The organism is Micromonospora arborensis (genome assembly GCF_003205615.1).
GTDB classification, from domain to species: domain Bacteria; phylum Actinomycetota; class Actinomycetes; order Mycobacteriales; family Micromonosporaceae; genus Micromonospora; species Micromonospora arborensis.
This window is the reverse complement of sequence record NZ_PYBV01000012.1, coordinates 33810-89295: the sequence shown is the minus strand read 5'-3', so window position 1 is coordinate 89295 and position 55486 is coordinate 33810. Positions and strand designations below refer to the sequence as shown.

The 55486-nt window shown below is 70.8% G+C and carries 59 protein-coding genes, 1 pseudogene and 1 riboswitch (1 of these 61 running past the window's edge); of the genes and pseudogenes, 27 read left to right on the top strand and 33 right to left on the bottom strand.

The window, feature by feature from the left end; all coding sequences use genetic code 11:
* Nucleotides 1–365: the beginning of a DUF6311 domain-containing protein gene (locus tag C7C45_RS10205; RefSeq protein WP_110563382.1), read on the bottom strand. Its footprint begins 1714 nt before the window's first position; the window shows 365 of its 2079 coding nt (coding positions 1–365); its start codon is at nucleotides 363–365; its stop codon lies off the left edge, out of view.
* Nucleotides 366–520: 155 nt separating this feature from the next.
* On the opposite strand from C7C45_RS10205, the gene C7C45_RS10200 reads away from it, so the two are divergent.
* Entirely contained in the window at nucleotides 521–1714 is a 1194-nt protein-coding gene (locus tag C7C45_RS10200) for a hypothetical protein (protein WP_110563381.1), read from the top strand.
* Nucleotides 1715–1980: 266 nt separating this feature from the next.
* Here C7C45_RS10200 and dxs read toward each other — a convergent pair whose 3' ends face one another.
* The 3 genes from dxs to C7C45_RS10185 form a co-directional block, all read right to left on the bottom strand.
* On the bottom strand, nucleotides 1981–3930 hold the full coding sequence (dxs, locus tag C7C45_RS10195; protein WP_110563380.1) for a 1-deoxy-D-xylulose-5-phosphate synthase: 1950 nt from the start codon (nucleotides 3928–3930) through the stop codon (nucleotides 1981–1983).
* A gap of 250 nt (nucleotides 3931–4180) precedes the next feature.
* Entirely contained in the window at nucleotides 4181–5461 is a 1281-nt protein-coding gene (locus C7C45_RS10190; protein ID WP_110563379.1) for a class I SAM-dependent RNA methyltransferase, read from the bottom strand.
* Nucleotides 5454–7535, bottom strand: a complete 2082-nt coding sequence (locus C7C45_RS10185) for an APC family permease (protein ID WP_110563443.1) — start codon at nucleotides 7533–7535, stop codon at nucleotides 5454–5456. The genes C7C45_RS10190 and C7C45_RS10185 overlap by 8 nt, the downstream gene beginning before the upstream one ends.
* Nucleotides 7536–7698: 163 nt before the next feature.
* Here C7C45_RS10185 and C7C45_RS10180 point away from each other — a divergent pair, with 163 nt between their 5' ends.
* Together C7C45_RS10180 and C7C45_RS10175 are read left to right on the top strand one after the other, a co-directional pair.
* Nucleotides 7699–8364 carry a potassium channel family protein gene (locus C7C45_RS10180; protein WP_110563378.1) on the top strand — a complete coding sequence of 222 codons (666 nt, stop codon included), beginning with the start codon at nucleotides 7699–7701 and terminating at the stop codon, nucleotides 8362–8364.
* A gap of 3 nt (nucleotides 8365–8367) precedes the next feature.
* Complete coding sequence (locus tag C7C45_RS10175) at nucleotides 8368–9057, top strand: potassium channel family protein (RefSeq protein ID WP_110563377.1); 690 nt, start codon at nucleotides 8368–8370, stop codon at nucleotides 9055–9057.
* A 42-nt stretch (nucleotides 9058–9099) separates the two neighbouring features.
* Here the strand turns inward: C7C45_RS10175 and C7C45_RS10170 are convergent, their stop codons facing one another.
* From C7C45_RS10170 to dut, 4 genes are all read right to left on the bottom strand, one after another.
* A complete protein-coding gene (locus C7C45_RS10170) occupies nucleotides 9100–9783 on the bottom strand; it encodes a DUF3159 domain-containing protein (protein ID WP_110563376.1) in 684 nt (227 codons plus the stop codon).
* Between the two features lie 25 nt (nucleotides 9784–9808).
* Nucleotides 9809–10189 carry an OB-fold nucleic acid binding domain-containing protein gene (locus C7C45_RS10165; RefSeq protein WP_110563375.1) on the bottom strand — a complete coding sequence of 127 codons (381 nt, stop codon included), beginning with the start codon at nucleotides 10187–10189 and terminating at the stop codon, nucleotides 9809–9811.
* A gap of 104 nt (nucleotides 10190–10293) precedes the next feature.
* Complete coding sequence (locus tag C7C45_RS10160; RefSeq protein WP_110563374.1) at nucleotides 10294–10956, bottom strand: DUF3710 domain-containing protein; 663 nt, start codon at nucleotides 10954–10956, stop codon at nucleotides 10294–10296.
* 25 nt (nucleotides 10957–10981) lie between these two features.
* On the bottom strand, nucleotides 10982–11518 hold the full coding sequence (gene dut / locus C7C45_RS10155) for a dUTP diphosphatase (protein ID WP_110563373.1): 537 nt from the start codon (nucleotides 11516–11518) through the stop codon (nucleotides 10982–10984).
* 90 nt (nucleotides 11519–11608) lie between these two features.
* Here dut and C7C45_RS10150 point away from each other — a divergent pair, with 90 nt between their 5' ends.
* On the top strand, nucleotides 11609–12136 hold the full coding sequence (locus C7C45_RS10150; RefSeq protein WP_110563372.1) for a DUF3093 domain-containing protein: 528 nt from the start codon (nucleotides 11609–11611) through the stop codon (nucleotides 12134–12136).
* A 19-nt stretch (nucleotides 12137–12155) separates the two neighbouring features.
* Here C7C45_RS10150 and C7C45_RS10145 read toward each other — a convergent pair whose 3' ends face one another.
* Both C7C45_RS10145 and C7C45_RS10140 read right to left on the bottom strand, forming a co-directional pair.
* Nucleotides 12156–12977 (bottom strand): hypothetical protein, encoded by an 822-nt coding sequence (locus tag C7C45_RS10145; RefSeq protein ID WP_110563371.1) that lies wholly within the window; start codon nucleotides 12975–12977, stop codon nucleotides 12156–12158.
* Nucleotides 12978–13093: 116 nt separating this feature from the next.
* Complete coding sequence (locus C7C45_RS10140) at nucleotides 13094–13390, bottom strand: DUF4193 domain-containing protein (RefSeq protein ID WP_007075406.1); 297 nt, start codon at nucleotides 13388–13390, stop codon at nucleotides 13094–13096.
* A gap of 433 nt (nucleotides 13391–13823) precedes the next feature.
* Here C7C45_RS10140 and C7C45_RS10135 point away from each other — a divergent pair, with 433 nt between their 5' ends.
* Nucleotides 13824–14339, top strand: coding sequence for a LytR C-terminal domain-containing protein (locus C7C45_RS10135; protein ID WP_208641120.1), 516 nt, complete (start codon nucleotides 13824–13826; stop codon nucleotides 14337–14339).
* Between the two features lie 36 nt (nucleotides 14340–14375).
* Here C7C45_RS10135 and C7C45_RS10130 read toward each other — a convergent pair whose 3' ends face one another.
* Complete coding sequence (locus C7C45_RS10130) at nucleotides 14376–15197, bottom strand: inositol monophosphatase family protein (protein WP_110563442.1); 822 nt, start codon at nucleotides 15195–15197, stop codon at nucleotides 14376–14378.
* Nucleotides 15198–15487: 290 nt separating this feature from the next.
* On the opposite strand from C7C45_RS10130, the gene C7C45_RS10125 reads away from it, so the two are divergent.
* Both C7C45_RS10125 and C7C45_RS10120 read left to right on the top strand, forming a co-directional pair.
* Nucleotides 15488–17077 (top strand): RNA polymerase sigma factor, encoded by a 1590-nt coding sequence (locus C7C45_RS10125; RefSeq protein WP_110563369.1) that lies wholly within the window; start codon nucleotides 15488–15490, stop codon nucleotides 17075–17077.
* Between the two features lie 245 nt (nucleotides 17078–17322).
* On the top strand, nucleotides 17323–17556 hold the full coding sequence (locus tag C7C45_RS10120; protein ID WP_030337431.1) for a DUF7455 domain-containing protein: 234 nt from the start codon (nucleotides 17323–17325) through the stop codon (nucleotides 17554–17556).
* A gap of 807 nt (nucleotides 17557–18363) precedes the next feature.
* On the opposite strand, the gene C7C45_RS10115 is transcribed toward C7C45_RS10120, so the two are convergent.
* The 3 genes from C7C45_RS10115 to C7C45_RS10105 form a co-directional block, all read right to left on the bottom strand.
* Nucleotides 18364–20097 carry a DEAD/DEAH box helicase gene (locus C7C45_RS10115; RefSeq protein WP_110563368.1) on the bottom strand — a complete coding sequence of 578 codons (1734 nt, stop codon included), beginning with the start codon at nucleotides 20095–20097 and terminating at the stop codon, nucleotides 18364–18366.
* Nucleotides 20098–20285: 188 nt separating this feature from the next.
* Complete coding sequence (locus C7C45_RS10110) at nucleotides 20286–20948, bottom strand: trimeric intracellular cation channel family protein (RefSeq protein ID WP_110563367.1); 663 nt, start codon at nucleotides 20946–20948, stop codon at nucleotides 20286–20288.
* 40 nt (nucleotides 20949–20988) lie between these two features.
* A complete protein-coding gene (locus C7C45_RS10105) occupies nucleotides 20989–21207 on the bottom strand; it encodes a DUF3039 domain-containing protein (RefSeq protein WP_007456912.1) in 219 nt (72 codons plus the stop codon).
* Between the two features lie 88 nt (nucleotides 21208–21295).
* Between C7C45_RS10105 and C7C45_RS10100 the strand changes: the two genes are divergently transcribed.
* Nucleotides 21296–22231, top strand: coding sequence for a pseudouridine-5'-phosphate glycosidase (locus C7C45_RS10100; protein ID WP_110563366.1), 936 nt, complete (start codon nucleotides 21296–21298; stop codon nucleotides 22229–22231).
* Complete coding sequence (locus tag C7C45_RS10095; RefSeq protein ID WP_110563365.1) at nucleotides 22228–23127, top strand: carbohydrate kinase family protein; 900 nt, start codon at nucleotides 22228–22230, stop codon at nucleotides 23125–23127. Before C7C45_RS10100 ends, C7C45_RS10095 begins: the two co-directional genes overlap by 4 nt.
* Nucleotides 23128–23251: 124 nt before the next feature.
* Here C7C45_RS10095 and C7C45_RS10090 read toward each other — a convergent pair whose 3' ends face one another.
* Nucleotides 23252–23611, bottom strand: coding sequence for a DUF3099 domain-containing protein (locus tag C7C45_RS10090; protein WP_208641118.1), 360 nt, complete (start codon nucleotides 23609–23611; stop codon nucleotides 23252–23254).
* A gap of 104 nt (nucleotides 23612–23715) precedes the next feature.
* Between C7C45_RS10090 and C7C45_RS10085 the strand changes: the two genes are divergently transcribed.
* The gene (locus tag C7C45_RS10085; RefSeq protein ID WP_110563364.1) at nucleotides 23716–24015 is read left to right on the top strand and encodes a hypothetical protein; all 300 of its coding nucleotides are present in this window, start codon (nucleotides 23716–23718) and stop codon (nucleotides 24013–24015) included.
* Nucleotides 24016–24017: 2 nt separating this feature from the next.
* Complete coding sequence (locus tag C7C45_RS10080; protein ID WP_074318058.1) at nucleotides 24018–24329, top strand: hypothetical protein; 312 nt, start codon at nucleotides 24018–24020, stop codon at nucleotides 24327–24329.
* Nucleotides 24330–24338: 9 nt separating this feature from the next.
* Here the strand turns inward: C7C45_RS10080 and C7C45_RS10075 are convergent, their stop codons facing one another.
* Nucleotides 24339–24926, bottom strand: coding sequence for an HhH-GPD-type base excision DNA repair protein (locus C7C45_RS10075; RefSeq protein ID WP_110563363.1), 588 nt, complete (start codon nucleotides 24924–24926; stop codon nucleotides 24339–24341).
* A gap of 109 nt (nucleotides 24927–25035) precedes the next feature.
* On the opposite strand from C7C45_RS10075, the gene C7C45_RS10070 reads away from it, so the two are divergent.
* The 4 genes from C7C45_RS10070 to dtd are packed head-to-tail and all read left to right on the top strand — an operon-like array spanning nucleotide 25036 to nucleotide 28111.
* Nucleotides 25036–25617, top strand: a complete 582-nt coding sequence (locus tag C7C45_RS10070) for an ArsR/SmtB family transcription factor (RefSeq protein WP_110563362.1) — start codon at nucleotides 25036–25038, stop codon at nucleotides 25615–25617.
* Complete coding sequence (locus C7C45_RS10065) at nucleotides 25614–26120, top strand: GNAT family N-acetyltransferase (protein ID WP_110563361.1); 507 nt, start codon at nucleotides 25614–25616, stop codon at nucleotides 26118–26120. Before C7C45_RS10070 ends, C7C45_RS10065 begins: the two co-directional genes overlap by 4 nt.
* Nucleotides 26121–26160: 40 nt before the next feature.
* On the top strand, nucleotides 26161–27645 hold the full coding sequence (locus tag C7C45_RS10060; protein ID WP_208641117.1) for a DUF7782 domain-containing protein: 1485 nt from the start codon (nucleotides 26161–26163) through the stop codon (nucleotides 27643–27645).
* A gap of 43 nt (nucleotides 27646–27688) precedes the next feature.
* Nucleotides 27689–28111, top strand: a complete 423-nt coding sequence (gene dtd, locus C7C45_RS10055) for a D-aminoacyl-tRNA deacylase (protein WP_110563360.1) — start codon at nucleotides 27689–27691, stop codon at nucleotides 28109–28111.
* Between the two features lie 132 nt (nucleotides 28112–28243).
* Here dtd and C7C45_RS10050 read toward each other — a convergent pair whose 3' ends face one another.
* On the bottom strand, nucleotides 28244–29032 hold the full coding sequence (locus C7C45_RS10050; protein ID WP_110563439.1) for a sporulation protein: 789 nt from the start codon (nucleotides 29030–29032) through the stop codon (nucleotides 28244–28246).
* Between the two features lie 231 nt (nucleotides 29033–29263).
* Here C7C45_RS10050 and sigB point away from each other — a divergent pair, with 231 nt between their 5' ends.
* Nucleotides 29264–30280 carry an RNA polymerase sigma factor SigB gene (sigB, locus tag C7C45_RS10045; RefSeq protein ID WP_110563359.1) on the top strand — a complete coding sequence of 339 codons (1017 nt, stop codon included), beginning with the start codon at nucleotides 29264–29266 and terminating at the stop codon, nucleotides 30278–30280.
* A gap of 107 nt (nucleotides 30281–30387) precedes the next feature.
* Nucleotides 30388–30795 carry a VOC family protein gene (locus C7C45_RS10040; protein WP_110563358.1) on the top strand — a complete coding sequence of 136 codons (408 nt, stop codon included), beginning with the start codon at nucleotides 30388–30390 and terminating at the stop codon, nucleotides 30793–30795.
* A 10-nt stretch (nucleotides 30796–30805) separates the two neighbouring features.
* On the opposite strand, the gene C7C45_RS10035 is transcribed toward C7C45_RS10040, so the two are convergent.
* Genes C7C45_RS10035 through C7C45_RS10025 form a run of 3 tightly spaced genes read right to left on the bottom strand, consistent with a single transcriptional unit; the run spans nucleotide 30806 to nucleotide 35463 of the window.
* Nucleotides 30806–33361, bottom strand: coding sequence for a bifunctional acetate--CoA ligase family protein/GNAT family N-acetyltransferase (locus C7C45_RS10035; protein ID WP_110563357.1), 2556 nt, complete (start codon nucleotides 33359–33361; stop codon nucleotides 30806–30808).
* Nucleotides 33362–33375: 14 nt separating this feature from the next.
* Nucleotides 33376–34557 carry an acetoin utilization protein AcuC gene (locus C7C45_RS10030; protein WP_110563356.1) on the bottom strand — a complete coding sequence of 394 codons (1182 nt, stop codon included), beginning with the start codon at nucleotides 34555–34557 and terminating at the stop codon, nucleotides 33376–33378.
* 48 nt (nucleotides 34558–34605) lie between these two features.
* On the bottom strand, nucleotides 34606–35463 hold the full coding sequence (locus C7C45_RS10025; protein WP_110563438.1) for a sulfurtransferase: 858 nt from the start codon (nucleotides 35461–35463) through the stop codon (nucleotides 34606–34608).
* A gap of 100 nt (nucleotides 35464–35563) precedes the next feature.
* Here C7C45_RS10025 and C7C45_RS10020 point away from each other — a divergent pair, with 100 nt between their 5' ends.
* Nucleotides 35564–36253, top strand: coding sequence for an iron-dependent transcriptional repressor DtxR (locus C7C45_RS10020; protein WP_110563355.1), 690 nt, complete (start codon nucleotides 35564–35566; stop codon nucleotides 36251–36253).
* A gap of 51 nt (nucleotides 36254–36304) precedes the next feature.
* On the opposite strand, the gene C7C45_RS10015 is transcribed toward C7C45_RS10020, so the two are convergent.
* Entirely contained in the window at nucleotides 36305–36853 is a 549-nt protein-coding gene (locus C7C45_RS10015) for a hypothetical protein (RefSeq protein ID WP_110563354.1), read from the bottom strand.
* A gap of 111 nt (nucleotides 36854–36964) precedes the next feature.
* Nucleotides 36965–37219 (bottom strand): DUF5522 domain-containing protein, encoded by a 255-nt coding sequence (locus C7C45_RS10010; RefSeq protein ID WP_110563437.1) that lies wholly within the window; start codon nucleotides 37217–37219, stop codon nucleotides 36965–36967.
* A 141-nt stretch (nucleotides 37220–37360) separates the two neighbouring features.
* Here C7C45_RS10010 and C7C45_RS10005 point away from each other — a divergent pair, with 141 nt between their 5' ends.
* From C7C45_RS10005 to C7C45_RS09995, 3 genes are read left to right on the top strand one after another with little or no spacing between them, the layout of a single operon-like run.
* A complete protein-coding gene (locus tag C7C45_RS10005; protein ID WP_167454691.1) occupies nucleotides 37361–38635 on the top strand; it encodes an MFS transporter in 1275 nt (424 codons plus the stop codon).
* Between the two features lie 58 nt (nucleotides 38636–38693).
* Nucleotides 38694–39551: an alpha/beta fold hydrolase gene (locus C7C45_RS10000; RefSeq protein WP_110563352.1), complete on the top strand. Its 858-nt coding sequence runs from the start codon at nucleotides 38694–38696 to the stop codon at nucleotides 39549–39551.
* 33 nt (nucleotides 39552–39584) lie between these two features.
* Nucleotides 39585–40526, top strand: coding sequence for a MerR family transcriptional regulator (locus tag C7C45_RS09995; protein ID WP_110563351.1), 942 nt, complete (start codon nucleotides 39585–39587; stop codon nucleotides 40524–40526).
* 23 nt (nucleotides 40527–40549) lie between these two features.
* On the opposite strand, the gene C7C45_RS09990 is transcribed toward C7C45_RS09995, so the two are convergent.
* Nucleotides 40550–41485, bottom strand: coding sequence for a DUF2332 domain-containing protein (locus C7C45_RS09990; protein ID WP_110563350.1), 936 nt, complete (start codon nucleotides 41483–41485; stop codon nucleotides 40550–40552).
* Nucleotides 41486–41628: 143 nt separating this feature from the next.
* Here C7C45_RS09990 and C7C45_RS09985 point away from each other — a divergent pair, with 143 nt between their 5' ends.
* Entirely contained in the window at nucleotides 41629–42741 is a 1113-nt protein-coding gene (locus C7C45_RS09985; RefSeq protein WP_244200316.1) for an FAD-dependent monooxygenase, read from the top strand.
* A gap of 49 nt (nucleotides 42742–42790) precedes the next feature.
* On the opposite strand, the gene C7C45_RS09980 is transcribed toward C7C45_RS09985, so the two are convergent.
* Both C7C45_RS09980 and C7C45_RS09975 read right to left on the bottom strand, forming a co-directional pair.
* Complete coding sequence (locus C7C45_RS09980) at nucleotides 42791–43759, bottom strand: CU044_5270 family protein (RefSeq protein WP_110563349.1); 969 nt, start codon at nucleotides 43757–43759, stop codon at nucleotides 42791–42793.
* A gap of 18 nt (nucleotides 43760–43777) precedes the next feature.
* Nucleotides 43778–44347: an RNA polymerase sigma factor gene (locus C7C45_RS09975; RefSeq protein WP_208641116.1), complete on the bottom strand. Its 570-nt coding sequence runs from the start codon at nucleotides 44345–44347 to the stop codon at nucleotides 43778–43780.
* Between the two features lie 275 nt (nucleotides 44348–44622).
* A riboswitch (ZMP/ZTP riboswitch) is annotated at nucleotides 44623–44704 on the top strand.
* A 13-nt stretch (nucleotides 44705–44717) separates the two neighbouring features.
* Between C7C45_RS09975 and C7C45_RS09970 the strand changes: the two genes are divergently transcribed.
* Complete coding sequence (locus C7C45_RS09970; protein ID WP_110563347.1) at nucleotides 44718–45617, top strand: bifunctional 5,10-methylenetetrahydrofolate dehydrogenase/5,10-methenyltetrahydrofolate cyclohydrolase; 900 nt, start codon at nucleotides 44718–44720, stop codon at nucleotides 45615–45617.
* Nucleotides 45618–45680: 63 nt separating this feature from the next.
* Here the strand turns inward: C7C45_RS09970 and C7C45_RS09965 are convergent, their stop codons facing one another.
* The 4 genes from C7C45_RS09965 to C7C45_RS09950 are packed head-to-tail and all read right to left on the bottom strand — an operon-like array spanning nucleotide 45681 to nucleotide 46439.
* Nucleotides 45681–45863, bottom strand: a complete 183-nt coding sequence (locus C7C45_RS09965) for a hypothetical protein (protein ID WP_110563346.1) — start codon at nucleotides 45861–45863, stop codon at nucleotides 45681–45683.
* A complete protein-coding gene (locus C7C45_RS09960; RefSeq protein ID WP_110563345.1) occupies nucleotides 45860–46078 on the bottom strand; it encodes a hypothetical protein in 219 nt (72 codons plus the stop codon). The genes C7C45_RS09965 and C7C45_RS09960 overlap by 4 nt, the downstream gene beginning before the upstream one ends.
* Nucleotides 46075–46254 carry a hypothetical protein gene (locus C7C45_RS09955; protein ID WP_110563344.1) on the bottom strand — a complete coding sequence of 60 codons (180 nt, stop codon included), beginning with the start codon at nucleotides 46252–46254 and terminating at the stop codon, nucleotides 46075–46077. The genes C7C45_RS09960 and C7C45_RS09955 overlap by 4 nt, the downstream gene beginning before the upstream one ends.
* Nucleotides 46251–46439 (bottom strand): hypothetical protein, encoded by a 189-nt coding sequence (locus C7C45_RS09950; RefSeq protein WP_110563343.1) that lies wholly within the window; start codon nucleotides 46437–46439, stop codon nucleotides 46251–46253. The genes C7C45_RS09955 and C7C45_RS09950 overlap by 4 nt, the downstream gene beginning before the upstream one ends.
* A 140-nt stretch (nucleotides 46440–46579) precedes the next feature.
* On the opposite strand from C7C45_RS09950, the gene C7C45_RS09945 reads away from it, so the two are divergent.
* Both C7C45_RS09945 and C7C45_RS09940 read left to right on the top strand, forming a co-directional pair.
* Entirely contained in the window at nucleotides 46580–47422 is an 843-nt protein-coding gene (locus tag C7C45_RS09945) for a helix-turn-helix domain-containing protein (protein ID WP_167454690.1), read from the top strand.
* Between the two features lie 10 nt (nucleotides 47423–47432).
* A complete protein-coding gene (locus C7C45_RS09940; RefSeq protein WP_110563341.1) occupies nucleotides 47433–47600 on the top strand; it encodes a DUF397 domain-containing protein in 168 nt (55 codons plus the stop codon).
* A 132-nt stretch (nucleotides 47601–47732) separates the two neighbouring features.
* Here the strand turns inward: C7C45_RS09940 and C7C45_RS09935 are convergent, their stop codons facing one another.
* From C7C45_RS09935 to nrdR, 4 genes are all read right to left on the bottom strand, one after another.
* On the bottom strand, nucleotides 47733–49379 hold the full coding sequence (locus C7C45_RS09935) for an ATP-binding protein (RefSeq protein ID WP_167454689.1): 1647 nt from the start codon (nucleotides 49377–49379) through the stop codon (nucleotides 47733–47735).
* Between the two features lie 35 nt (nucleotides 49380–49414).
* Complete coding sequence (locus C7C45_RS33600) at nucleotides 49415–49924, bottom strand: hypothetical protein (RefSeq protein ID WP_146247301.1); 510 nt, start codon at nucleotides 49922–49924, stop codon at nucleotides 49415–49417.
* Nucleotides 49925–50290: 366 nt separating this feature from the next.
* Nucleotides 50291–53188: a vitamin B12-dependent ribonucleotide reductase gene (locus C7C45_RS09930; RefSeq protein ID WP_110563339.1), complete on the bottom strand. Its 2898-nt coding sequence runs from the start codon at nucleotides 53186–53188 to the stop codon at nucleotides 50291–50293.
* 29 nt (nucleotides 53189–53217) lie between these two features.
* Nucleotides 53218–53721, bottom strand: coding sequence for a transcriptional regulator NrdR (nrdR, locus tag C7C45_RS09925; RefSeq protein ID WP_110563338.1), 504 nt, complete (start codon nucleotides 53719–53721; stop codon nucleotides 53218–53220).
* Between the two features lie 541 nt (nucleotides 53722–54262).
* Here nrdR and lexA point away from each other — a divergent pair.
* Both lexA and C7C45_RS36015 read left to right on the top strand, forming a co-directional pair.
* Nucleotides 54263–55048, top strand: a complete 786-nt coding sequence (lexA, locus tag C7C45_RS09920; RefSeq protein ID WP_110563337.1) for a transcriptional repressor LexA — start codon at nucleotides 54263–54265, stop codon at nucleotides 55046–55048.
* A gap of 96 nt (nucleotides 55049–55144) precedes the next feature.
* Nucleotides 55145–55486 (top strand): annotated as a pseudogene (locus C7C45_RS36015) (hypothetical protein); the annotation flags it as partial.

Here is a 55486-nt window from a genome sequence, read left to right as displayed (position 1 = left end):
AGGTGCTGCCGCCGCCGGGTCCACCGACGCCACCACGCGCGCGTCGGTACGGCCGGCGTGCCGTCAGCCGGCCCGGCGGGCTCGGCGGGAGCCGGCGCCTCGGCGGGAGCTGGCGCCTCGGCGGGAGCTGGCGCCTCGGCGGGAGCTGGCGCCTCGGCTGGAGCTGGCGCCTCGGCTGGAGCTGGCGCCTCGGCTGGGGCGGCGAGCGTGGCCTCGGTGGCCTCTACCGGCGCGGTGGAGGTGCTGGTCAGCGCGGCGGGGCCGGCGAGGAGGCCGACCGGAGTGCGATAGCTCACCATCTCGTCGGAGCCGGCTGCCGCCTCCGGGTGCGGCGCGGGCAGGGCGCGGGACTCGGCAGGCGTCACAGTCGGCGGAGTCTACCGGAGCAACGAAAACACACTAAAACCCCGGTGATGTCCACTGTGGTCGTTGCGGCGACGGCCACCGCGGGCCCCGCATCGGACATCTCGTACTATGGCGCTTTCCGACAGCGACGGCGAGGCGATCGGGGGCGGGCCAGGTGACTCCAGGCCGTCGGTACGGCAGGGCGCTTCCCGTCCTGCTGAGCGCGCTGCTGGCCACCACGGCGTGCGGTCCGGTAGCCGACCGGAAGCCACAGGACCTGCGGGTCGGGTACGACAGCTTGGATGGCACGCTGGCCGTGTGGCCGCCCCGGGGCGACCTCGCGGCGGACACCTCAACGACGGCAGCGGTCACCAACGCGGTCCGTGACTGGCGGTCGCCGGCCGATGACCGCGTGCACCTCCCGTCGTCCGGCATCCTCTTCTCCGGTCGGGTCGACGGCGCCCCGGTGGCGATCGTGGCCGCCGACGTGCCCGGCGAGAGCGCCTCCTGGCTGCTGCAACTCACCCGCGACGGCGACCGGTACGCGGTGACCCGCGCAACCGAGTACACCGACCCGGGTTACCTCGTCTACTCCGACGTGCTGCCGGTGCAAACCCCCGGCGGCCGGCGCTACCTGGTCTCCGCCCGGGTGCAGACCCTGGTCGGGCCACAGGATCGGACGTTGACCGTCGCGGACGGCCTCAGCGCGCCGGTCGACGTGCCGGCCTGCACGGCTGTCGGTGTGACCGCGACCTTGCGCGCCACCGAGTCGCTGCCCCGGGGGAGGGCCGCCGACCGGCTGCTCGACCTGGGCACCGGCACCGTCGATCCGCGCTACCCACTGGTCCGCGACGAGTCCGGCACGGGACGGCGGGCACTCACCGGCCTGGACACCTGCGTGCTGGCTGGTGACCGCGGCCCGTTCGGCAGCATTCCGCGCCGGATCGGCGATCGGGATGCGCCGCGCTCGGTGCCGACGTCCTGGCCGATGGCGAAGCTCACGGTTCGCTCGCTCGGCGAGGTCGCCCTCGGAGGTGGCGCGGCAGCCGAGTTGCAGCAGCTCAGCTGGGACACCGACGCCGGCGCGATGACGGCGGTGGTCTATCGACCGGCCGACGGTGGCACGCCCGTCGTCTCGCCCGCCGACCGGGCCACCCCGTTGCAGGCGTACCAGTTGCCCATGCCCGGCCAGCCACTGGTGGTGCTCAGCTGGCGGGCCACTCGGGACAGTTCCCTGTCCGTCCCGCCGGGAACGCCCCTACTGGTCGAGCGCCCCGGTCTGGTGGTCGTCCCCAGCCCGTCCCGCTCCCAGACCTACAGCCTCGCAAATTCCGACAAGACCCACTACCGCTCAGTAAAACCAAACTAACCCCACCCTCCCCACCCCGCCCCTCCCCTCCCCTCCCCGCCCCGCCCCACCCACCCCTGCGATCTTGCACTTTCTGTCGTGACAAAAGTGGTAAAGCGCGCCTAGCGCCAACAGAAAGTGCAAGATCGCCGCAGCAGAGAGCGCGGACCCCGCCGCCGAGCGCGCGAGTCCCGCAACAGAGGGCACGAGGGGCGCGGGTGGGCGCGGTCAGACGTGCGACGGCGGGCGGCCCCGGGAGGGGTCGCCCGCCGTCGTCGTGCCGTCGGTCAGTTTTGCGCGGAGGCCTTGCTGGCGGGGGTCAGTCGGTCCGGGGTGGCGTCGAGGCCGGAGATCCAGCCGGTGACGTTGCGGGCCACATCCTGGGCGGTCAGGCCGAGGTCGGCGAGGATCTGCGCGCGGGTGCCGTGCGGGTGCCAGTCGGCGGGTACGCCGAGGTCCTTGAGCGGCACGCGAACGTCGGCGTCGCGCATCGCCTGGCCGAGCGCGTCGCCCACCCCGCCGACCCGGACGCCGTCCTCGACGCTGACCACGAGCCGGTGCTGTGCGGCCAGCTCGACCAGCTCCGCCGGGACCGGACGCACCCAACGGGGGTCGACCACGGTGACCCCGTAGCCCTGCTCGGCGACCCGGGCGGCCACCTCCATGCCCAGCTGGCCGAAGGAGCCGACGGCAACGAGCAGCACGTCGGTACGGGCCGACTCGGCCAACACGTCGACCGGGCCGACCCGGCGCAGCGCCGGCAGGTCCGCGGCGACCGCGCCGGTCGGGAAGCGCACCACGGTGGGGCCGTTGTCGACGGCCACCGCCTCGCGCAGCTCCTCCCGCAGCGTGGCGGCGTCGCGGGGGGCGGCGATCCGCAGGCCGGGCACTACCCCGAAGACCGACATGTCCCAGATGCCGTAGTGGCTGGGACCATCCGGGCCGGTGATGCCCGCCCGGTCCAGCACGAAGGTCACCGGCAGCTTGTGCATCGCCACGTCCAGCAGGACCTGGTCGAAGGCGCGGTTGAGGAAGGTGGCGTAGACCGCGACCACCGGGTGCAGGCCGCCGAGCGCCAGCCCGGCCGCCGAGGTGGCCGCGTGCTGCTCGGCGATGCCGACGTCGTACACCCGCTCGGGGTACTTGCGGGCCAGCTTCGCGATGCCGGTCGGCTCGGCCATCGCGGCGGTGATGCCCACCACGTCCGGGCGCTCGTCGGCGATGGCCAGCAGCTCGTCGGCGAAGACGTGCGTCCACTTCACCGACGGGGCGGCCAGCAGCGCGCCGGTCTCCACGTCGAAGGCGCTGCCGGGGCCGTGCAGGCAGTCGGCCTCGTCCTCCTCGGCGGGGCGGTAGCCGTAGCCCTTGCGAGTGACCGCGTGCACGATGACCGGGCCGCCGAAGTTCTTCGCCGCGCGCAGCGCCGCCTCGACCGCCGCCACGTCGTGCCCGTCCACCGGGCCCACGTACTTGATGCCGAGGTCCTCGAACATGGCCTGCGGGGCGACCGCGTCCTTGATGCCCTTCTTGACCGCGTGCAGCACCTCGTACATCGGCTTGCCGACCAGCGGCGTGGAGCCGAGGGCGTCCTTGACCGTGTCGAGGACCTTCTCGTAGCCGGGGTTGAGCCGCAGCGAGGAGAGGTGGTCGGCCAGCCCGCCGATGGTCGGCGAGTAGGACCGGCCGTTGTCGTTGACCACGATCACGAGGGAGTTGCCGGCGGTGGCGATGTTGTTCAGCGCCTCCCAGCACATGCCGCCGGTCAGCGCGCCGTCACCGACCACGGCGACGACGCTGCGTGCCTCGCCCCGGAGGGCGTACGCCTTGGCGAGCCCGTCGGCGTAGGACAGCGCGGTGGAGGCGTGCGAGTTCTCGATGAGGTCGTGCTCGCTCTCCGCCTGGCTGGGGTAGCCGGAGAGGCCACCGCGCTGGCGGAGCTTGTCGAAGCCGGCCTGACGCCCGGTGAGGATCTTGTGCACGTACGCCTGGTGGCCGGTGTCGAACAGGAGCCGGTCCCGGGGGGAGTCGAAGACGCGGTGCATGGCCAGCGTCAGCTCGACCACACCGAGGTTGGGTCCGACGTGCCCGCCGGTGCGGGAGACCTTGGTGATCAGGAAGTCCCGGATCTCGGCGGCAAGGACGTCCAGTTCCTCGCCGGACATCCGCTTGACGTCCTGCGGACCGCGTACCGTCCCCAGCAGCCGGCCGTGGTTGGCCGTGTCCTCTTCAACACTCATGACCGCAGAGTCTATCGGCCGTGCGGCACTCCGCAGCCCGGCCCGAGCCCCGGGCGGCGGAGCTGGGGCCGGGTCGGGCGGCTGGGCACCCGATCAGGCGTTCGCAGGGCCGGCGTCAGGGCGGCCTCCGCCGCGCCTGGTCAGGCCCGGATCCGCAGCCGGCGCGGCGGGTCGGCCACGACATCGGGGTACGCCGGCCGGGCGGGGTGGGGTTGCGCACAGCACACCGGCGTGGAACGAAAACCCCCTGCTAACGCCCGAGCGGGGGCAGCAGCAGCCCGACCTGCTCGACGTGCTGCGTCATCGGGAACATGTCGAAGCCCCGCAGCGCCGCCAACCGCCAACCGAGGTCGGTGAAGGTGCGTACGTCCCGGGCGAAGGCCGCCGGGTCGCAGGCCACGTAGGCGACCGCCCGCGGGCCGGCGGCGACCAGCGCGCGGACCACTGGGGCACCCGCGCCGGAGCGGGGCGGGTCGAGCACCACCACGTCGACCGGGCCGGTGATCCGTCGGCGGGCCAGGGCGGTCTCCACGCGGGCCGACACCACCTCGACAGTGGGCAGGTCGGCAAGGTTCTCCCGGGCGGCGGCGACGCCCTGCGCGGCGGCCTCCACCAGGGTCACCCGGCCGGCCGCACCGACCCGGGCGGCCAACCCGGCGGCGAACAGCCCGGCGCCACCGTAGAGGTCCCAGGCGATCTCGCCCGGCTGCGGGTCCAGCAGCTCCAGCACCGCCGTGGACAGGGTGTCCGCCGCGGCCGGGTGCACCTGCCAGAACGCGGACGCGGGCAGCGTCCAGTCCCGTGCGGCGGCCACCTCGCGGACCTCGGTCGGGCCGCTCACCGGGGTGGGCACCCCGTCGCGGACCTCCGTGACGGTCACGTCCCCACCGGTGCTGGCGACGGTCTCCACCGCTTCGGCGGCCGGCCAGCTCGTCCCGGTGGGGGTGAGCACCGGCAGTTGCTGGATGGCCGGGTGGGCGATCCGGCAGCGGTCGATCGGCACCACCTCGTGCGAGCGGTGCTTGAGCAGGCCGGCCCGGTCCGCGGCGTCCACGGCGTAGCGGACCCGGGAACGCCAGCCCAGCAGCCCGCCGGGCAGCGCCTCCACCCGGACGCCGAGCCGGTCCAGCTCGACGTCGGTCAGCCCGCCGAGGCGGACCAACTGTTCGCGCACCACGGCGGTCTTCCAGGCCAGTTGCGCTTCCGGGGCGACGTGCTGCAGGTCGCAGCCACCGCAGGCACCCGGCTTCGCGTACGGGCAGGGTGGCTCGACCCGGTCCGGTGAGGGTTCCAGCACGGTCACCGCGTCGGCCCGGACGAACCCCCGGTGCACCTCGGTGACCTCGGCGATGACCCGCTCACCGGGCAGGGCGTGCCGGACGAAGACGACCTGCCCGTCGACCCGTGCCACGCAGTGCCCGCCGGGGGCGACCGCGTCGACGGTCAGCTCGACGCGTTCCGCCTCGGCCAGGCCACGCTCGGGCGCCGACGGCGCCGATGTCGCGGCCCGCCGCGCGCCCGGCTCAGTCACGGCCGGTCCCGGCCGGGCCGCCGTCGATCGGACGGCTCTCGGGGGCCGCCGCGGTGGCCACCGGCGGATCGGTCGGCGGCAGGCCGCCGCCCCGCGGCCCACGCGCCGGGGTCCGGGACAGCGCGGCGTCCAGCCGGTCCAGGTTCTTGCTCGCTGTCGACGCGAGCTGCCACGGCACGCTGACCACCATCACCCCCGGTTCGAAGAGCAACCGGCCCTTGAGGCGCAGGGCGCTCTGGTTGTGCAGCAGGTTCTCCCACCAGCGGCCGACGACGTACTCCGGGATGAAGACGGTGACCACGTCCCGGGGTGACTTGCGCCGGACGGAGGCGACGAAGTCCAGGATCGGCCGGGTGATCTCCCGGTACGGCGAGTCGATGACGGTGAGCGGAATCGCCATCTCCCGCCGTTCCCAGTCGGCCTGCAGGTCCCGGGTGTCCTTGTCGTCCACGTTGACGGTCACGGCGGTCAGCGTGTCCGGCCGGGTGGCCCGGGCATAGGCGATGGCCCGCAACGTCGGCTGGTGCACCTTGCTGACCAGCACGATCGCGTGGTTGCGGGCGGGCAGTACGGCCCGGCCCTCGTCCGGCGGGGTCAGCTCGACGGCGATCCGGTCGTAGTGCCGGCGGATGGCCAGCATCAGCACGTAGATCACCGCCATCGCGGCGATCGCGATCCAGGCGCCGAGTAGGAACTTGGTGATCAGGACGATCACCAACACGGTGCCGGTCAGCCCCATGCCGAACGTGTTGATGGCCCGGGAGCGGTACATCCGGCGACGCGCCTCCGGGTCCCGCTCGGTGCGCAGGAGCCGGTTCCAGTGCCGGATCATGCCGGCCTGGGAGACGGTGAACGAGACGAACACCCCGACGATGTAGAGCTGGATCAGCTTCGTCACCTCGGCCTGGAAGCCGACGATCAGCACGATCGCGAACAGGGCCAGGAAGGTGATGCCGTTGGAGAAGGCCAGCCGATCGCCCCGGGTGTGGAACTGGCGGGGCAGGTAGCGGTCCTGGGCGAGGATCGAGCCGAGCACCGGGAAACCGTTGAACGCGGTGTTCGCAGCCAGGAACAGGATCAGGGCGGTCACCCCGGCCAGCACGTAGAGCAGGATCGACCCGGACCCGAAGACCGTCTCGCCGAGCTGGGTGGTGACGGTCTTCTGCACGTACCCGTCGGGGCCGGACACGATCTGGAGGGCCGGGTCCTCGACGAACTGCAGGTGGGTCAGCCGGGCCAGCCAGATGATCCCGACCAGCATGCTCACCGAGATGGTGCCGAGCAGCAGCAGGGTGGTGGCGGCGTTGCGGCTCTTCGGCGCCTTGAACGCCGGCACCCCGTTGGAGATCGCCTCCACGCCGGTGAGCGCGGCGGCGCCCGAGCTGAACGTCCGCAGCAGCAGGAAGACCAGCGCGAAACCCGTCACGCTGTGCTCGGCCTGGATCACCAGGTCGGCGCTCGGCGCGCGAAGTTCGTCGCCCAGCACGAAGACCCGGAACAGCCCGGTGAGCAGCATCCCGAGCATCACGATCACGAAGCCGTAGGTGGGGATGGCGAACGCCGTGCCCGACTCGCGGAGCCCGCGCAGGTTGACCGCGGTCAGCAACGCCACCGCGCTCACCGCGATCAGGACCTTGTGGGTGGCCACGAACGGCACCACCGACCCGAGGTTGGCCACCCCGGAGGAGACCGACACCGCCACCGTGAGCACGTAGTCGACCAACAGCGCGCTGGCCACCCCGACTCCGAACTTCGGACCCAGGTTGACCGTGGCCACCTCGTAGTCGCCACCACCGGAGGGGTAGGCGTGCACGTTCTGCCGGTAGCTCGCCACCACGGTGAGCATCACCACGACCACGGCCAGCGCGATCCACGGGGAGAACAGGAACGCCGACGCACCGGCGATGGAGAGGGTCAGCAGGATCTCGTCGGGCGCGTACGCGACGCTGGACAGCGCGTCGGAGGCGAACACGGGCAGCGCGATGCGCTTCGGGAGCAGGGTGTGCTGCAGTCGGTCGGACCGGAACGGTCGACCGAGGAGCAGCCGCTTCAGCAGCGAGGTGGGACTGGCCACGAACGCCAAGAGTACGACCACCGCGGCGGGAGCACGGGGGTGGGCGAGCGTGGCTGCTCGGCACGACGGGGTACGGTCGGTCCCCGCCTCGCATCGGGACGTGGCAGGCTCGCACTCAGCAGGTCACCGCAGCGGGAGCGGTACGCACCTTGGGAGGGACAGCGTGCACGTCGTGATCATGGGGTGTGGCCGGGTCGGGTCGACCCTCGCCCACAGCCTGGAATCCCGGGGGCACTCGGTGGCGGTGATCGACCAGGACGCCGACGCCTTCCGCCGGCTCGGCCCCGACTTCGCCGGGATCACGGTGACCGGGGCCGGCTTCGACGGCGAGGTGCTGCGTCAGGCCGGCATCGAGCGCGCGGACGCCTTCGCGGCGGTCTCCAGCGGCGACAACTCCAACATCATCTCGGCCCGGCTGGCGCGCGAGACGTTCGGCGTGTCCCGGGTCGCTGCCCGCATCTACGACCAGCGCCGGGCGCAGGTCTACGAGCGGCTGGGCATCCCCACCGTGGCGACCGTGCGCTGGACGGCCGACCGGATGCTGCGGCATCTGGTGCCGGAGGGCAACGTGGAGATCTTCCGCGATCCCACGAGCACCGTGTCGATCGTCGAGGTGCCGGTGCACAAGGACTGGATCGGCCGGTCGCTCCGGACGCTGGAGGAGGCCGCCGGAGCACGCGTGGCCTATCTGATCCGCTTCGGCATCGGCACGCTCCCCACCGGCTCCACCGTCCTGCAGGAGGGTGACCAGGTGTTCATGCTGGTCAGCGATGACATCGTGGCGACGGTCACGTCGGTGGCGGCAACGCCGCCGGAAGGGGGGCACTGAGCCATGCGGGTCGCCATCGCGGGTGCGGGCAACGTGGGCCGCTCGATCGCCCAGGAGTTGATCGACAACGGCCACCAGGTGATGCTGATCGAGCGCCAACCCAAGATGCTGCGCCCCGACCGGGTGCCGGCCGCCGAGTGGGTGCTGGCTGACGCGTGCGAGCTGACCAGCTTGGAGGAGGCCAACGTCGCCGGGTGCGACGTGGTGGTCGCGGCGACCGGCGACGACAAGACCAACCTGGTGCTGTCGCTGTTGGCCAAGACCGAGTTCGCGGTGCCCCGCGTGGTCGCCCGGGTCAACCGGGCCGAGAACGAGTGGCTGTTCACCGAGCAGTGGGGCGTGGACGTCGCGGTGAGCAAGCCGCGGGTGATGGCCGCACTGGTCGAGGAGGCGGTCACCGTCGGCGACCTGGTCCGACTGATGACCTTCCGGCAGGGCGAGGCGAACCTGGTCGAGATCACCCTGCCGCCGACCGCACCCTACGTCGGTCAGCCGATCCACGCTGTGCCGCTGCCCCGCGACGCCGCACTGGTGGCGATCCTGCGCGGCAAGCGCGTCCTGGTGCCGAGCCCGGACGACCCGATCGAGGCCGGCGACGAGTTGATCTTCGTCTGCACCGCCGAGGTGGAGGACGAGGTCCGCGCGGTGATCCTGGGGCCGGACAGCGTCGAACGGACCCGCGGCTCACGCTGAGCCGGCGGGCGCGAGTGGGGCGGTAGTGGTCGCCGGCCCCGCTCAGGCGCCGGGCAGCGGGGCCGGCTGTGGCTCCCGGGTCACCCGGCGCACCGTCCAGACGGTGATCAGCAGCAGCAGCGCGTACGGCGGGAAGCCCAGCACCAGCCGGGCGACGCCCAGCGCGGTGTCCTGATGGGCCAGGTAGAGCCCGGCCTGCACGCCCACCTTCGCCATCCAGACCACACCCCAGAGCACGGTCAGCTGGGTGAACGTCCGCACCAGCTTCGGGTCGTTCCGCCATTCCGAGCGGCCCTTGGCGACCAGCACCGACCAGATCCAGCCCACCAGCGGTTGCCGGATGGCCGCCGAGATCAACAGGGCGACGCCGTACCCGATGCCGTAGAGGATGCCGGGGAGGTAGAAATCACGCTCTTCACCGCTGCGCCAGGCCATGGCCGCGCCGATGGCGACGCCGAACAGCCCGTTGACGGCGTGCCGGATCGGCCGGCGCTGGGCCAACCGCAGCCCGGCGATCAGCAGCGCGACGGCTACCGAGGCGATCACCGCCGGCCGCAGCTCACCGATGATGTTGGCGACGACGAAGACCACCACCGGGATGCTGGACTCGACAAGCCCCCGCCAGCCGCCGAGCTGGTCGGCCATCTGCTCGGCGATCGTCGGCAGCCGCTCCTCGTCCTGCGGGCCGGTCTCCGGCTGTGCCGCCCGGTGCTGTCCCGTCGTCATCGCCGGCCTTCCGTCCGGAGCGCCGTCACTTCGGCGAGTCCAGCTCGTAGTAGGGGTTGTAGATGACCTTGCGGTCATCGCGCACCGCCACCCGACCCCGAGCGGTCAGGTGCCGGCCCGGCTCGATCCCGGCGATGTGCCGTCGACCCAACCAGACCAGGGTGACCACGTCGGTGCCGTCGTACAGGTCGGCCTCGAGGGTGGGCAGGTTGGTGCGCGGCGTGTAGACCACCGTGCGCAGCCGACCAGCGACCGAGACCATCTGGCCCCGGGAGCACTGCTGGGCCGGGATCCCGCCGCACTGGGCGCTCTCCCGACGCAGCTCCTGCGCGTCGATCTCGGCCTCGCTGGCGGTGAACCGTTGCAGGATGCGCCGCAGCGACACCCGGCTCTCGTCGGTCGTCATGACCTCCGCGTCACCCTCTCCACGCTCGCCGGTCCCGGCGACGCCGGAACCGTGCCGCCAGCGTACGCCGACGGGGTTGGTTCCGGCGGGCCGGTGGGCGCGGGTCAGACCTGGCGCGGCTCGGCGGCGGCGTCGCCGGCCTCGGCATCGGCCTGGTCGGCGATCTCCCGGGGCAGCCGCAGCGGCAGCGGCTCGCGGACCGGCTTCGCCTCCTGGCCACGGTCGACCACCAGGCCGTCCAGGCACTCGACGAGCGGCCCGGCCACCGCCGGGTCGGTGGCCACCGGGCCCTGGAACACGCCGCGGACCATCCAGCGCGGCCCGTCGATGCCGACGAACCGAAGGTTGGTCGGGCCGTCCGGGGTACGCACCTGGGCGTGCAGCTCCGGGCCGTACTCGCCGTCGACCTCCTGCGCGCTGGCACCGTCGCGGAGCAGCGACTGGCGGATCTCCTCGCGCACCTCGTCCCAGATCCCCTCGGACCGGGGGGCGGCGAAGACACCCAGCTGGAGCGCGTTGTCGCCGTGCACCAGCACCACCTGCTGGATCACACCCTGCGGGTCGGCCTGCACCCGGACCTCGACCTCGGCGATCGCCGGGATGTGCAGGCTGCCCAGATCGAGTCGCTGCACGTCGTCGTAGCTCTCGGAGATGTCGTACGGGCCGCGCACCAGCGACGGCGCCGCGGCACCCTGGTCCGGGACCTCGGTGGCCCGCTCGTCACGGGTCTGCCGCTCGGCATCGGCCCGCTTTCGGGAGAAGATCACTGCGCCCGCCCTCCGGTGTTCACGCTCACCCTGCCATCTCTTCGGTCTGCCCGCGGCCCGGCTCGTCCGGCCGCTGCTCGACCCGGTCCTGGCCCGCCGGCGACGGCACCAGCCCGGCGTGCCCACCGGTGGATCCGTGCCCGCCGGTCCCGCGCCGGGACGCGGCCAGCTCGGCCACCGGCTCGAACCGCGCCCGTGCGACCTGCTGGATCACGAGCTGCGCGATCCGGTCACCGCGGGAGATCTTCGCCGGCGTGTCCCGATCATGGTTGATCAGGTTGACCAGGATCTCACCCCGGTAGCCGGCGTCGACCGTACCGGGCGCGTTGAGCACCGTCACGCCGAGCCTGGCCGCCAGACCGGATCGGGGATGGACCAGGCCCACGTACCCCTCCGGCAGCGCGATGGCCACACCGGTGGGCACCAGGGCACGGCCGCCGGGCGGCAGCTCCACGTCCGCGGCCGCCACCAGGTCGGCCCCGGCGTCGCCGGGATGGGAGTACGTGGGCAGCGGCAGCTCGGAGTCGAGCAGCTGTACGGGCACGGGTACGACGTCGGTCACGGGTCCCCTCTTCTGTCCGGTTCGCGGGGTGACCCTGCCATCCTGCCGGTTCGCCGAGCCGCCGTGCGCCGTACCCTCGCAGGAGTGAGCATGTCGCCCTCCCCGTCCGCCGATCAGCCGCCGGTTTCCGCCCGCACGGCGTACGCCGAACGGCTGGATCTGCCCTGGTGGCTGTGGCTGGCCGGGCTGGTGGCCGCCGCGCTGCTGGCCGTCGAGATCTGGATGGGCGCCTCCGGCGTCCGCGCCTGGCTGCCGTTCGTCGTGCTGCTGCCGCTCAGCGCGGCCGGGATGTGGTGGCTGGGTCGGATCCGGGTCGGGGTCGCCGATTCCGAGCTGCGGGTGGACGACGCTCGGCTACCGGTGCGCTTCGTGGCCGACGTGGTGCCGCTGGACGCGGCCGGTCGCCGTGAGGTGCTCGGGGTTGGCGCGGACCCGCTCGCCTTCGTGGTGCAGCGACCGTGGATCGGCGGCGCCGTGCAGGTGGTGCTCGACGACCCGGCCGACCCGACGCCGTTCTGGGTGGTGAGCACGCGGCACCCGGTCGAGCTGGCCGAGGCGGTGCTGACCGCACGGGACGCGCTGGCGCCCTCTGGTCCCACGGCGGGCGAGCCCGCCTGATCGGACGCCGACGGCCCGCTCAGGTGCCGGTCGGCGGGCCTGGCAGGGCCGACGGGGGCGCAGGCCGGGCGATGCCCCGCCGGCGCAGGTCCACCTGAAGCTGGTCGGCCATCTGCCTGGTGGCCCGCCGGTTGAGGAAGCTGGCCACCGCGGCGCCGGTCAGGAGCGGCCCGAGCGTGGTGAGGTTGCGACCGAAGCGCCGCAGCAGCATGTCGCGCAGCTCCTTGCGGGCGGCCGTGCCGAGCACCGCGCCCACTCCCACGCCGGGCACCATCGGGTTGACCCCGCGCTGGGTGGCCCAGGAGTGCACCAGGGCGACGGCCCGTTGGCTGCCGCCGACCGGCAGCTCCACACCGTGGACCTCGTGCAGCTCACCGACCAGCTTCAGCTCCACCGCCACCACGGCCACCGTTTCGGCGGCGAGCAGCACCGGCGCGGAGAGCAGGGTCGGGGCGACCGCCCACTCGACGGCGGCGACTCCCCCACCGGCCGCGCCGATCGCGGCGGTGGTGCGGGACGCGTTGCGGATGAGCCGGTCGGCCAGGGCCGCGTCGTCCAGGCCGGGGAAGTGCCGGCGCAGAGTGTCCAGGTCCCGCACAGGTATGTGCGGGGCGACCTCGGCGACGGTGTCGACCATCCACCGCACGGCGGCACGCGGCTTGAACAGGTCGGAGATGCCCCGGACGCGGGCCTGCCCGACCATCCGGGTCAGCAGTTGACGGCGTCGGGCCGGCTCGATGTCGTCCGCGGTCAACGCCGCGACGGTGGCGCCGAGCTCGCTGGCGCCAGTGGCGCCGAGGTCGTCCGTGCCGCCGTCGGTGGTGTCGCCTCGATCGCTCATCAGACCTCCCGGTGCTGTGGCTACCCGCTACGAGTCAAGCAGGTACCCACCTCGGCCGCATGCCTACACCGACAGCGGCGGCCTCGTTCAGGAGGCCGCCGCTGGTGTCGTGGTTGTCAGACGCACTCGCGACAGATCAACTCGCCGTTACGCTCGACTGCCAGCTGGCTACGGTGGTGGACCAGGAAGCAGCGGGCGCACCGGAACTCGTCCTGCTGCATCGGAAGCACCTTGACCGTGAGCTCCTCGTCGGCCAGATCGGCACCGGGCAGCTCAAAGCTCTCGGCGACCTCGGCCTCGTCGACGTCCACCGCGCCCGACTGTGAGTCGACGCGTCGGGCCTTGAGCTCTTCCAGGCTGTCCTCGCCGAGGTCGACCTCGTCGCGACGCGGGGCGTCGTAGTCGGTGGCCATCGGTTTCACTCTCCCATATCGATGTTGTCGCTTCCGGTTGTAACGCCGGACGACGCTGTTTCGGTTCCGCTGGCCGGCCACCACTTGTGTCGGGCACCCGACCCGAGGACCGAACGGGTCGAGCTCGCTGAGGCGACTCCCCTGCGAGCGCGGAACCTTACCCCCCCTTGGGCGAGGCATGTATACCGCCCTTGCGGCTGAGATGTACGCCCCCGCACGCGAAGTTGTTCCCAATGTGATTCAGGCGACACGAAGATAGGGGTAGTAGTACCTGGTTCGCGGTCGGCGCGCCGGCATGTCGGGCTGTTTCCACGCGACGGCCGGACAACCGTTAACCTCAGCGGCGTATTCGACGGCCGACGGCCAGTCCGATGGTTGCCGGCTGCCGCCACCCACCTGAAGTCCCGGGAGTGCCCAGATGAGTTTTGCGCGAGTGCGAGCACTCGTCGTCGTCGGCCTGCTGGGGGTGTTGGCTCTGGCATTCGTGGTCACCGCCATCGTCCGGGACAGCCAGGGAAACGCAGGCACGGCCGCGGGGTGCCCAGACGGCTGGCCGCTGGCCGACCTGACTCTGCACGAGCCCAAGGACGTCAAGATCAATGTGTTGAACGCGACCGACGAGGGTGGCCGGGCCGGCGCCGTCGCGGACGACTTCCGCAACCGGAAGTTCCAGGTCCAGAAGGTCGGCAACGCCCCCAAGGGAGTCCCCAACGTGGCCGTGCTGCGGTACGGCCCCAAGGCCGTCGGTTCCGCGCACCTGCTGCAGGCGTACTTCCTCAACAACGCCAAGTGGGACTACGACGAGAAGCGCACCGACGACGTCGTGGACGTGATCCTGGGCAACAACTTCCAGCAACTCGCCACCACGACCGAGGTCAACCAGTCCCTCGGTGACGCGGGGCCGCCGGAGGCGCCCAAGGGCGCCTGCCCGTCGCCGGCCGCCAAGTGACCGCGTAACCAGCCGGTCCCGTCGCCGGTCGGCCGATCAGGGGCCGCCGGCGGCGTCCAACTCGGCCAGCCGGTCGTGCAGCGGAGCGAAGAGCGCGGGCGGGGCCGCGACCACCAGGTCCGGTCCCGGCGGCCGACCCGCCAGGCCGGCGACTCGCACACCCGCCTCGGCGGCCACCAGCCCGCCCGCCGCCAGGTCCCAGGCCGCGAGGCCCTTCTCGAAGTACGCGTCGAGCCGCCCCTCCGCGACCAGGCAGAGGTCCAGCGCGGCGGCACCGAGCCGGCGGATGTCCCGTACGTGTGCGATCAGCCCGGCCACCACCGTGGCCTGGTGCGCGCGGCGGTCGGCGGCATAGCCGAACCCGGTGCCGACCAGCGCCTGCCCCAGGTCCGCCTCGCCGGAGCAGCGCAGCCGCACACCGTCGCGCCAGGCGCCGCCCCCGGCCGTGGCCGTCCACTCCTCGCCGGTGCTCACGTTGCGCACGACACCGGCGACCACCACCCCGTCCACCTCGGCGGCCAGCGACACCGCGCTGTACGGCAGCCCGTAGAGGTAGTTGACGGTGCCGTCGATCGGGTCGACGATCCACCGCACTCCGCCCGGCGCGACCGGCCCGGTGTCCCCCGTGCCGTACTCCTCGCCGAGCACCGCGTCGTCCGGCCGCAGTTGCCTCAGCGCGTCGAGCACCTGCCGCTCCACCGCCCGGTCGGCAGCGGTGACGACGTCGGTGACCGTACTCTTGGTCGCGGCCACGGAGACACCCTCGACTCGCATCCGGTACGCGGTGGCCGCCGCGGCCCGCGCCACGTCGAGGGCGATCGCCAGAAGTTCCCGACTTGACGGCGCCGAACGGTGCATCCCAACGTCCCCTTCCCGCACGACCGGGGTGTTCCCGGCCACGCGCGAGTATCATCCTTACAAAGTCCACATCAGCGCCGAATCAGCGGTCCCACCGTCGTTACACAGTGCGGCGCAGGATGATCGCCGCAGACGGCGTTACAATTCACCCCTGCCCACGCGCCACGGACCGCCGATCACCGGCCGGCCCGGGACGCGGGGGTCCCTCAACCACATCGCCCGGCCACGGTTGACCCCCGCTGTGCCGGACGACCCGGCCGTGCCCGCTCTTCGCCTCCGGAAGGTCATTCGTGACAGAACCCCGCCAGAACGGCGCCGACGTTCGCTCGCTCACCGACACCCTGATCGCCCACGCGCAGAGCGCCGGTGGTCAGCTCACGTCGGCCCAGCTCGCGCGCACCGTCGAGTCCGCCGAGGTGACTCCGGCGCAGGCCAAGAAGATTCTGCGGGCGCTCTCCGAGGCGGGAGTGACCGTAGTGGTGGACGGCTCGGCGAGCACCCGCCGCCGTGTCTCCGCGGCCCGCTCGACAACGCCGGCGTCCCGGGCCACCACCGCCAAGACCACGAAGAAGGCCGCCGCGCCGGCCCCGAAGCAGGCTCCCGCCGCCGACGATGCGCCGTCGACGTCGGCCCCGCGCAAGGTGGCCGCACGCAAGGCCACCGCCGATGGCCCTGCCGCCACGCTGGCAAAGGCCACCAAGTCGACCCGGGCCACCAAGGCGACGGTCGCCGCCGCTGGCGCCAAGGCCGGCACCAAGGCCAAGGGTGAGGGCGCCGAGGGCGAGATCGACCCGGAGGAGCTGGCCGCCGCGATCGAGGACGTGGTGGTCGAGGAGCCGGCAGAGCTGGCCCAGGCCGCCGAGACCGACGCCGCCGCCTCGGCGACCGACAACGACTTCGAGTGGGACGACGAGGAGTCCGAGGCCCTCAAGCAGGCCCGGCGGGACGCCGAGCTGACCGCCTCCGCCGACTCGGTCCGCGCGTACCTGAAGCAGATCGGCAAGGTTCCGCTGCTCAACGCCGAGCAGGAGGTGGAACTGGCCAAGCGGATCGAGGCGGGGCTCTACGCCGCCGAGCGGCTGCGTGCGGCCGACGAGGGCGAGGAGAAGCTCGTCCGGGACATGGTCCGTGACCTGGGCTGGATCTCCCGTGACGGTGAGCGGGCCAAGAACCACCTCCTGGAGGCGAACCTCCGACTGGTGGTGTCGCTGGCCAAGCGGTACACGGGTCGCGGAATGGCCTTCCTCGACCTGATCCAGGAGGGCAACCTCGGTCTGATCCGCGCGGTGGAGAAGTTCGACTACACCAAGGGCTACAAGTTCTCCACGTACGCCACCTGGTGGATCCGGCAGGCGATCACCCGCGCGATGGCCGACCAGGCCCGCACCATCCGCATCCCGGTGCACATGGTCGAGGTCATCAACAAGCTCGGCCGCATACAGCGCGAGCTGCTCCAGGATCTGGGCCGTGAGCCCACCCCGGAGGAGCTGGCCAAAGAGATGGACATCACACCGGAAAAGGTGCTGGAGATCCAGCAGTACGCCCGGGAGCCCATCTCTCTGGACCAGACCATCGGCGACGAGGGTGACAGCCAGCTCGGTGACTTCATCGAGGATTCCGAGGCCGTGGTCGCGGTCGACGCCGTCTCGTTCTCGCTCCTGCAGGACCAGCTCCAGCAGGTGCTGCAGACGCTCTCCGAGCGTGAGGCGGGTGTGGTACGCCTGCGCTTCGGCCTGACCGACGGCCAGCCGCGGACGCTGGACGAGATCGGCCAGGTCTACGGGGTGACCCGGGAGCGGATCCGGCAGATCGAGTCCAAGACGATGTCCAAGCTGCGCCACCCCTCCCGGTCGCAGGTCCTTCGGGATTACCTGGACTGAGCGGGTTTCGTCAACCGAACGTGTCGTTTTGACCACCTGGCGTGCAACACCAGATGGTGATCGTCCGGATGCACGAATGTGATCGTTGACGTGGCACCCTGGGTGCACGGCACACTGTCCCTGCCAGGTGTGACCTCGGTCCCCCGCGGGCACACAGGGAAGGCAGTGCCTAGTAAGGGTGTTGCACCATAGGTGAGCAACGACCGAAGAGATTGTTCATCGGTGACGACCAGAGGAGGAAGGCGATGACCCCGACCCTCACGCCGCCGCCCGAGACGGTGGCACCCCCAGCCGCCGATGAACGGTGCGACCGCTGCAATGCTGCCGGGAAGCTCCGGATCACTCTGGCGGGTGGGAGCGAGCTGGTGTTCTGCGGGCACCACGCGAACAAGTACGCGGAGGATCTCGTGAAGATCACCGAGCGGTTCGCAACGGAGCCCGATTTCAGCTGGCGTGGCGCCGATCTGATGGCGAACTAGATCCGCAAACCGACATAGCCGGCCGGAGACACCCCCAGGGTGCCTCCGGTCGGCTTTTTCCTACCCGCACCTCGCACGTCCGCGCCCCGCGCCCCGCGCCCCGCGCCAAGATCGCGCTCGATCCAGGAAGTCAACGCCGTTGCGTTAGGCGGAACGGCTGTTCGTCAACCAGCGTCGTCTCGCCCCGCGATCTTGCACTTCCTGTCCCGACACAAGGGGCATTCCATCTCATGTCGACAACCACAACCGCAAGATCGGCGCGAACCTCTCTCACCACCTGATCCACCAGGGAGCCCCGTTGTCCAGCACGGGTTGACCCGCCGATCACAGCCCTAACGCAACGGCGTTGCCAGGAAGTAGTTGCCTCACCGACGCGCCGACACCACTCGATCCCGGATCGAGCATGATCTTGGCGAGGTGGTGCGGCCGGAGCGGGCATTCGTAGATCGCGGGCCCCGGCCACCGCGGCCCGTTCCGGCGCAGGGAAGGCGCAGGGCGACTCAACGGCAGGCACAGCGCGACTCAAGGCCAGGTACAGCCCGACCCAGCGGCCTTTTGGCCGGTTTTGCCGCGTTGGCCGATTCGGCACGACGATGATCGACACCATCTCGGCGATGTTGGCGCATCACCCCGCCCGGATGCCCCCAGGTCGGCGATCCGGAGTGGATCATTCCCCGAGGCATCGGAGTTCAGGTCATTCCCGGCCCATTTGGGTCATTTGTCCGCTGAACCCCGTGAGGCTGCACCGCCGCCAACCGCCGCCAGGTGTCGCGCAGGCGCGAGGGCGGTGCCGGTGGGGCGGCTGGGTCAGAGGGTCTGGACGGTGGCGATGCGTTCCTCGAGCTGCTCGATGGTGGCCTGGGCGCTCGGAGGGCCACCGCAGAGCCGGCGCAACTCGGCATGGATCTTGCCGTGGGGTTGGCCGGTACGGTGGTGTCGGGCGGCCACCAGAGCGTTCAGTTGGCGTCGGAGCGCCACTCGGCGCTGAGCGGCGCTCAGGGGTGCCGGAGGCGCTGCGGTGGGCGCAGCGGCCGGCTGAGCGGCCCCGTCGGCGCTACGGCGGCGTTGGGCGGCGAGTTGGGCAGCCTGACGTTTGGTCAGCAACAGGGAGACCTGGTCGGCGGTGAGCAGGCCGGGCAGGCCGAGGTATTCCTCTTCCTCGGGGGTGCCGGCCTGAGCCGCGGTGCCGAACGACGCCCCGTCGAAGATCACCTGATCCAGCTCGGCGGTGGCCGAGAGCGCGGCGAACCGCTTCTCCAACTCGCCGCTGGCCTGGTCGTCGCGCTGGGCCCGTTCCAGCAGGTCGTCGTCGAACCCGTCGGACTCTTTGGGTTTGCCGAGCACGTGGTCCCGCTCGGTCTCCATCTCGCTGGCCAGCCCGAGCAGGTGCGGCACGCTGGGCAGGAAGACCGACGCGGTCTCCCCGGGTCGACGGGCCCGCACGAACCGACCGATCGCCTGGGCGAAGTAGAGCGGTGTGCTGGCGCTGGTGGCGTAGACCCCGACCGCGAGTCGCGGGATGTCGACCCCCTCGGACACCATCCGCACCGCGACCAGCCAGCGCTGGTCGGACGCCGCGAACGTCGCGATCCGTGCGGAAGCGCCCTGGTCGTCGGAGAGCACCACGGCGGCCTTCTCGCCGGTCACCTGCTCGATGAGCTTGGCGTACGAGCGGGCGGTCTGCTGGTCGGTGGCGATGATCAGACCACCGGCGTCGGCCATCCCCGCATTGCGCAGCACGGTGAGTCGGGCGTCGGCGGCCCGCAGCACCTGCGGCATCCAGTCCCCCGCGGGGTCCAGGGCGGTACGCCACGCCTGCGCCACCAGGTCCTGCGTCATCGGCTCGCCGAGGCGGGCGGCCAACTCCTCGCCCGCGTTGGTCCGCCAGCGAGTCTCCCCGGAGTACGCCAGGAAGAGCACCGGCCGGACCACCCCGTCGCGCAGCGCGTCGGAGTAGCCGTACACCGAGTCGGCGCGGGAGCGCAGCAGCCCGTCGCCGCCCCGCTCGTAGCTGACGAACGGGATGGGGTTGTCGTCGGAGCGGAACGGTGTCCCGGTGAGCATCAACCGGCGTACGGCGGGTTCGAAGGCGTTCTTCACCCCGTCGCCCCAGGAGCGGGAGTCGCCGGCGTGGTGGATCTCGTCGAGGATGACCAGGGTGCGCCGGGTCATGGTCCGCCGCCGGTGCACCTGCGGGGCCATCCCCACCTGGGCATAGGTGACGACCGCGCCGTGGAAGTCGGCTGCGGAGTGCAGATCCGCGTTGCGGAAGGCGGCGTCGAGTTGGATGCCCACCCGGGCCGCGGCTTCGGACCACTGGTTCTTCAGGTGCTCGGTCGGTGCGACCACGGTGACCGCTTCGACGGTGCCGTCACCGAGCAGCTCGGCAGCGATCCGCAGGGCGAACGTCGTCTTGCCGGCGCCCGGCGTGGCGACCGCGGTGAAGTCCTCGGTACGCCGACGCAGGTACTCCACGAGGGCCTTGCGCTGCCAGGCGCGTAGTGCCGGGAACGTCTCGAGCACGGGCGTCCGGGCTGCCACGCGAAGCTCCTCTCCGACCGCACGATGGCGGACCCCGGGCGAGGGCCACGAGTCCCGCCGCCCATGAAAACGCCTCCGCGCAGAAGCTGCCGCGAAGGCCGACTCAGCATAACCAGCGCGGGCCCCACGGCCCAGGCGACGCCACGCTGGTCACAATCCCGACCCGGTCGAAGGGCCGGACGACTGCTTCACCACTCCCGGTCGGTGCGGGGGTCGGCCCCGTCCGAGCGCGGCGGGCGCAGCATGGCCACCGGGGCGGACCAGCGTCGACGCAGTGCGATCAGGCGCAGCCCGAAGACCAGGACGGCGGCGGCGGTGAGCGGTGCGGGACCGGTCTGCCCGGTGACGTACAGCAGCGCCACCGTGACGGAGCCGGCCAGCGCGGCCAGCGCGTAGATCTCCCGGCGCAGCACCACCGGGATCTCGGCGGTGAGCAGGTCTCGGCCGAGCCCACCGCCGATCGCGGTGAGCATGCCGATCAGGCAGGCGCCGACCGCGGGCACCCGCGCGTCGAGTGCCTTGAGCGTGCCGGTCACCGTGAACAGGGCCAGGCCCGCCGCGTCCAGCACCAGGACGGTGGTGCGCAGTCGGGCCAGTTGCGGGTGCAACCAGAAGACGGCGAGCGCGGTGATCGCGGCGGTGGCCGCGTAGCGCCAGTCGGCGAAGGCCAGCGGCGGCACCTCGTCGATGACCAGGTCCCGGAAGATCCCACCGCCGAGAGCGGCCACGAAGCCGACGAACGCGACACCGAACAGGTCCAGCCGCTTGGCCACCGCCGCCGAGGCACCGGATGCGGCGAACACCGCGACCCCGGTCAGATCGGCGAGCAGCAGGGCGGTGGAGGTGGTCACCGCCGCAGGCTACGTCGCCGGCCGGGACGCCGGCCGAGGTTCACTCGCGGTACGAGTCGTAGATCTCCTTGCACTTGGGGCAGACCGGCGAACCGGGCTTGGCTGCCTTGGTGACCGGGAAGGTCTCGCCGCAGAGCGCGACGACGAAGGTGCCCATGACGGCACTCTCCGCGATCTTCTCCTTGCGGACGTAGTGGAACATCTCAGGACCGGTGTCGGCGTCCTTCAGCTCCGGACGCTCGAGAACCTCTGTGCTCACGTCTGCACCTCCAACCGTCAAGTTTGGCAGGTCATCACGGCCGGGTCCACTTGAGCCCGGTTGGGGGCCGACCCCGTACGGTGCCCGTGTGACTGACTTTCGCATCAGCTACGGCACCGAGGTGGCCGAAGCCCTGCGCGACGGCCGGCCCGTCGTCGCCCTGGAGAGCACCATCGTCTCGCACGGTCTGCCCCGACCGGAGAACCTGCGGGTGGCCAGGGAAATCGAGCAGACGGTCCGGAGCGCCGGGGCGGTCCCGGCGACGATCGGCATGATCCGCGGCGAACTGGTGGTCGGCCTGGACGACGCGCAACTGACCCGGCTCGCCACGGTCGACGGCGTGACCAAGCTCTCCGTCCGCGACCTCGCGGTGGCGGCGGCGACCGGTGCGGACGGCGCCACCACCGTGGCCGCGACCAGCGCGGTGGCCGCCGCGGCCGGCATCGGGGTGTTCGCCACCGGCGGCCTGGGCGGGGTGCACCGGGAGGCCGCGCACACCTTCGACGAGTCAGCGGATCTGGTCACCCTGGCCCAGACCCCGATCACGGTGGTCTGCGCCGGGGTCAAGTCGATCCTCGACGTGGGCGCCACGCTGGAACGCCTGGAGACCCTCGGGGTCGCCGTGGTCGGTTACCGCACCCGCCGGTTCCCCGGCTTCTACCTCACCGACGCCGGCTTCGACCTGGACTGGTCGGTGGACTCGCCGGAGCAGGTCGCCGCGGTGGTCGCCGCCCGGGATGAGCACGCCGTGCACACCGGCGGGCTGCTCGTCGCCAACCCGCTGCCAGTCGACGAGCAGCTCGACCCGGAGTTGCACGACCGGACGCTCGCCGACGGCCTGGCCCTGCTGGAGCGGGACGGGGTGACCGGGAAGGCCGTGACGCCGTACCTGCTCGCGCACTTCCACTCGGCCACCGAGGGCGCGAGCCTGGCCGTGAACGTCCGGATCATCCTGCGCAACGCCGACCTGGCCGCGCGGATCGCGGTCGCCGCGGCGGCCCGCAACACCGCCGTCGCCGTATGACCCGACCGGCCCGGGTGGTCGTCGTCGGGGACGTGATCACGGACGTGGTCGCCGTGCTGTCCGGGCCGCTCGCGGCCGGCTCGGACACGGCGGCCGAGATCAGTTTCGGCGGCGGCGGTCAGGCAGCCAACACCGCGGCCTGGGTCGCCGCTCAGCGGGTGGACGTCACGCTGGTTGGCGCCGTCGGTGCCGACGACGCGGGGCGCGACCGGGTGGCCGAACTGGACCGGGCGGGCGTCGACTGCGCAGTCGAGCGAGTCGAGGGCCACCCGACCGGCACGGTGATCGTGTTGGCCGCCGACGACGAGCGCACCATGGTCAGCCAGCGGGGCGCGAACCTGCTGCTGAGTGGCGCGCACGTCGAACGGGCCCTCGCGGCGGTGCCCGACGCTGGGCACCTGCACCTGTCCGCGTACACCCTGCTGGACGCCGGGTCGCGCGACGCGGGGCTGCGGGCGTTGGCCGCCGCCCGCGAGCGCGGGCTCACCACCAGTGTCGACGCGGCCTCCGCGGTCCCGCTGCGGCGGGTGGGCGCGGCGGCGTTCCTGACCTGGGTACGCGACATCGACCTGCTGCTGGTCAACGCGGACGAGGCCACGGTGCTGGCTGGCGGGCTGGACCCGGCGGCGCAGGGGCGGGCGCTGTCGGCGACGGCTCGGCGGGTCGTCGTCAAGCGCGGCGCGGCCGGCGCCGTCTGGGTCGACCGCAGCGCGACGGTCTGCGTGGCTCCGGCCCGGCGGGTGGCGGTGATGGATGTCACCGGGGCGGGCGACGCCTTCGCGGCCGGTCTGCTCACCGCCTGGCTCGCCGGCGCCAGCCCGACCGCGGCGCTGAACCGCGCCACCGACCTGGGGGCGCTGGCCGTCTCCACCGTCGGCGCACGACCACAGCCGTAACCGTCGGCGCACGGCCACAGCCGTAACCGTCGGCGCACGGCCACAGCCGTAACTGTCGGCGCACGGCCACAGCCGTAACCGTCGGCGCACGGGCTCGACCGTCGAACCCTGGCCCGCTCGCGGGTCAGGGTTCGACGTCGATGACCTTGTGTGGGCGCTCGTCGGCGGTGAGGCTCATCGGCGGGGTGTCGTCCTGCTGGCGGGGGTGGAACCGGTTGGCCAGCCGGTGCTCTTCTTTCGGCGGCCGGTCGTTGGCCAGCAGCACGGCCAGCCAGGGGATGAGCACCATGCCGAGGCCGCACAGCGGCAGCCAGAGCCAGAGCAGTGGGGCGTTCGCACCGACCAGGATCGCGCCGACGATGATGCACAACACTCGGATGCCCATCATCAGGACATAACGGCGCTGGCGACTGTTGAGCTGATCGTCCTGGCTGCGCGAGGCGTCGGTGATCAGTATCGGCTGGTACGCCTGACGCTTCACCATGGACCTCCTCGAGGGGGTTACGCCTCATCCTGTCACCGCTCGGCCGTGATCAGCGAAATTCGACTCATCCCACTGCGTGTTACGCGCGTGGTACGCTCCGCGGCGTGGGCAGCAGGTTCAGCTTCACCGACGAGGCGTTGGCCAACCTGAGGGTCTACGACGTCACGCCCGGGGAAGTCTGGGAGGCGCTGCACAGCGCCCGACGGGTCATCCGCCATCTGGGCGACGACGTGATGGTGGTCTACGCCGCCGCGCGTCGGGGCCGCCGCTTGGCGGTGCTGCTCGCCGAGGCCGATGGCACCGACAACGACTGGGACATCCTCTCCGCCCGCGAGCTGAGCGACATCGAGTCCAAGCGCTACGACGAGGCCGTGCGGAGATCTCGGGAGATCAGGAGGCCGTGACGATGCACCGTAACGACGCGACCAAGCAGTTCCACAGCGGCGACGACCGGATCGCCGAGCTGATCGATGAGAGCCCCGCGGTGGATCTCCCCACCCCCGACACCGACGTGCCGATGGTGAGCCGGTCGGTCCGGCTGCCGCTGGAGACCTACGAGCGGGTGCGGGCCGCCGCCGACGCCCGGGGCATCGGGGTCACCACGCTCATGCGCCAGTGGATCGAGGCCGGCCTGGCCGACCTGGACGACTCGGCGACCGTGTCACTCGCCGACGTCCGACGCGCACTGGCCTCGCTGGCGCACCCCACCGCCGCCTGAACGGCCAGCTCAGCCGGCGGCCTTGGCCTTGGCTGCCGCCTTCGCCTGCTGCTTGAACTCCCGCACCCGGCGCAACGAGTCGGCGTCGGTGACGTCGGCCACCGACCGGTACGCGCCGGGGTCGCCGTAACCGCCGGCCGCCTCCCGCCAGTCCTGCGGGGTCACCCCGAAGCGCTTGCCGAGCAGGGCCACGAAGATCTGCGCCTTCTGCTTGCCGAAGCCGGGCAGCGCGGAGACCCGGCGCAGCAGCTCCGGCCCGTCGGCGACGTCGGACCAGAGCAACGCCGCATCGCCGTCGTAGCGATCCACCAGGACCTGGCAGACCTCCTGCACCCGGGCCGCCATCGCCTTCGGAAACCGGTGCAGCGCGGGCGGCTGGGCGAAGAGCGCGATCAGTGCCTCCGGGTCGTACCCGGCCAGCTCCGCCGCGTCCAGCTCATGGCCGAGCCGCTGCACCAGCACGTACGGCGAGGAGAACGCCTTCTCCATCGGCACCTGCTGGTCGAGAACCATGCCGAGGAGCAGTGCCAGCGGGCTGCGCTCCAGCAGCCGGTTGGCCTCCGGGTCGATGGGCAGGACAAGCGTCATACCTGCCATCTTGCCCTGCCCGCGAGGACAGACACGACGACCATCGGCGGTGACACCCCGGCCAGCACTCCCCAACCCCAGCTTGACTAATGATCAAGGAAGCTTGACCATTGCTGCCATGGTCGACACCCCGCCCGCGGAACCACCCGCCGATGAGGTGCACGTCACCACCGAGGAGCAGCTCCGGGCCGTCAGCAGCCTCGTGCGGCACCGCATCCTGGGTGTGCTGCGCGACGGCCCGGCCACCATCAGCCAGGTCGCCAACCAGCTCAACCTCCTCAAGGGCAGTTCGAGCTACCACATCCGGTTGTTGGAACGGGCCGGCCTGATCCGGGTGGTCAGCACCCGCAAGGTTCGCGGCGTGACCGAGCGGTACTACGCCCATGCCGCCCGCCAGATCGTCCTGCCCGCGCCAACGCAGACCGACGTACTCATGCGGCACGCCGTGGCGGACCTGGAAGCGGCCGCACCGAACACCCCCCGCTACGTACGCCTGCAGCACGCACGCGTCAGCGCGGAGCGGTTCGACGAGTTCACCGCCCGACTGGCCGCCCTCCTCGACGAACTGGGCGACAGCGCACAGCCGCAGGAAGCCGCCGCCACCCTGGCGGTCGCCTTCTTCCGCCCACAGGACCCGCGGCCATCGGCACCCACGGACTCCACCATCGAAGCCTCAGCACCAGGGGACGAACCCAAATGATCAACGGGACCACCCGCTCGCCCGCCATCCGGCCGGCGGCCCCCACTGACGACGCGGCACTGCTCGCCCTCAATCGCACCTCGTGGACCGCCGGGTCCGGCTTCCCCTCGATGCACAGCGAGGAGATGTCCACCTACTTCACCGGCCGGCGGAAGCCGGAGACGCACCTCGTCGCCGAGCGGGACGGCGCCATCGTCGGCTACGTGAGCGTCGAACCCAAGCTGCCGTTCTCCGAGGCGGCACACGTGTACGCGCTCTGGAGCCTCGTCGTCAGCGCACAGGCCCGTCGGCTCGGCATCGCCTCGGCGCTGCTGGCCGCGGCGGAACAGGTCGCGCTCGAGCAGGGCGCCACGAAGCTGAGTCTTCGCGTGCTCGGCAGCAACCTGCCCGCCCAGCGGCTCTACGAACGCCACGGCTACGTCGTCGAGGGCCGGCACGTCGCCGAATTCCTGATCGACGGCGAGTACGTCGACGACCTGGCGCTGGCCAAGAGCCTGCGGTAGGCATCTGACCAGGCGTCCCGCCCGGTGGCAGGATAACGGCGTGGACGAACACGACATGTTGCTCTCCCCCGCCGGCGTCGACGCGCTGCGGACCGCGCTGACCCGGACGGGGTTCACCAGCAACGGCATCGCCGAGAGGCTGGGCGCGCAGGCCACCGCCGCGGTCGCCCGCAACGACTACCGGGCAGCGTTACGCGCCACCGAGGACGGCGATCCGCTCGGCACCCTGATCCGGCTGTTCATCTGCGACCAGATTGAGCCGGAGGCGGCGGTAGCCGCCGCACTGGCACCGCTGAGCGTGCGGGAGGCGCTGGCCGGCGGGCTGGTCGAGCGGTACGGCGAGGGCCTGCGCGCCGGCATCGACCTGGAGCCGTACGGCGACGACTGGTGGGTGCTCGCCGACGTCTCGGCCAGCGCCCGGCCGGGTCGACCGCTGCAGGCCGAGCACGTCCTCGGCGTCGGCGGGGCCACCCAGACCCTGATCGGCGCGACCATGCGCCGACCGGTCGGCACCGCCCTGGACCTGGGCACCGGTTCCGGCGTTCAGGCCCTGCACCTGGCCACCCACGCCGCCGCGGTGACCGCCACGGACCTTTCGGAGCGGGCGCTCCGCTTCGCCGCGACCACCGCCGCCCTCAACGGCCAGGACTGGGAGCTGCTGCGCGGCGACCTGGTCGCGCCGGTGGCCGGCCGACGGTTCGACCTGGTGGTGAGCAACCCGCCGTTCGTGGTCGGCCCAGGCACCACCACGCACGTCTACCGCGACTCCGGCAGGGTCGGCGACGCGATCGGGGCCGAGCTGGCCGCCGCCGCTCCGGGCCTGCTCAGCGAGGGCGGCACCATGCAGTACCTGGCGAACTGGGTGCACGTCGCCGGTGAGGAGTGGGACGAGCGGGTGGCCGGCTGGTTCGCCGGGACCGGCCTGGACGCCTGGGTGATCCAGCGCGAGGTGGCCGACCCGATGGCGTACGTCGACCTGTGGCTCACCGACGTCGGCGAGACCGCCGACCCGCAGCGGATGGCCGCCTGGCTGGACTGGTTCGACGCGCACAAGGTGGAGGGCATCGGCTTCGGCATCGTGTCCCTGCGCCGCAGTGGGCACGCCGACCCGGTGGTCCGGGTGGAGGATCTGCGTCAGCGGGTGCAGCCGCCGCTGGGCGACCAGATCGCCGCCTGGTTCGACCGCCAGGACTTCCTGCGGGTACGCGACACCGACACGTTGCTCGCCGAGCGCTACCGGGCCGCCGAGGGGCTCCAGCTGCGGCAGGAGGCCACCATGGGCGACGAGGGCTGGGGGGTGGACCGGCAGGTCCTCGCGATGCCGCACGGCCTGCGCTGGACCGAGGAGATCGACCCGCTGGTGCTGGCGCTGGTCGGTGGCGCCGACGGTCGGCTGCCGTTGCGCGACCAGCTCGCTCTGCTCGCGGCGGCCCACGACGTCGAGCCCGACGAGATGGCCGAGGCGGCGGGCCCGATCGTGGCGCACCTGGTGGAGCGGGGCTTCATCGAGCCGGTGACCGCCTGATGCGGGCGGCAGGCGGGGCCAGCGGCACCCCGGCGATCCGCTGATGCGGGCGGTGGTGCAGACCGTCGGGCAGGCCAGCGTGACGGTGGACGGCGAGGTGGTCGGTGCGATCGAGAACGGCCTGCTGGTGCTGCTCGGGGTGACCCACACCGACACCGCGCAGACTGCTCAGACGATGGCCCGCAAGGTGCACGAGCTGCGCATCCTGGACGGCGAACGGTCCGCCGCCGACACCGGCGCGCCGATCCTGGTGGTCAGCCAGTTCACCCTCTACGGCGACGCGCGCAAGGGCCGCCGCCCGAGCTGGACCGCCGCCGCCCCCGCCGAGGTCGCCGAACCACTTGTCACAGCGGTAGTCGAAGCGCTGCGCCAGCGGGGCGCCAAGGTCGAGACCGGCCGCTTCCGCGCCCACATGCTGGTCCAAAGCACCAACATAGGCCCCCAAACCCTCCTCCTAGACCTCTAACCCCACCCCAGTCCCGCCCCCCTCCCCCCACCCCCACCGCCCTCGGTGATCATGGAGTTATCGCCCTCCACCTCGGCGTGTCGTGGCAATAACCTCATGATCAACCGCAGAAAGGGCGGGGGTGGGGGTGGGTTAGGAGAAGAGGCCTCGGCGGGTTAGGGACTGGCGGAGCCAGTTGTCGAGTTCGGCGGTCCAGTCGGTGCGGTCGGCGGTGGCGTGGTCCACAGTGAACCGGCCGAAGGCGTCCCGACCCTCGCTGAAGACTCCGCCCCGCTTGTCGACCTCCAGCACCACCTGCATCTGCTGCGCGCCGGCGATGAAGGTGACCTCCAACTGGTTGATCGAACGGGCGTACTGCGGCGCCGGGCTGAACTCGATCTCCTGATAGAACGGCAACGTCTGCCGTACGCCATAGATGTGCCCACGCTCGACGTCGGCGCGGGCAAACCGGAAACCCAGTCGCAGCAACGCGTCCAGCAGTCGTTCCTGCGCGGGCAGCGGATGCACCGACACCGCGTCCAGGTCACCCTTGTCGACCGCGCGGGCGACCTCCAACTCGGTACGCAGACCCATCGTCATGCCGTGCAGGTGTTGCCCGTACAGCTCGGTGACCGGTGTCTCCCACGGCACGGCGAAGCGGAACGGGATGTCGTGGCGCTGCCCGGGCTCCAGCCGGAAGGCGCCGGTGACCTGCTGGCGGTGGAACTCCTGAGAGGTGTCGTAGTCGTTGTCGCCACTCTCGACCTCGACCCGGGTGACCAGGCCGAGGGTCACGTGGTCGATGTCGACCTGGTGGTCGCCGCCGATCACCTGGATGCGGCCCTCCAGCTGGCCGCCCGGGCGGCAGTTCGGGTTGGCCAGCACCGTCTCCACCGACGGGCCACCGACCCCCATCGCCTTCATGAGCCGCTTGAAGACCACACCGTCCTCCATCTTGTGTGCACGCCGACCGAGGTGGCCGATGGTCCGCAACGTAGTCGTGGCGGGCAACCACACACCGGGTTGACACACCGCACCAGCGCTCCGGCCCAATTCTTGTCGGGTGCCCGATCGCCTCACTCCCGTTTTACGCCCCGCCCGCCAAGCTGTGTGTCACAGCGACACCGCTGGGCCGGAGACACGGCACAGACGTGGAAACGGGGAGAGACAGAGATGGTCCTGCAGATGACGGAACACCGGGTGCGCCCGGTCACCACGACCGACACCGACGGGGCCACCGAGGTCCTCGCCGATCTGGACGCCACCGACGAGCGCGGTATCTCCACCGACCTGGTCCGCGCGTACCTGAACGGGATCGGCCGGACGAAGCTGCTGACCGCCGCCCAGGAGGTCGATCTGGCCCGGCGGATCGAGGCCGGCCTGTTCGCCGACGAGAAGCTGGCCACCTGCACCCCGGTCTCCGCGGAGCTGCGGGCCGACCTGGAGCTGATCGTCGTGGAGGGCCGGGCGGCCAAGGACCACCTGCTGGAGGCGAACCTGCGGCTGGTCGTCAGCATCGCCAAGCGCTACACCGGTCGCGGTATGGCGTTTCTCGACCTGATCCAGGAGGGCAACCTCGGTCTGATCCGGGCGGTGGAGAAGTTCGACTACGCCAAGGGCTACAAGTTCTCCACGTACGCCACCTGGTGGATCCGGCAGGCGATCACCCGCGCGATGGCCGACCAGGCCCGCACCATCCGCATCCCGGTGCACATGGTCGAGCAGGTCAACCGGATGGTCCGGGCCCGCCGCGAGTTGGCGGTGACGCTGGGTCGTGAACCGACGGTCGCCGAGGTCGCCCGGGCACTGGAGATCCCCGAGATCCAGGTCATCGAGCTGATCTCCTACGACCGGGAGCCGGTCAGTTTGGACCAGGCCGTCGGCGACGACGGCGAGAGCGCGCTCGGCGACTTCGTGGCCGCGGTGGACCCGCGCAACGAGCCGGGCGACGCTGCCGCCCAGGGCGAGCTGCGCAACGAGGTCAGCATCGTGCTGGCCACCCTGTCGCAGCGCGAGCAGGCGGTGATCCGGCTGCGGTTCGGCCTGGACGATGGCCGGCAGCGCACTCTGGACGAGGTCGGTCGGGAGTTCGGCCTGTCCCGGGAGCGGATCCGGCAGATCGAGAAGGTGACGCTGCTGAAGCTGCGCGCCCCGGAGCGGGCGCAGCGCCTGGAGGCGTACGCCTGCTGAGACCCCTGGTTCCCACGGAAGGCCCTGGCGGTTCGCCGGGGCCTTCCGTGCTGTCGAGGTGTTGACTGGGACATCGATCCGCCGACCCGTCGACGCGAGGAGCAACCATGAACTGGACGTTGGAAGTGGTGATCGTGCCGGTCTCCGATCTGGACCGGGCGAAGAAGTTCTACGCCGACCAGCTCGGCTTCACCGTCGACCACGACACGGTGATCAGCGACGAGGCGCGGATCATCCAGCTGACCCCACCCGGCTCCGGCTGCTCCATCGTGCTCGGCAAGGGCGTCGTCCCGGACATGCCGCCGGGCTCGCTCAAGGGCCTGCAACTGGTGGTGCCCGACCTGAAGCAGGCCCACGAGGAGTTGGTCGGGCGGGGAGTGGAGGTCAGCGACATCCAGGTGGTGGGTCAGAACCCCCGGCCGGTGCCGGATCCACTGGACAACGTCGGCTTCGTCTTCTTCACCGACCCGGACGGCAACTCCTGGGGCGTCCAGCAGATCTCCAGCCGCGCCTGACCGGGCGGCCTCACAAGCGGCGGGGGCCGGTGTCCGGGCGGGCGACCACGCCGCCGACCTGCACCTGGGCGTGCAGGACCGAGATGCCGTCCGGGCGGGCGAGCACCGGGTTGAGGGTCAGCGACCGCACCCGGGGCTGCTCGTCGGCGAGCTGACCCACCCGCAGCAGCAGGTCAGCCAGGGCCGTCCGGTCGACCGGCGCGGCACCCCGGTGCCCGCGTAACAAGGGCGCGGCCCGGGGCTCGTCGACCAACTCGGTGGCGTCGGTGTCGGTCAGCGGCACCGCCCGCCAGGCCCGGTCGCCCAGCAGCTCGGTGGCGACCCCGCCGAGACCGAACCCGACCACCGGCCCGAACGCCGGGTCTTCCACCAACTCGACCACGCAGGCCACCCCGGGCGGAACCATCGGCTGGACCAGCGCGTCCGCGCCGAAGGTCGCGGCCAGCTCGGCGTACGCCCGGCGGAGGGCCGGCTCGTCGGGCAGGTCGAGCCGGACGGCACCGAGATCGAGCCGGTGCCGCAGCCCGGGGTCGGCCGCCTTGAGCGCCACCGGAAAGCCCAGCCGCGCCGCCGCGTCGACCGCCGAGCCGACCGAGTCGACGGGCACCGAGGCCACCACGTCGATCCCGTACGCGGCCAGCAGCGCACCGTGGTCGGTCGCGTCGGTGCGGAACGCGGTCTGCGCGGCGACCCGATCGATACCGGGCAACTCGGGCGCGACCCCGGGCGGGCGGCGGAGCCACTCGGCGTACCGGTGCACCCGGGCGAGAGCCCGCACCGCCTCCTCCACCCCGCTGTACGCCGGGACCCCCGGCGGCAGCCGCCCGACCAGGAACGTCGCCACGGTCGGCTTGCCCAACGCGAGAGCGGCCGGTAGTGCGGCCGTCACGTCGGCGTCCACCTCCGCCAGTTGGCCGGGCAGCGGCGGGGCGAACACCACCACCAGGGCGTCCACCCGCTCGTCGTCGGCCGTCTCCGCGAGCGCGGCGGCGAACTCGGCGGCACCGGCGCTCGGCCCGACGTCACGGGGATAGCCGTCGGCCACGGTGAGGCCCTGCCCGACGCAGGCGGTGGCGGCCAGGCCGGTCAGGGCCGAGGAGTTGCCGACCACACCGACCCGGCCACCGACCGGCAGCGGCTGGTTGGCCAGCAGCACGCCCGCGTCGAGCAACTCCGACACGGTGTCCACCCGGATCACCCCGGACTGGGCGAAGAGCGCGGCCACCGCCACCTCGTCCGGCCCAGCGGTGTCACCCAGGCCGACCGGCCGGGCCGACGAGGCGAGCGCGACGACGGGTTTCGCGCGGCCGATCCGGCGGGCCAGCCGAGCGAACTTGCGGGGGTTGCCGAAGGTCTCCAGGTACAACATGATCACGTCGGTGCCGGGGTCGTCCTGCCAGTACTGCAGGAGGTCGTTGCCGGAGACGTCGGCCCGGTTGCCGGCCGAGACGAAGCTGGACAGCCCGAGGCCACGCCGGTCCGCCTCGGCGAGCAGCGCCACCCCGAAAGCGCCGGACTGGCTGAAGATGCCGACCCGGCCGGCCGGCGGCAGAGCCGGGGCGAGGGTGGCGTTGAGGCGTACCGTCGGGTCGGTGTTGGCCACGCCGAGACAGTTCGGGCCGATCACGCGCATCCCGGCGGCGTGCGCCGCGCGGACCAGCGACCTTTGCGTGGCCGCGCCCTCCGCGCCGGCCTCGGCGAAGCCGGCCGAGATGACCACCAGGCCGTGCACGCCCGCGGCCGCGGCGTCGGCGACCACCGCGGTCGCCGCCTCCGGCGGGACCGCCACCACCGCCAGGTCCAGCGGCGTCCCGGCGTCGACCGCCGACGGGTACGCGGACAGGCCCGCCACTGTCGACGCACTCGGATGCACCGGCACCACCGAACCGGTGAAACCGCCGTCGCGCAGATGCCCGAGCACCGCCGCGCCGACACCCTGGCCGGTGGCGCTGGCGCCGTAGACGACGATGCCACGAGGGGCGAGCAGCCGAGCGATCGAACGGGCCTCGGTGCGGTGCTCCCGACCACGCTGCACCTCCAGCGTCGCCTCGGTGGGCGCGATCGGGAAGCTCAGGTGCACCACGCCGTCGGCGTACTCGCGCTGGACCTGGTAGCCGAAGTCGGCGAAGACCCGCAGCATCGTCCCGTTGGCCGGCAGCACCTCGGCGACGAAGCTCATGATGTCGTTGCGACGGGCGGTGTCGGCCAGGTGCTCCATCAGCACCGAGCCGATGCCCCGACCCTGGTAGGCGTCCTCCACCACGAACGCCACCTCCGCCTCCGGCGCCTGCGGGCCGAGCCGCTCGTACCGGCCGACCGCGACGATCTGGTCGGCGGCCAGCACCACGAACGCCTCCCGGTCGTGGTGGTCGACGGTGACGAACCGGATCAGGTCCCGTTCCGGGATGCGTGGGTACGGTGAGAAGTACCGCAGGTAGCGGGTGCGCTCGGAGAACCGGCTGTGCATCGCCACGATGCCCGGCGCGTCGGCCGGGTCGATCTGTCGCAACTGGACGGTGCTCCCGTCGCTGAGCAGCACGTCCACGGGCTGGTTCAGGTTCGTCACCGAAACAGCCCGGCTCAGTCCCGCGGATCGTGCGGGTCGAGCCCCAGCAGCGGGAAGACCGTCTTGCGGGTCGCCGCGATCGCCCGGTCCACCGCGTTCGGTTCGCCGGTCGGCTGCCACGGCTCGTACGACGGATCGGCGTCGTCGGTCATCCGCAGCGGCACCTCCCGGCCCAGACGACGGGAGGCAACCAGATCCCGCCACGCAGCAGGGGTGAGCGTGGCCGGGTCGATGGGGTCGCCGGTGGCCACGGCGAGCAGGTGACTCCAGGCCCGGGGCACCACCTCGACCAAGGCGTACCCGCCGCCGCCGGTGGCCACCCAACGGCCGTCGCACAGCTCGTCGGCGAGCGCCCGCATCGCAAGGTAGGTGGCCCGCTGCCCGTCCACCGTCAGGTTGAGGTCGGCGAGCGGATCCAGTCGGTGCCCGTCGGCTCCGCACTGGCTGATGAGCACCTGCGGCCGGAACGCGCGCAGCACCGACGGCACGATCGCGTGGAACGCCCGCTGCCAGCCGCTGTCGTCGACACCCGGCGGCAGCGGCATGTTGACCGCGGAGCCCTGCGCGCCCGGCCCACCCGTCTCGTCCGGGAAACCCGTGCCCGGGAAGAGCGCCAGTGGGGTCTCGTGCAGGCTGACCGTGAGCACCCGAGGGTCGTCCCAGAAGATCTGCTGCACGCCGTCGCCGTGGTGCACGTCGACGTCCACGTACGCGATCCGCTCGGCGCCCAGGTCGAGCAGGCGGGCGATGGCCACCGCAGGGTCGTTGTAGACACAGAAGCCGGACGCGCGGGCGGGCATCGCGTGGTGCAGGCCACCGGCCACGTTCACCGCCCGTCGGGCATCGCCGCGCCAGACCGCTTCGGCGGCGGCCACCGTGGCACCGGCGATCAGCGCGCTGGACTCGTGCATCCCCTCGAAGACCGGGTTGTCGGAGGTGCCCAGCCCGTACCCGGCGAAGAGCGGATCGCGCGGCGCGGCGCGCACCGCGGCCACGTAGGCCGGATCGTGCACCCGGGTGAGCAGGGCGTCGTCGGCGGGCTCCGGCTTGACCACCCGCACCCCTGGCCGAGCCAGGATGCCCAGCTCACGGGCCAGCGCGATGGTCAGCTCCACCCGGACCGGGTCGAGCGGATGGTCACCCATGTCGTAGGCGAGCAGCGACTCGTCCCACACCACAACCGTGTCGTCGGACATGAGCCCATCGTCGCACGAGGACCGTCGCCGACCCACCGCACGCGCTGGTCAGCGGCCAGATGTCGGCCCGGAGGCAACCGGTCGGGTCGGGTCGGCCACCCAGTTGCTCCACGATCCAACGTAGAGAGCCGCGTCCGTGCGGCCGGCCAGGTGCAGCGCGAGCACCGCCTGCGCGGCGGTCACCCCCGAGCCGCAGTACGCCCCGACGGCTCGCGCGTCGGCCACCCCGGCCGCGGCGAACCGCTCACGCAGCACATCGGCCGGGAAGCGCCCGTCCGGGCCGACGTACTCCCCGGCGGGCAGGTTCACCGCTCCCGGCACGTGTCCGGCGACCGGGTCGATCGGCTCCACCTCGCCCCGGTAGCGGGCCGCCGCGCGGACGTCGAGCAGCACGGCGTCGTCCGCGGCGGCCAGTTCGGCGGCCTGCCCCGCGTCGAGCACCGGGAGACCACCGGGGCGTACCACGATGTCGCCGGGAGTGGGGGCGGGCGCGTCGGTGGAGACGGGCCGGTCGGCGGCGACCCAGGCCGGGTAGCCGCCGTGCAGCAGGCGCACCGGGCGGTGCCCCGCCCACCGCAGCGTCCACCAGGCCCGTGCGGCGGCCAAGCCGTCGCCACCGTCGTACACGACAACGGGGTGACCGGCGCGGACGCCGGCGGCCCGCAGCGCGGCCTCCAGCGCGGCCGGGTCGGGCAGCGGATGCCGACCGCCGACGCCCGGTGGCCCGCAGAGCGCGGTGTCCAGGTCGATGAAGACCGCGCCGGGCAGGTGGCCGGCGCGGTAGTCGTCGCGACCGGGCGGGCCGATGAGCCGCCAGCGGACGTCGAGCAGGGTGGGCGGATCGGCGTGGTCGAGCTCGGCGGCGAGCCGATCGACCTCGACCAGCAGCTCCTGGGTACCGGACATGGCGACCATCCAACACCATTCCCATTGCCGGCACGCGGTTCGGCGGCGGTCGCTGGCTGTTTACCGAGGTACCATCGTGCACCGGAGGGCCGCTGACGTTATGAAGTCTCACGACCTGGTCGACACGACCGAAATGTACCTGCGCACCATCCTCGAGTTGGAAGAGGAGGGGGTGCCGCCGCTGCGTGCCCGGATCGCCGAACGGCTGCAGCAGAGCGGCCCCACCGTGAGCCAGACCGTCGCCCGGATGGAACGCGACGGCCTGCTCACCGTCGAGGGCGACCGGCACCTGACACTCACCGAGCTGGGTCGGGGCAGCGCCGTGTCGGTGATGCGCAAGCACCGTCTCGCCGAGCTGCTGCTGGTCAACGTCATCGGGATGCCCTACGAGGAGGCCCACGAGGAGGCCTGCCGCTGGGAGCACGTGATGAGCGACGCGGTGGAGAAGCGGGTCTACGACCTGCTCAACCGGCCGACCCGCTCCCCGTACGGCAACCCGATTCCGGGCCTACAGGCGCTGGGTTCGCCGGCGGCGGAGACCACCGAGGCCGCTGACGGCGAGCGCAACCTGGCCTTCCCCGGGCTCTCCGGGTCGGTCGTGGTGCGCCGGATCTGCGAGAGCGTGCAGAAGGACGCCGACGTGCTGCGCCAACTGCACGCCGCCGGAGTCGACCCGGGCGCCACGGTGACGGTGGCGCAGGAGCGCGACGGGGTGTCGATCGACCGGTCGGGTGACCGGGTGCGGCTGCCCCGCGAGGTCGCCTCGCGGGTGTTCGTCGCCGCCAACTGACCACGCCACCGACCAACCGCGCCACCAACTGACCAATCGGACACCCAGGCGTCACAGCGCCCGGGTGTCCACCTTTTTGGCCAGGGCCGCCAGGTCGCCGGTCAGCTTCTCCGCCGCCGCGCGCTCACTGCCCCGCGCACCGGTCCAGCTCACCGTGGCCAGCCTCCCGTCGGTCGCCAGCCACCCCACCTCGGCGACCGGCCCGTGCCCACTCGCCGCGGCGGTGGTCCGCCGGTACGCCTGCTGACCCAGCCCGGTGACCTTCGCCGCTTTGTCGGGCACCACGTCCGCGGCGAAGGTGGTCTTGTCGATCGTGGTCTCGGACACACTCAGCGTCAGCTCCGGCAGCGCCGCGCTTCCGGCACGGACCACGCAGGTGTGCGTATCGCCCTGTTCGCTGGCCGCCGCCACGTCGAAGCGCACCTTGACCAACTGCTCGATCACCGTGAAGTCCAGCAACCGGCAGGCGCCACCCGACGAGGCCGCCGCCACGTCCACCGCGATCGGTGCCGGTGGCGGCACCGCCACCGGCTCGGCCTCGGCGGCGCAGCCGCTCACCAGCAGCCCCGCCAGCCCGACGACCACGATCCGCCCGCGCACGTTCCACCCTCTCGCCGACCGACGGCGGAAGGCGCCCGCCAGATGTCCGTCGGACACCGTACGGGGTGTCGGTGTCGGGCGGAAGTCCTCGTTCCGACGGCGCGCCGACGCCTACCCGGACGGTGGATCATCCACGTACGGGCAGTGCCGGCAGCCGCGCCCGCAGCACGTGCCACGCCGGGCCAGGAAACCGGCGCTGAGCACGAACAGCCCGCTCGCCGGGTCGAGGTAACCAGCCTCCCCGGCGGCCAGCGCGGCGGCGTGCGTGGCGAGGATCCGGGCCCGGTCGGGATGCTCGGGCGGCAGCCGGGACGGGTGCGGCTCGGTGAGCGGCCGATCGGCCAGGGGTCGTCGCTCTCCGGTCACCCGCAGCAGTCTAGGGACGGCTCACGGCTGCGACTCAACCGTGCCGGGCCGGCGGAAATCCCGTGCCGGGTGGGACCGGGCGTCGGTAGAGTCCGCGAGCCGCCGGCCGGCGGCACAGACCCGCGCAGACAGGCACCGACCGTGAGCCAGCAGGTGGAGCAGTCCCCGATGATCGAGGTGGGGACAGCCCCGTCGCTGTGGCGCACCCGGAACTTCCTGCTGCTCTGGGGCGGTCAGACGGTCAGCGAGCTGGGCACCCGGATCGCCGGTGTGGCGGTGCCGCTCCTCGCCGCGGACACCCTGCACGCCAGCGTGTTCCAAATCTCCCTGTTGACCGTCCTGGCCTGGCTGCCGTACCTGCTCTTCTCGCTGCCGGCGGGCATCGTCGCCGACCGGCTCGACCAGCGGCGGCTGATGATCGCGTGTGACCTGGGTCGGGCCGCGCTCATGCTGTCCCTGCCGGTGGCCGCCCTGGTCGGCCACCTCACCCTGCCCTTCCTGTACGCGGTGGTCGGGCTCGGTGGAGTGCTCACCGTGCTGTTCACCGTGGCGTACAAGAGCCTGCTGCCCCGGCTGGTGCCGGCGGACCTGCTGGTGGACGGCAACGCCAAGCTCACCATCAGCCAGGACGCCGCCGAACTGGTCGGCCCGACGATCAGCGGCGCGTTGACCGGATTGGTCGGCGCCGCCCGCACGTTCCTGAGCAACGGGTTCGCCTTCCTGGTCAGCGCGCTGACGCTGATCTTGATCCGGGAGGCCCCGGTACGACGCGAGCCGGCACCCCGCGTGCCGCTGCGGGTGGAGCTGACCGACGGGCTCGCCTTCATCCGCCGACAGCCACTCCTGGTCAGCATCCTGGCCTGCACCACCTGGTCGAACTTCTGGGTGATGGCGTCCGGTTCGATCGAGGTGACCTTCCTGGTCCGCGAGCTGCACGCGAACCCGGTGCAGGTGGGGCTGGTCTTCTCGGTCAGCGCCGCCGGCGGGCTGGTGGTCGGGGTGCTGGCCGCCCGGCTGTCGGCCTGGCTCGGCTCGGCCCGGGTGATCTGGGTGGCGATGACCGCCCCGGGCCCGTTCTACCTGCTCATGCCGTTGGCCCGGCCGGGTTGGGGCATGCTGCTCTACGGGGTCGGGCTGGCCGCGTTCTCGGCCAACGCGGTGTTGTTCAACGTGGCGGCGATGTCGTACCGGCAACGGATCACCCCGTCGGCGATCCTCGGCCGGGTCAACGCGGCGTTCCTCTGGATCTGTTTCGGGGTGATCCCGCTCGGCGCGCTCACCGGCGGCGCGCTCGGCACCGCGCTGGGACTGCGCGGCGCGCTCTGGGTGTGTGTGCTGGGCACCTGGGCCGCGTGCCTGTTCGTGGTCTGCTCCCCGCTGCGGCGGATGCGGGACACACCGTCGGTTTCGTCGTAGGGTCCGACACCATGCGGGAGACCAATGTGCACATGCTGCTTGGTCAGAGCACGGACCGATGACCACCACATTTGCCGCGCTCGACGGCACCACGCTCGCGTACCGGACGCTTGGCGGCGGAAACCCGCTGGTCTGTCTGCCGGGCGGCCCCATGCGCGACTCCGCGTACCTCGGTGACCTCGGTGGTCTGGGCGCACACCGGACGCTGATCATCCTCGACCAGCGGGGCACCGGTCGGTCGGCCGCGCCGGCGGACATTGACACCTACCGCTGCGACCGACTTGTCGACGATGTGGAGGCGCTGCGCCGACACCTGGACCTGGACCGGCTGGATGTGCTCGCGCACTCAGCCGGCGCCAACCTGGCGCTGCAGTACGCGACCCAACACTCCGACCGGCTGGACCGGCTCGCGCTGGTCACCCCGAGCACCCGGGCGGTCGGGCTGACGGCGACCGCCACGCTGCGCCAGGAGGTCACCCGGGCCCGGGCGGACGAGCCATGGTTCCCGGCGGCGGCAGCAGCGCTCGACTCCATGGTGGGCGGATGGGCCAGCCCGGAAGCCTGGGAGGCGATCGCACCGTTCTTCTACGGCCGCTGGGACACGGCTGCCCAGGTGCACCAGGCGGCCGAGTCCGGCCAGCGCAACGAGGAGGCGGCGCGGATCTTCGGCGCGGAAGGCGTCTTCGATCCGCCGGCCACCCGTGCCGCCCTCGCCGCACACCAGGGCGCGGTGCTGCTGCTCGCCGGTGAGGTCGACCTCGGCGCACCGCCGGGCCTGGTGGCCCAACTCGACGAGCTGATTCCGCACGCCGAGGTAGTCGTTCAGCCGGGCGCGGGGCACTACCCGTGGCTGGACGACGCCGACGCGTTCACCGCGACGATCGCGGGGTTCCTCGCCGCCCCGGCCAGGGCTTGAGTCTCCACCGGGGGGAGACGCGAGGGTGGTGGCATGAGCGAGGAGACGCGTCACACGATCGGCGAACTGGCACAGCGGACCGGCCTGAGCGTCAAGACCATCCGGTACTACGCCGACAGCGGGATCGTGCCGCCGACCGACCGGAGCCCGGCCGGCTACCGGCGGTACGGCCCGGACGCCGTCGCCCGGCTGGAACTGGTCCGGACACTGCGTGACCTGGGCGTGGACCTAGCCGCCATTCGGCGGGTGGTGGATTGCGAGGTGCCCCTGCACGAGGTGGCCGCCGCGCACGCCGAGGCGTTGGCGGTGCAGATCCGGGTGCTGCGGCTGCGCCAGGCGGTGCTCACCGTCGCGGCGAGGCGCGGGTCGGGCTCGGCCGAGGTGGACGACCTGCACCGGCTGGCCCAGCTCACCGCCCGCGAGCGGCAGCACCTGGTGGGCGACTTTCTGGACACCGTCTTCGCCGGCCTGGACGACCAGCCCGCGTACCCGGGTGTGCTCGTCTCGATGACCCCGGAGCTGCCCGACGACCCCAGCACCGAGCAGATCGAGGCGTGGCTGGAGCTGGCCGAGCTGTGCCGGGACCCCACCTTCCGGGCGAGCATGCGGCGGTTGGCGCGGCAGCACGCCGCCGACCACGACGTCCCGGGGCTGCCCCGCCCGGACGCCGTCGCGGTGGTCCGGGACGCGGTGGCCCCCGCCCTCGCGGCCGGCCTCGATCCGACCGGCCCGGACGCCGATGCCGTGGTCGCGACGGTCACCAGACGGTACGCGAGCCTCCACGGTCACACCGACGACGCCGATCTGCGTCAGCGGCTGCTCGACCGGCTGACCACGGCCAACGACCCCCGCCGGGACCGGTACCTGGACCTGCTGTCGGTGCTCAACGGCTGGTCGACCGGCGGTGCGATCGCGCCGGCGGCGGACTGGTTCATCCGGGCTCTGCACGCCCGGATGCCCGAGCCGGCTCGCTGAGCTGGCTGGTTCGGTTGGCGGTTTCAGCCGAACCAGGTCATCGCCTGGCCGTGGCCTCTGGCCCACGCCAACGGCCTGCCGTCCAGGGCGACGACGTTGTGCAGCGCGTCGCTCGGCGGGTCGGGCAACCCGTCGTACGGCAGCACCTCCGGGGCCTCGTTCGCGATCCAGTGACCAGGCAGGTCGCGGACCAGCTTGACGAAGGCCTCCCGGCGCGGCGGCGGCACCTGGTAGAGCACGGAGGTGTGGAAGACCACCAGCGTCGCGCCCGCCGGCGCACGGGAAGCCAGCGCCGGCAGGTCGTCCACCAGATCGCCGCGGACCAGCAGCGGCGGGTCGGCAGCGGCGACCGCCGCCGCCGCCCGCAGTCGGGCCCGCCGGTGGGCGTGCTCCGGCCAGATCAGCGCGTCCAACCAGGACACGTCGTCAGGGTCGGTCACGTCGAGCGGGTTCAGGTCCAGACCGGCCCGCCACACCACCTGGGGTACGCGTACCGGCGGCTCCAACCCGCTGGCCGCGCACTCCAGGACCGGCTCGCCGGACCCGACCTGATGATCGCCATAGCGGTACGCGTACCGGTCGGGGTAGAGGTTGAGGCCGGCGGACGCGCCGACCTCCAGCAGGGCGATGGGCTGCGGCAGCGCGGCGAGCACCGGCAGCAGCACCGCGCAGCGCCCGACCTCATTGGTCTGGGTGGCCCGGGTGCGCAGTTCCGCCTCGACGGCGGTCCAGTGCGTCATCACGTAGTCGTGGAAGGTGACCGGGTCGTCGACCGGGCCGCCGAGCCAGCGGACGACGCCGAACAGCAGGTTCGGCTGCCGCTTGGCCGGCGGAAGCCTGTCGAGCAGGGCGAGCAGGGCGTCGTCGCGAGCGACGGTCTGCGACAGGCGTTCGTACGTGGGTGAGACGCCGTGCGCTTCCCGGCTGCCGAACTCGACGTACGACTCAACGGTCGTCATGCCCTCATCATCGCAGTCCATTCCTCGGTAATTCAGCCCCCATTCCCGCGCGCTGCCTCACCCGCCTCGTAGAGTGCTGCGGCGCCGGCCCGTTGAGCAGCAGCTCAGCCTGGTACCGGCAGGGGCAATGGGAGGTACGTGTCGTGCGGGGTACGGGTGTCCGGGTACTGATCGTTGGCGGTGGTGTCGCGGGATTGGCGACGGTGGCCGCACTGCGGGGTTGGGGCGCGACGGTCGACGTGGTCGAGCGGGCGTCCGGGCCGACCGACTCCGGCACCGGTATCTACCTCACCGGCAACGCGACCCGCATGCTCGACGTACTCGGTCTGCGGGAGCCGGTTGCCGACGTCGCCGTGGAGATCATGCGACAGCGCAGCGCCAACCAGCACGGACGCCGCCTCTTCGACATCGACGTGGTCGCACTGTGGCAGGGCGTCGGGCCGTGTGTGTCGTTGCCCCGGGCGCAACTGCACCGCGCCCTGCTCACCGGTGTCGGCGACGCCCCGATCCGCTGGGGTCGCCAGCCGGTCGCGTTCGCCGAGGAGGGCGACCGGGTCGCCGTCGAGTTCGACGACGACAGCACGCAACGGTACGACCTGGTGATCGGCGCGGATGGGGTGAACTCGACGGTCCGGCGGCTCGCCTTCGACGGTCCGGCCGCCCGCAATCTCGGCCAGTACGCCTACCGGTGGATCGCTCCCCGGATCGACGACGAGCCGGTCTGGTCGGTGCAGTTGGGGCGCGGTAGGCAGTTCCTCACGATCCCGATCAGCGCCGAGCAGACGTACTGCTACTACAACGACGGCCCGGTGGTCGACCGGCCCGGCTGGCGCGACGAGTTGGCCGCGACGTACACCGATCCGGTCGGCGCCATGCTCAAGGCCCTCGACCACGACGACAGCACCCTGCACGCCGGCCCCAACCAGGAGGTCGTGCTCGACTCCTGGTCCCGGGGGCCGGTGCTGCTGATCGGCGATGCCGCCCACGCCACCTCGCCGAACATGGCACAGGGCGCGGCGATGGCCCTGGAGGACGCGGTCGTGCTCGCTTCGTCGTTGGCCACCGCCGATTCCGTCGCCGACGCGCTGCGTGGCTTTGAGGCGCGGCGTCGCCCGCGTACGGACTGGGTGCTCAGCCAGACGCATCGCCGGGACAAGGCCACCGGTGCCCCGCCGGTGCTGCGCGACCTGGTGATGCGCCATCTCGGCGAGCAGATGTTCCGCTCGAACTACGGCCCGCTGTTCGCCCAGCCCTGACCGGTCCGACGTGACCGGACCGGTCCGGGCTGGGCGTGCCATCCGCCGCTCAGGGCAACTGGCCCGGCCGGTCGACGATTGCGATGCGGAGCAGCGCGTCAGCGTCGTACAGGGACTCCTTGCCGTTGCGCACCACCGACGATCGGCTGCCGAGGAAGACGTGGGTGTCGCGGTCGAAGAGGAAGTCCTCGTTACCACCGATCACGCCGGGCATGCGGATCGCCACCCCATGCCGGCCGGCGGCGTCCACCACGTCGCCCGATATGACAGTCGCTCCGGGCTCCCGTGCCAACAGTTCGTACAGCGCCGCCAGCGCGCGGGGCGGCACGTAGCCGCCGCGGACCATCGACCGCGCGGTGGTGTACACCATGCTCTCGTCCCCGTAGACGGCCTCCTCATCTGCGCCTTCGGGAAGATGCAGGTCGACCGGGTGCTCCCGTAGGTATCGAAGCAGCTCGTCCGGATCGGAGGGCAGGTCGCCGTGGTACGCCGGCGGGTCGAATGCGTCGAGTTCCTTCGTGGGATCGGCGGGATCGCCCATCCGCAGCTCCCTCAGCTCGCCCCACCCGTTCGGGTCGCTCTCCGGTCGGTAGCGTCCGTGCGTGTACGCGACTCCGCCGGCTGACTGCCACAGTTGGTTCCGGATGGTCTGGTACGGGCCGCTGTCCGGCTCGTCCCGTATCGTCACCAGGGCCTCCGTGAAGACGTACTGATCGGGTCGGGCGGTGAGCTCGGGCTGCTGCCGGGCGGCGTCGGCCGCCATCCGGAGGATCTCCGATGCGCTCGCCGCAGGTGGCGAGTGGTCGCCCACCCTCATCGTCTGGACCACCAGCGCACCGGCGGTCAGTGCGACTGCCAGCCCGAGTGCTCCGGCGAAGCGCCAACCAGGCAGGAACCGGTTGCGGCGTCCGACCGGACGGGCCGCCGACGCCATCTCGGCCCGCCGGGCGACGTGGGCGGTCAGATCCGTGAGGAGCTGCTCCTCGAAACCGGGCGGTGACTGATCGATCTTGTTCATTGCGTCGACTCCGTCTCTTCAGGCGAGGGTGGCTGTCGGGTAGGCGAGAACGGCGCGGACGACGCGACGGGCGCGATGCAGGCGGACCCGGGCGGCGACCGGCGACACCCCGAGCACGGTCGCCGCCTCCGCGACGGTGAGGCCGTCCACGGCGACGAGTTCGACAAGCGTTCGGGTGCCCTCGGGAAGCTCGCTCAGCGCCCGATAGGTGCGGCGGGCCGCCGACTCGGCGTCGATGCGCTCCTCGATGCGGGCGATGTCATCGGGGCCCAGGTCCCTTCGTCCGGCCAGTCGGCCGGTCACCCGCAGCCGTTGGGCCGCCCGACGCCGCTCGTCGCCGATGACGTTGCGGGCCACCCCGAACAGCCAGCCGACCTGGCTACCCCGGTCCGGCCGGTAGCCGTCCGCCGACTCGATCACCGCCAGGAACACGTCGGCGGTCAGGTCCGCGGCGAGGTGTGGGTCGTCGACCCGCCGTGCCACGAACCGGCCCACCGCCTCCAGGTGCCGCCGGTAGAAGGCCGCGAAGGCCACCGGATCGGCCCCGATGCCAGAGATGTCACCCCCCGCTTCGCTGGGCTCATTCACAGGCTGTCCTCTCTCGTAGCCTTCACACCCCTTCTTCGTAAGACGGGCCGCGGGTGTTACCGGAACTTGCCTCCCTCGTGCCGCCGACGCGGTGTGGCGTGCCTGCCCGACCGGCTCGATCGGCGGCACCAATCCCGACGAGCGGTATACCTCAGAGTCATGAATATGCCCCTGAGGTATACCGACGAACGGCAGCATGCCCCCGGTGCGAATGGCCCGTCCTGAAGGCGGCGCTGCTGGTCAGTTGGGCAGCAGCGCTGGTGATGCGGCATTATCGAAGCACCGGCGACTGGCGGCACGGGGATGGTGGAACCATCGGGGAGCCTCTCGCGGGCGTCGACCGCCTGGGCGCCTGCGTCGAGGAGTCGTCATGACCACAACCAACGAATCCGTCGAAAACCACACTCCGTCGGGCTCGGCCCGGCTCCTGCCGGGCGCACCCGTCGCCGAAGCCGTCCTGGCCGAGACCGCCGACGCAGCCGCCCGCCTGCGCAGCCGCGGGATCACACCGAGCCTCGCCACCATCCTCGTCGGCGACGACGACGCCAGCGCCGGCTACATCGCCATCAAGCAGCGTCAGGCCGCCGCGCTCGGGTTCGCCTCCCCGCACGTGCATCTGCCCGCCACCGCCACCCAGGCCGAGCTGCACCAGGCCATTGCCCGGTTCAACACTGATCCGGCCGTGCACGGGCTGCTCGTGCAGTACCCCGTGCCCGGGCATCTGGACTACGACGCGGCGCTGCAGACCATCGACCCGGACAAGGACGTCGACGGCATGCATCCGCTGAACATGGGGCGTCTCGCCGTCGGCCTGCCCGGTCCGCTGCCGTGCACCCCCGCCGGCATCGAAGCCCTCCTGGCGTACTACGAGATCCCCGTCGCCGGTCGTGAGGTCGTCATCCTCGGCCGGGGCGCCACCCTTGGCCGACCCCTGGCGATGCTGCTCGCCCAGAAGCGCCCGACCGCCAACGCCGCCGTCACCGTCGTACACACCGGTGTGCCGGACTGGGCTCGCTACACCCGCCGCGCCGACATCCTCGTCGCCGCCGCCGGCGTACCCCGGATCATTCAGCCTGAGCACGTCAAGCCCGGCGCCGTCGTCATCGGCGCCGGCGTCCGCTACGAGGGGCGGCGCCTCCTACCGGACGTGGACGAAGCGTGCGCCGAGGTCGCCGGCGCGATCACGCCCCGGGTCGGCGGGGTCGGTCCGACCACCGTCGCGATGCTGTTCCGCAACGCCGTGCGCGCCGCGGAGCGCGCGAGCCAGTAGCCCGGTTCCGTCGCCGTTGTCAAGATCACTTGATGCTGAGTAGTCAGAGCGGATTGTTCACAGCTACTCAGCATCAAGTGATCGAGCCGGCTTCCTGCGTTTGGAGATCTCCTCCAGGTGCTGGAGCTGGTGCTGCCGGACCATCTCGTCCCAGACCTCCTGGTCGTAGTCCGGGTTCGGCGGGATCCACTTGTGCGAGTTGTCGCTGTAGTGAAACCGCTCATCGCCCCGCCGGATCAGACTCACCGGACCCAGCCCAGGAAACGCCGGTGCAGCAGCCCGGCGGGCACCCAGGTCAGATCCTCGGCCGCCCAGACCAGGTAGGACCCCATGTAGAGGGCCAACGACACGGGTGCGCCCTCGAACTCGGCACGCAGCTCGGTGCGCCGGGTCCGGCAGGGCCAGGGCGCGGCGCAGCCGCCGCAGGTCCACACCGGAAGGACCGGGCCGTGGGTGGTCACCGCAGGCCATCCAGGAAGCGCCGGGTGGCCGACCGGGCGTGCCAGCGGGCCGCCCATTCCGCCTGATAGCAGGGGTACGGGGACAGTCGCGCCCACCACCAGCGACAGCCGGCGCAGAGGCCCTCGACGCCGGGCAGGTGCACGGACAAGATTCGTCCGACCTGATCCTCGGTCACTCCTGCTCCTCCCCTGGCCAGAAGCCTCGGCGGATCGGGATGCGGTGCCGGGCTCGGCACGGCAGGTCGGCCCCACAGCGACAGATCCGCCGCCACCGCTGCCACGACCAAACCGGCCGGTGCCGCCGCGCCAAGGTCAGCGCCACCGCCAGCAGGTAGTCGTCGTACGGCACCCGACCCGTCATTGGACCTCCCGCCGATCCACTCGGGACTGTCTGCACGCTCATTTTGCGCGCGCATTTATGGGTAGTCAACGAAGACCAGTCAGAAGGCATGGGCGTGTTCGGTGGTCCTGAGCCAGGGTGCTGGCGGCACAATGACCGCCATGGAGAGTCCGACCTTCGTTCGTTTCCAGCTCGGTGCACAGCTCCGCCGAGTCCGGGAAGAGGCCAGCGTCACGGCCGAGCAGGCTGCCGACGTCATCGAGGTCTCCGCGAGCACGCTCCGGCGCATCGAGGCCGGACGCGTGGGCATCAAGGCACCAGCATTGAACGCGCTACTTGACCGATACGGCGTCACCGATGCCGAGCTGCGCGACACGCTGCTGTCGATGGCGAAGACCGGCAAACAGCGCGGCTGGTGGGCCAAGTACGGCGACCTACCGTCGTCGTACCGCCAGTACATCGGCTTGGAGTCCGCAGCCGAGGAGGTGCAGAACTTCGAGACGTTGGTAGTCCCGGGGTTACTCCAGACTGCGGATTACGCCCGAGCAATGACCAGCGAGGACGCCTTCGAGCCATCGCCAGAGGCAGTGGAGCGACGGGTCGCGGTGCGGATGCAGCGTCAAGAGCTGATCACCTCCGGCAAGCTACGCCTCGTCGCGGTGCTCGACGAGGCAGTGCTTCACCGGCAGATCGGCGGGGCAGCCATCATGGCCGACCAGCTCACCGCACTACTCGATGCCAGCAAGCGCTGGAACGTCACCGTCCAGGTGATCCCGTTCCGCGAGGGTGCCTACGCCTCGATGCTGACGAGCTTCCACATCCTCAACTTCGCAGACGGACCCGGCGTGGTCTACATCGAGGGCCTCACGGGCGACCTCTACGCGGAGGGCGAAGACGTGAGGCGTTGTACGGTGGTGTTCAACAGTCTGCGCGCTGCGGCCATGTCACCCACTGACTCGGCCACCATGATCGAGGAGATCCGGGGCGCGAGGCGCGAGGTGTAGGAGACGTGCGGTGGACTCGGAGTGGCGCAAGAGCACCCGCAGCGGCAGCAACGGTGCCTGCGTCGAAGCTAGGCACGTCGGCAATACCATCCAGGTCCGAGACAGCACAAACCGCTCCGGCCCGACCCTCAACTTCGATGGTCGCGCCTGGCTGGCATTCCTCTCTAGCCTCAAGTAGTAGCGGATCCGGCCGACGGCTCATTGCCGAAGGCCGGCGTCCCCACACGCTCAAATCCGGCCGACTTTGCGTCGAGATTCAGCCACCCTTGGGCCTACGCAAATAAGCTTCTCGACTATAAACCACCCGGAGTTAGCGCCTGATGTCGATCGGGTAAGCAGGTGAAGAGGTTTGATCGAGAACCCTGGGCAAGTTGTCCAGATCAATAAGTGGTCCCTGCCGAAGTAGATCACGCAATTGGGTACCACTTAACCGCTTAGTAGTCGCAGCCTTACCGCTCTGCCGAACTGTCCACTTACCCTCTTCAAGGTCCAAGACACGCAGTCCACGCTTCAGACGCACATCGGTGTACTCACTAAGGTCCAAGATGTACGCCTCATACTTGGTCCCTGGCCTATGCTTATCCGACAGCGCAGCCTGTACCAGGTGTGCGAAGCGCAAGTCGACCAACTGTCCCAGCACCTCGTAAGCCGGATGCGTCTTTCGCGACATATCTACCCGAAAATAGGTGCACCCTTCGCCCATAACATAGGCGGATATGTATTCCAAAGCCTCCAACAGGATTCCAGAATTCTCAGAAGATACATCCTGTTCAAGGTCCCGTTTCTTGCTCCTGGCCGAACGGCCCGCAGCCTTCGCGACGTCCTCCCGCCCAATCTCCCTCGGCTGTACACGTTCACGGGCAACGACGATTGAGGAGGCAAACAGATTCAGGTAATCTCGCGGCACTCCGCCAGAAGCGAGAACTAGCCTGCCTCGCGCTTCCGGTTTGGTTATGCTAGCAAAGTTTTTGATACCAGCCGTTAGCGTATAATTTGAAAGGACACTTTCTAAGAAAATCTGCGCCGCCGAGGGATCTTCAAGCGTGATATCTAAATCAATCTTGGACGCATCGTGCGGAACTTCCAAGCCAACTCTTGTTGACGGTTCGTAGGGCCGAGTAAGCCGCTCGATACTCGCTAGCTTAATCCAGCCATTACAGTCCCGCAGCATTCCGGCCACATAGTCCAGCAACTGGGGTTGCAACGCAGAAGGCAGTAAGTAGAAGTCATCGATGAAGATATACATGGTCATGACGCCAGTACGAAGGATCGCTCGAAGGCACTGATTCAATCGCGGGATCTTTTCGACGACCTTCTGCTCGGACCGCAGCCTCGACCTGCGGGCGATCCCAAGCTCCCTAGAAACCTCGTCAAGCCGCGAAAAAGCTTCCGCCGCTGACGACCCCCGACGTTTCGCAATGGATGCAACTGCAGCCTCTGCAATTACACTGAAAGCCGACTCCGCGGTCAACTTCCTCAAGACGTGTGCGTTCGTCCATACAATGACATGGCCCTGCTTCTCGGCTTGGCGTTTTGCCTCAAGCAACAATGCCGTCTTTCCAACGCCACGGCGCCCGTAAACCAGTTGATGCCTCGACGCGCCCACTGCCGCCAAACTGGCACGTGGATCTTCCACATATTTTAGGCTCGGAAGCGCGTCAGAGGTGCGAGACCGCGCCTCGAGTAGCTGAATCAAGTGATCGACATCGCGGCTTGCTAGTCCACCGGCAGCCGGGCGCGCAACTGGCTCTTCACCGCCGGATAATATTTGGGGCCGGAAGGTCACAGCGAATGCAGAATCTTCGCCGGGCATTTCGTTGAGCTCCCGCTCAATCGCGCCCGCGAGGCTCTGTGCCACCATAATGCTATCTTCGGGAACAAATGCAATCAGCCATCGCTCGCCAGGAAATGTCCGCTCCTGGACCTCACTAGCAACGATGCCCGCATCGTCTAGCACTCGCCTCAAGACTGCAACATAGTCATCATTCCGCATTAGATGTGCCCATTCGACAGCGCAAACTCTTCACAGGACTGGACAAAAGAAGCAGCAATAACTGCCAGTGAACGTGCATCGGACTGCCAGATTGAAGGGTCCGCAGGGTAGCAGTCATAGTCGGCCTCATTGCGAAGCAACCGCGCATCAATCAGAGCCGCCTCACGTTCGGCACGACCGTGCATATTTTTTGGCAGATGTCGAGGAAGCTCGGCGTGCCGCTCGAAGTCGTCACCCTTCTCTTCAGCGAATACTACTGCTCGCGCCGAGTGATACATGGCGTAGTAGTAGCGGCTGATGGCCGACCTGAAGTCAGAAATCAATGTGAGATGATCGCCGGAGCGGAGGTGGAATCCAGCCAGGGTCAATCGATCCGAAGTGACCTGGCGAATGAGGTCGTCGACAGGAAACGGATGCTTCGCCGGACCTGCCGAGAACGCTGCAATCGCTATCTTCTTGGAAGTTGAGAAATGTAAGTAGATCCGGTCAATAGGAGTAACTGTCGGCATCCACCCCTCCACCGACGCGTCGAGCGCTTATCGTACGTGGTGTTCGTACCCTATCGCTGACACTCTGCGATGCATAGTCTTCAGTGAGACCGGTTAGGCATCATTGCGAGCGAGCGAACGCCGGCACCCTGACAATCCATAGATGCAAGTCCCTCCACAAGTGCCGTGCTAGTCGTTGTCCCAGAGGAATCTTGATGCCGAGTGGGGGTAGTACGGTTATCAGCACCAGGAGTTGTCGGATCTCAGACCGAGGATTCGGACGGCAGTCATTGCAACATGCCATCCCGGCGAACTACGACCAGCAGGGAGACGGCGCTGCCCCAACCTCCCTGAGGGAAGCCAGGGCAGCGCCGCGTTTCGCGTACGTCAGCTGCAGCCGCTGGTGGAGCCGCAGCCCTCGCAGACGTAGCAGCTACCGGCCGGGCGCATCTTCGTACCGCAGGTGAAGCAGAGCGGTGCGTCGGCGGCCTTGCCGATCACGGCCTCCAGCAGTTCGGTGCTGGAGCCCACGCTCGGAGCCGGCTTGGCGACGGCCACGTCGGCCATCTCCTGGGCCGGCTGCGCGACGGCCTCCGGCTTCGCCGGGATCTCCGCCACCGGTGCCGAGGACGCCATCGCGGTGAGCTCCGCGCCGGTGACCGCTGCGGCTTCCGCGTCGGCCTCGGCCCGCAGCTGGGCGGCCCGCTCGGACGCGGTGAAGATGCCCAGTTCGGCACGGCGCTCGTAGGGCAGGAAGTCCAGCGCCAGGCGACGGAAGATGTAGTCCATCACCGAGGCCGCCATCCGCACGTCCGGGTCGTCGGTCATACCGGCCGGCTCGAAGCGCATGTTGGTGAACTTGCTGACGAACGTCTCCAGCGGCACGCCGTACTGCAAGCCGATGCTGATGGCCACCGAGAAGGCGTCCATCACCCCGGCCAGGGTCGAGCCCTGCTTGGACATCTTGAGGAAGACCTCACCGAGGCCGTCGTCCGGGTAGGACGACGCGGTGAGGTAGCCCTCGGCGCCTCCGACGGAGAAGCTGACCGTCTCGGACGGGCGCTTCTTCGGCAGGCGCTTACGCACCGGCCGGTACTCGATGACCTTCTCCACCGCGGCCGGGGCGGCCGGCGCGGTCTCGACGGCGGCCGGCTCGGTGGCCTTGTTGGACTTGGCCACCGAGAGCGGCTGGCCGACCTTGCAGTTGTCCCGGTAGATCGCCAGCGCCTTGAGGCCGAGCTTCCAGCCCTCGAAGTAGATCTTCTCGACGTCCTCGACGGTGGCCGCCTCCGGCATGTTGACCGTCTTGGAGATGGCGCCGGAGACGAACGGCTGGATCGCCGCCATCATCCGCACGTGCCCCATCGGAGCGATCGTCCGCTCCCCCATGGCGCAGTCGAAGACCGGGTAGTGCTCCGGCTTGAGGCCGGGGGCGTCCACCACGTGGCCGTGGTCGGCGATGTGCTCGATGATCGCCTCGACCTGCTCCTCGGGGTAGCCGAGGCTGCGCAGGGCGCGCGGAACCGTCTGGTTGACGATCTGCATCGAGCCGCCGCCGACCAGCTTCTTGAACTTGACTAGCGCCAGGTCCGGCTCCACGCCGGTCGTGTCGCAGTCCATCATGAAACCGATCGTGCCGGTCGGGGCGAGGACGCTCGCCTGCGCGTTACGCCAGCCGAACTTGTCACCGATCTTGTTGCCCTGGGTCCACTGCTTGGTCGCCTCGCGGACGATCGCGGTGGCCACCGGGCTGGTCGGCTTGATCTCGTCGTTGGCCGCCGCGTGCTTGCGCATGACCCGCTTGTGCGGCTCAGCGTTGCGGGCGTAGCCCTCGTACGCGCCGACGACGCCAGCCAGCTCGGCCGAGCGACGGTAGGCGGTGCCGGTCATCAGGGACGTGATCGACGCGGCGACCGAGCGGCCCTGCTCCGAGTCGTACGGCAGGCCGGTGGCCATCAGCAGGGCGCCGAGGTTGGCGTAGCCGATGCCGAGCTGCCGGTAGGCGCGGGAGGTCTCGCCGATCTTCTCGGTCGGGAAGTCGGCGAAGCAGATCGAGATGTCCATCGCGGTGATGACGAACTCGACGGACTTGACGAACTTCTCCACCTCGAAGCCACCGTCGGCGCGGAGGAACTTCATCAGGTTGAGCGAGGCCAGGTTGCACGAGGAGTTGTCCAGGTGCAGGTACTCCGAGCACGGGTTCGACGCGGTGATCCGCCCGGTCTCCGGGCAGGTGTGCCAGTCGTTGATCGTGTCGTCGTACTGCAGGCCCGGGTCGGCGCACTCCCAGGCGGCCTGGGAGATGGTGCGGAACAGCTTCTTGGCGTCGACGGTGTCGATCACCGAGCCGTCCAGCCGGCCGCGCAGGTCGAAGCCGCCGCCGTTCTCCACCGCCGACATGAACTCGTCGGAGACCCGGACCGAGTTGTTGGCGTTCTGGTACTGCACGCTGACGATGTCGGAGCCGCCGAGGTCCATGTCGAACCCGGCGTCGCGCAGCGCACGGATCTTGTGCTCCTCGCGCGCCTTCGTGACCACGAACTCCTCGATGTCGGGGTGGTCCACGTCGAGGATGACCATCTTGGCCGCCCGACGGGTCGCGCCGCCGGACTTGATGGTGCCGGCCGAGGCGTCCGCGCCGCGCATGAAGCTGACCGGGCCGGAGGCGGTGCCGCCGGAGGAGAGCAGCTCACGGGACGAGCGGATCCGCGACAGGTTGACCCCGGAGCCGGAGCCGCCCTTGAAGATCAGCCCCTCCTCCTTGTACCAGTCGAGGATCGAGTCCATCGAGTCGTCGACGGCCAGGATGAAGCAGGCGCTGACCTGCTGCGGCGACGGCGTGCCGACGTTGAACCAGACCGGCGAGTTGAAGCTGAACACCTGGTGCAGCAGCATCCAGGTCAGCTCGTGCCCGAAGATCTCGGCGTCGGCCGGGCTGGCGAAGTAGCCGTACTCCTCGCCCGCGGTGCGATAGGTGGTGACCACCCGGTCGATCAACTGCTTGAGCGACCACTCCCGCTCCGGGGTCCCCACCGCGCCCCGGAAGTACTTCGTGGTGACGATGTTGGCCGCGTTGACGCTCCACGACTCCGGGAACTCGACCCCACGCTGCTCGAAGTTGATCGAGCCGTCCCGCCAGTTCGTCATCACGACGTCACGGCGCTCCCAGGTGACCTCGTCGTACGGGTGGACCCCCTCGGTCGTCCACACGCGCTCGATCTTCAGCCCAGCGCTCGCGTTGGCCTTGCTTCGTGACCTGCTTGTCGTCACACCATCCCCCGACATCTCATCCGCCCCCTCAGAAAAACAAAATCTCAATTGGTACGGCCGGCGGGTTCCGCCGCCCCGGCCCCCACCGCGCCCTCGCGGGCACGGGCGGCGGCCCGCAGTGTCTCGATCTCCTGCTCGAAGTCGGCGAGCGAGTCGAAGGACCGGTAGACGCTGGCGAACCGCAGGTACGCCACCTCGTCCAGGCCCTGAAGTGGGCCCAGGATCGCCAGCCCCACCTCGTGGCTGGGGATCTCGGCCGCACCCTTGGCCCGCACGGTCTCCTCGACCTTCTGCGCCAGCAACGCGATCGAGTCCTCGTCGACCGGCCGACCCTGGCACGCCTTGCGCACCCCGCCGATGATCTTCGTACGACTGAACGGCTCGGTCACCCCGCTGCGCTTGACGACCGCGAGGACCGCCTCCTCGACGGTGGTGAACCGCTTGCCGCACTCCGGGCAGGATCGCCGCCGTCGGATGAGCTGGCCGTCGTCGGCCTCCCGCGAGTCGACCACCCGGGAGTCAGCGTGCCGGCAGTACGGACACCGCATCGCCCACCTCCATCAAAAATGATCGACTGCGACCGCACCGGGCACCCCCGGGCACGACTCACCGCGACGGTGCCATCCTCGGATGACTCCCGCCGTGGTCGACGTTACTGGAGTGCGGTCGGTAGTCGGACCCAACCTGTGGGCAACTTACGCCCGTGTCACTACTACATCTAGGGGTCGACCGTATGTTGCTGGGGAAGCCGGGTCAAGTTGGGCGGCGTGTCCGGCGCGTCACGGGCCATCCGGTCATCCGCACCCATCAGCACGCCCGAAGACCCAACGCCGACGTCCCGCCCGGGTTACCGGCCAGCAGGCCGAAGTACTCCGGAAAACAGCCGAGGATCGAACACCAGTACTACCTGACGTACCATTTATCAGAACATCCGTACGACCGGAGTGGTTTTTCACCCCGACACGCCGGTGAGAGGTCGTACAGATGTTTGAAAATGACTGATCTCACCTATACGGTCATGAACAACGTGGCACCACCGCACGCACCACGAGCCGACGAGGCACCCAGCGCCGACCAGGGAGGACGGACGTGACCGAGGACCGGGCCAGCCGGCCGAAGAGCCCGCAGCAGATCACCGATGCGGGCCCGCCAGCCACCCGACGCCGCAGCGCCGCGCGCAGCCGAACGGGTCAGCCCGCCGTGCGCCCGGTCACACCGGTGGTCAGCGCCTTCCCCGACCCGGCGACGGTCGACCTGACCGCCCGCCAGCGTCGCATCCTGGAATTCATCCGCACCTGGGTGGAGCGGCACGGTTACCCGCCAAGCGTCCGGGAGATCGGCGAGGCCGTCGGTCTGGTGTCGCCGTCCAGCGTCGCCTACCAGCTCAAGGAGCTGGAGAAGAAGGGCTTCCTGCGCCGCGACCCCAACCGACCGCGCGCGGTCGACGTTCGCGCCCCCAGCGAGGCCATCGACGACGAGCTGTCCCGGGCACAGCGACCGACCCCGGCGTACGTGCCGATGCTCGGTCGGATCGCCGCCGGTGGGCCCATCCTCGCCGAGCAGGCCGTGGAGGACATCTTCCCGCTGCCCCGCGAGTTGGTGGGCGAGGGCGAGGTCTTCATGCTCCAGGTCAAGGGCGACTCGATGCTCGACGCGGCGATCTGCGACGGCGACTGGGTGGTCGTTCGGCAGCAGCCGACCGCCGACTCGGGCGAGATCGTGGCCGCCATGCTCGACGGCGAGGCGACCGTCAAGACCTACCGGCGGCGCGACGGGCACGTCTGGCTGATGCCACAGAACCCGGCCTTCGACCCGATCCCCGGTGACGACGCCACCATCATGGGCCGGGTCGTGGCGGTGCTGCGCCGGATCTGACCGGTCGTCTGGGTGGGTGAGTGCCACGGGCGCTCACCCACGTTCGTCTTCAGGGACGGATGAGCGCCCCGACATCCGTCAGTAGCGGTCGCCCCGGTGGCCGCGACCGCCCCCGGGATACGGCCCGTACGGGTCGACGGGCGCGTCGTCGTCACGCCGACGGCCGGGCCGCTGGCCCCGGTAGTCGGGCTCCGGCCCACCCCGCCGGGGCGGCTCGGCACGACCGGCGCCGGGCTGGCCGCCATCACCGCCGTACACACCGCCGCCAGGACGACCACCAGCACCCTGCGGACGACCGCCGCCACCGCCCTGGGGACGGCCGACACCACCGGCCGGGGGGCGACCCGTGCCACTCGCCGGGGGACGGCCACCGCCATCAACCGGCGGACGACCGCCACCGGCTGGAGGACGACCACCGCCGGCTGGCGGGCGAGCGCC

Excerpts from the sequence above, each read along its gene's own strand:
- dxs (WP_110563380.1), bottom strand. The coding sequence starts at position 3,930 with ATGAGTGTTGAAGAGGACACGGCCAACCACGGCCGGCTGCTGGGGACG.
- C7C45_RS10175 (WP_110563377.1), top strand. The coding sequence starts at position 8,368 with ATGCGGGTCGCCATCGCGGGTGCGGGCAACGTGGGCCGCTCGATCGCC.
- C7C45_RS10170 (WP_110563376.1), bottom strand. The coding sequence starts at position 9,783 with ATGACGACGGGACAGCACCGGGCGGCACAGCCGGAGACCGGCCCGCAG.
- C7C45_RS10165 (WP_110563375.1), bottom strand. The coding sequence starts at position 10,189 with ATGACGACCGACGAGAGCCGGGTGTCGCTGCGGCGCATCCTGCAACGG.
- C7C45_RS10150 (WP_110563372.1), top strand. The coding sequence starts at position 11,609 with ATGTCGCCCTCCCCGTCCGCCGATCAGCCGCCGGTTTCCGCCCGCACG.
- C7C45_RS10145 (WP_110563371.1), bottom strand. The coding sequence starts at position 12,977 with ATGAGCGATCGAGGCGACACCACCGACGGCGGCACGGACGACCTCGGC.
- C7C45_RS10140 (WP_007075406.1), bottom strand. The coding sequence starts at position 13,390 with ATGGCCACCGACTACGACGCCCCGCGTCGCGACGAGGTCGACCTCGGC.
- C7C45_RS10130 (WP_110563442.1), bottom strand. The coding sequence starts at position 15,197 with ATGCACCGTTCGGCGCCGTCAAGTCGGGAACTTCTGGCGATCGCCCTC.
- C7C45_RS10120 (WP_030337431.1), top strand. The coding sequence starts at position 17,323 with ATGACCCCGACCCTCACGCCGCCGCCCGAGACGGTGGCACCCCCAGCC.
- C7C45_RS10095 (WP_110563365.1), top strand. The coding sequence starts at position 22,228 with ATGACCCGACCGGCCCGGGTGGTCGTCGTCGGGGACGTGATCACGGAC.
- C7C45_RS10090 (WP_208641118.1), bottom strand. The coding sequence starts at position 23,611 with ATGGTGAAGCGTCAGGCGTACCAGCCGATACTGATCACCGACGCCTCG.
- C7C45_RS10080 (WP_074318058.1), top strand. The coding sequence starts at position 24,018 with ATGCACCGTAACGACGCGACCAAGCAGTTCCACAGCGGCGACGACCGG.
- C7C45_RS10075 (WP_110563363.1), bottom strand. The coding sequence starts at position 24,926 with ATGGCAGGTATGACGCTTGTCCTGCCCATCGACCCGGAGGCCAACCGG.
- C7C45_RS10070 (WP_110563362.1), top strand. The coding sequence starts at position 25,036 with ATGGTCGACACCCCGCCCGCGGAACCACCCGCCGATGAGGTGCACGTC.
- C7C45_RS10065 (WP_110563361.1), top strand. The coding sequence starts at position 25,614 with ATGATCAACGGGACCACCCGCTCGCCCGCCATCCGGCCGGCGGCCCCC.
- dtd (WP_110563360.1), top strand. The coding sequence starts at position 27,689 with ATGCGGGCGGTGGTGCAGACCGTCGGGCAGGCCAGCGTGACGGTGGAC.
- sigB (WP_110563359.1), top strand. The coding sequence starts at position 29,264 with ATGGTCCTGCAGATGACGGAACACCGGGTGCGCCCGGTCACCACGACC.
- C7C45_RS10040 (WP_110563358.1), top strand. The coding sequence starts at position 30,388 with ATGAACTGGACGTTGGAAGTGGTGATCGTGCCGGTCTCCGATCTGGAC.
- C7C45_RS10030 (WP_110563356.1), bottom strand. The coding sequence starts at position 34,557 with ATGTCCGACGACACGGTTGTGGTGTGGGACGAGTCGCTGCTCGCCTAC.
- C7C45_RS10025 (WP_110563438.1), bottom strand. The coding sequence starts at position 35,463 with ATGTCCGGTACCCAGGAGCTGCTGGTCGAGGTCGATCGGCTCGCCGCC.
- C7C45_RS10020 (WP_110563355.1), top strand. The coding sequence starts at position 35,564 with ATGAAGTCTCACGACCTGGTCGACACGACCGAAATGTACCTGCGCACC.
- C7C45_RS10000 (WP_110563352.1), top strand. The coding sequence starts at position 38,694 with ATGACCACCACATTTGCCGCGCTCGACGGCACCACGCTCGCGTACCGG.
- C7C45_RS09995 (WP_110563351.1), top strand. The coding sequence starts at position 39,585 with ATGAGCGAGGAGACGCGTCACACGATCGGCGAACTGGCACAGCGGACC.
- C7C45_RS09990 (WP_110563350.1), bottom strand. The coding sequence starts at position 41,485 with ATGACGACCGTTGAGTCGTACGTCGAGTTCGGCAGCCGGGAAGCGCAC.
- C7C45_RS09980 (WP_110563349.1), bottom strand. The coding sequence starts at position 43,759 with ATGAACAAGATCGATCAGTCACCGCCCGGTTTCGAGGAGCAGCTCCTC.
- C7C45_RS09970 (WP_110563347.1), top strand. The coding sequence starts at position 44,718 with ATGACCACAACCAACGAATCCGTCGAAAACCACACTCCGTCGGGCTCG.
- C7C45_RS09950 (WP_110563343.1), bottom strand. The coding sequence starts at position 46,439 with ATGACGGGTCGGGTGCCGTACGACGACTACCTGCTGGCGGTGGCGCTG.
- C7C45_RS09945 (WP_167454690.1), top strand. The coding sequence starts at position 46,580 with ATGGAGAGTCCGACCTTCGTTCGTTTCCAGCTCGGTGCACAGCTCCGC.
- C7C45_RS33600 (WP_146247301.1), bottom strand. The coding sequence starts at position 49,924 with ATGCCGACAGTTACTCCTATTGACCGGATCTACTTACATTTCTCAACT.
- C7C45_RS09930 (WP_110563339.1), bottom strand. The coding sequence starts at position 53,188 with ATGTCGGGGGATGGTGTGACGACAAGCAGGTCACGAAGCAAGGCCAAC.
- nrdR (WP_110563338.1), bottom strand. The coding sequence starts at position 53,721 with ATGCGGTGTCCGTACTGCCGGCACGCTGACTCCCGGGTGGTCGACTCG.